We start from the raw sequence: 57,671 nt of genomic DNA on the forward strand, positions 1-57,671 counted from the left end.
CTGAACAAAATAGGCGTCGGATTTAGAATTGACGCAGTAATAAAAATCGACTTCAGCATGACAGACTTTCATCCTGACCATGGCTTCAAGCCAGGCAACAAAGGGAGCGATACCAATCCCTGCACCTACCCAGATCTGCCTTGCATGACTGTCAGGCTGAAATTCACCGTAAGGCCCCTCCAAGGTTACAGCCTGCTTATTCGTTAAACGGGTAAGCAGACTCTCGGTATAATCGCCCAGATTTTTTATTGCAAACTCCGCTTCCTGGGTACGGGAGCAGTAATTCAGCACAGTGAAGGGATGCGGGGATTCATTGTCGTGAAAATCCAGATAGGCAAACTGTCCTGCTGTATAGCGGATTCCATTACTAAGGTGAACTTTTATATGTACACCATTATTAAACGGCTGGAGATCGCTAATTTCACCCGAAGTTTTACGCTTTGCACCAATCTTACCCGTAAGAGAAATCACAGAGGCGGCAGTCCCCAATACACATAAACCCCATATAAACATATTAAAAGGCAGCATGGAAAGCTCATAGTCGAGCAGTGTTAAACTATGAAAAGCACAGGCGATAAATATTGCTCCTCCTAATTTATGTATTAAACGAAACTTCTTATAACTAACGGCCTGCATCAGACTGATAATGACAAAGATTAAAAATATCTTGAATACTATATCTCCCGTACTTTCGCCGAGTTCCCGCCAGTTTATGCCTTCAATAAGTACACTGCCGGCCTTTTCAGGACGTACAATATAACCAAGTTGTACTAACCCCTTCATACCGTTAACCAGCAGCCAGTGAATAATTAAACTGATTAAGGCGGCTATCCCCAGATGCTTATGAAGACGGTACATTTTATCCAGACCGTCTAAGGGTTTTTCTAACCATGCCGGGCGGACAGCCAGCACCATTGCCAGGGTCATATAGGCGGCCGCTAAGCCGCCGCTTAATAAAATTAACTGGTGCCGCCAGAAAAAAATGGACAGAGATGCAGATGGAAGCTGCATAAGTACAGCAGACAGCCAAAGCGCGGTCACGAAAGCTGTGATTAAAAAAAGATAACGATTCATAATAGATCCCGCAGGTAGATGAATTAAAACGACTTAGCTTTGTTTTTACATAAACAGGCCTGTTACGCAGACTTACCCCTGATCCAATAGCTGCTTGTATGAATATTGGAGCGGTCAATATTGAGCTGCTCCTGCAGAACAGTCGTTAACTTTTTTACCTGCGCCGCTTCAAGGCCTAAGAATACCTGCGTATCTTCAGGAAGCTGACCGGCCAGCTTAAGAACAGATTCAGACAACTCACTCTCTTCTTCTACCAGCCACTGGATTGAAACATGTTCGCCGACATCCAGTTTAATAACATCATCCCGGCCTGGTACCAGAAGAAGCACATGCACGTCTGCTTCAGCCGGCGTTGATTGAGCAAATGCACTAACAGCATTGATAGAAGTCAGATCGCCGACCAATAAAAAAGCTTGAGCAGTAAACCGGGTAAGTTTTTTAACACCCGGCCCGGCAATACCAAGGTAATCACCTTTTTTTGCCTGCGCAGCCCAGTTAGTTGCAGGCCCCTGGTGGCGGTTGACAACAAAATCAAGCGACAACTGATTGCTTAGCGGATCATATTTTTGAATGGTATATGAACGCATTACCGGCTTATCCTTACCACCTAGATCAAGGACCGGCTTTTGTTCTCCTGCCGCGGGAAGAACAACTTTCACATGTGCACCTTCTTCGCCAGCAGGAAAACCATATAAACCCTTTCCAGTAAAAACGATGCGCCTTAGATGAGGCGTCAGATCAATAACATTCGTTACCTGCGTTAAACGGACATTCCTTTTTTCACTGCTTCTCCGGGAAGAGCTAGTGCGCGCATTAATTTTTTCGGGAAATTTTCTCATCTATGCCTGCCTCTCATTTAGTTGACACATTCAACTATATCGACTTAGTTGATTTTGTCAACTATATTTTACAGACCGCCTATGCTGAATTTCCTTAATTAAGGTTTTTGATCATGGTTTGAACGACATTCTGGAATACAGCCAGCTCCTGCTCAGACAAGCCCTGCTGCATACGTTTACTGACCGCGGCTTCTTCCTGGCGGACTTTATCAATCAGTTCTCTGCCGGCAGCAGTCAGTACCAGTAACTGACTACGTTTGTCGGCTATGTTTGCTGTTTTTTCAATCCATCCCTTCTTGACCATGTCTTTAATTAAAATAGATATTTGCGATTTATCCCGTGTTAATCCCTGCACGATACTGTTAGCGGTACAGCTGGGGGTTTCCGCAATAAAGCGCAAACACTGAACATGCATTGCATTGATATTTAAAGACTTTGCATCAATCGCACTGCGCATTTCAGAGCGGTAACTCTGTATTAAGGTAAATAAATACTTGCCTGTTGAATTATTCATAAATGATCTTTTCTAATTTAAGCTTCGAAATATAGTTGACAACATCAACCAAATGGATGTAGTTTATATTATCAACTAAATGGTGTGGCGTGAAGTAAAGTCATCAGCAAATCTGCAGACAGTAGAAAAAACAGCTGAATGATTTAGAAAACTTTATGTTAATACCGTGTATTTACATTATGAGGATAAGAATATGGGAATCATCAAAGCAGGCAATAAATCAGTGGAAAGCCTTAAAGGGCTGCATCTGTATCACTTCGGTTTTTCTAACTGTGCAATGCGCGTCAGAATTGCCCTGGAAGAAAAAGGACTCGAATGGCAAAGCCATCTGGTCGATATTATGAAGGGTGAACAGCTGACCAAAGAATATATCGGCATCAACCCTAATGCGGTCGTACCAACCCTGGTTGATAACGGTGTGGTTATCATAGACTCTGCCGATATTATTGATTACCTGGATAAAGAGTACTCAGCCGGTTCGCTGCGTCCTGGCTCTCAGGAAAACGAGCAGCAGATGTACGACTGGGTGTATCTGGCCAGAGACAATCACCTTTCCATCAAAACCTACATGTACGCCAACGTTGGTCTTCTGGAAAAGATGAAAAGAACCCCGGAGGCAATGGAAGAGTACCGTAAGAATCAAACCTTTGATTCTGCCCTGCTGGAATTCCATGAGCGCTTTAATTCCAATGAGGGCTTTTCAAAAGAAGATCTGCATAAGGCAACGACGGTTATTGATGACTGCTTTGCACAAATGAACGAGCGCCTGAAAGATCATGACTGGTTAGCTGGTGACAACTTCTCTCTTGCCGATATCGCCTGGATCCCGCAGCTGGTTATTCTGAAGGTAGCTAAATATCCGTTCGAAAACTACCCGCATCTAGTGAAATGGAAGAATGCCGTTATCGAACGCCCGAGCTTTAAACAGGGCGTTTTAGCCTGGCTGCCGGAAATGGGCAGCTGATACCGCTCTGCCCCTGTTTTACCTGCAGATACTGTCAGGTATTTAACGGTGCTAAGCACATACTCAGGCTAAACCAGCCGGCAAAATAAAAGGAGGTTCGCATCTTGGAAGCGAACCTCCAGCAAGACTTAATTAGAGAGAACTGAATGAAAACCCTTAATATTGATGTTGCTGTCATTGGCGGCGGTACCGCCGGCCTGGGGGCATACCGGGCGGCGAAAGCGCATACCGACAGCGTAATAATGATTGAAAGCGGCCCTTACGGTACAACCTGTGCGCGTGTCGGCTGCATGCCTTCCAAGCTTCTGATTGCGGCGGCAGAAAGCGTTCATCAGATAAAAAAAGCACCGGGCTTTGGTGTCCACTCACAGGGGGAGATCGTGATCAACGGCCGTGAAGTGATGGATCGTGTGAAGCGTGAACGAGACCGCTTTGTGGGGTTTGTGCTGGAAGGGGTTGATGAAATACCAGCTGGCGACAAGCTCTCAGGCCATGCGAAATTCATTGATAATAACACCCTGCAGATTGATGATCATACCCGGATCAGTGCCCGGCGTATTGTTATTGCCACGGGCTCTCGTCCCGCTTACCCGGCGGTCTGGAATGAACTGGGAGAGCGCCTGATCATCAATGACGACGTGTTCAACTGGGATGATCTGCCGGATTCTGTGGCGGTCTTTGGTCCGGGCGTGATTGGGCTTGAGTTGGGCCAGGCACTGCAGCGCTTAGGGGTAGAAGTTGTGATGTTCGGCATTGGCGGGCAGGTGGGCCCGCTGACAGATCCTGAAGTTATGGATTATGCACAGCGTACTTTCAATGAGGAGTTCTATCTTGATCCCGATGTGCATATAGAAAGCATGAAACGTCAGGGCGATGCCGTTGAAATCAAATACATGAATAAAGATAACGAACTGCAGAAAATTACGGTTGATTATGTGCTTGCCGCTACAGGGCGCCGCCCTAATGTAGACCAGCTGGCAGTTGAAAATACCGCACTACAGCTGGATGAACGTGGTGTTCCAACTGCGGACTACTTTACTCTGCAGACATCAGTCGATAATATTTTTATTGCCGGCGATGCCAGCAATCAGCTGCCGCTGCTGCATGAAGCAGCCGATCAGGCCCGAATTGCCGGTGACAACGCCGGCCGTTTTCCGGATATCCGCGCCGGACTGCGCCGCTCGAAGATCTCAGCCGTTTTCTGTGATCCGCAGATTGCAATGGTGGGAGAAACCTACAAGGAGATAGACACTCGTCACGGCGGCTGCGGATGTTTTGAAACCGGTGTTGTATCCTTTGAAAACCAGGGGCGTTCGCGCGTTATGCTGCGCAATAAAGGTGTACTGCATCTCTATGGCGAACACGGTACGGGCCGCTTCCTGGGGGCTGAAATGATTGGTCCGAACGCCGAACATTTAGCCCACCTGTTAGCCTGGGCCCACCAGAACAATATGACCGTATCTGAAATGCTGGATATGCCTTTCTACCATCCGGTTATTGAAGAAGGTGTGCGTACAGCACTGCGTGATCTGAATGCGAAACTGCATATTGGTCCGGAAATGATTAAGCATTGTCTGGACTGCGGCCCAGGTTGTTAATCTCACTCCACTCAGCAGATCTAAGAAGATCTGCAGGTCAGCTTATTTGAGCTATTCACTCTTAGAGCGCATTTTGAAAGTTAATATTTCAGACCTGTGAAGTATACGCCTTGAATTAATGGATGAACCCCTTTGAATAGAAATAGTTTAAATATCGGTTACTGTGCCCTAGCCCTTGGAATAACAGGGGCTTTAAATACCTTAAAATACTTTAGACTAGAGAATAACTTTATGGAGCCGCTTCTTATAGGAACGGCTCTTTCTCTCCTGACATACTATATTGCAGAGTCCCTTAAAAATAAAAACAGATTCATTAAAGAGGCACAAAATAGAACAACCTTAACTCTTATTCCAACCATTTTTATGGCTTCTGCGAATATGTCTGCTTATATAGAGCTGAAAACGCTATGGTTTTTCATTGTCGGCGGGCACTTCCTCTATAGTCTCTTTTTTTACAAAAAAGTCCTTTTTAAAGGTCTGCCTATTGTTTCCGATTACATCCCTTTAGCCGGGCTTGCTGTCAATATTCCCCATGCCCGCCTCTTTCAAGCGGATCTATTAGGATGGTTTCTTCTCCTCTACGCTATAACCGGTTATCTGCTCGTCAGCTGCAGGCTTATTCTATACTGGAAGCATTTTATAACTGCCAATCCGCTTCCTCTTTTAGGGATCCTTTGTGCTCCATTGAGTCTCTGTATTCAAGGGGCGCTTATATACCTTGACAATAGTTTACTGATTAAAGGAGCCTTAATCCTCAGCCTGGTCTGTACCTTTATTGTGTATCTGGTAATAGGGGCTGTTTTTATACGGCCATTTTCTCTCAGCTGGGCCTCCCTTACTTTTCCCACCTCTGTTTCTGCTCTGGCTCACCTTCAAGGAGGTATTTTTCTGGAAAACGACAAACTGACGGCTATAGGGTACTGCGAGGTCTTTTTCTCGTGTTCCATTCTTATGCTGGTATCTATTGGAGCACTTATCAAGATTTTTCCACGTAAACGTTTATCTGAAGGGCATTAGCAAAAGTATTTAAAAAGCAAGGAATATCTGCAGTTTACTGTCTTCCTCAAGAACATCACTTATAAAAGACAAAAAAGCCGCCTGGAATAAGGCGGCTAACTTACAAAGTTTATTAAACAGCTAACTTACTGCTAGAAGGACTGATTCTGGTTAAGCGCTCCTTTTGTAGCGGCGGCCGGAGCCTGCCAGCTGAATGCACTGTATTCCGATCCCGTACCCGAAAGCTGCAGGGAATATCCGCTTTGGGTAGAAGATGTTTCTGCAACGCCTACATCAGTTGAAGCCGTGCCGGCAGCTGATCCGTCAGCAGCAGTCATCGAACCTTCGTAACTAAGAAACTGAACCACAGTACCGCTGTCATCAACTAATGCAAAACCATCCGGACCGCCGTTTTGTAAACTTGCAGTATCAAAAGCAATAGTTCCAAACCCATTGCTCTGATTTGCAATTACACCGGACAAATCAAAGGTCTTATATACAGTGCCGTTACCGCCGTTATAAGCCTCGATTTTCCAGCCGCTAAGGTCTGTACCTGCGCTGCCTGCTATTTCGATAAACTCGTTTACATCCGTAGACGCGTTATCATAATGAAACTCATTAATCCAAGGTACGCTCACTACATTTTCTACCGTCACCGTAGTTGAAGTGCTGGCTGAAGCTCCGTCATTATCAGTTACGGTAAGAGTAACTGTGTATGAACCGTCGGCACTATAGCTGTAACTTGGGTTTACACCGGCTGCATTACCGCCGTCACCGAAACTCCAGCTGTAGCTGGTAATTGTACCGTCTGAATCACTGCTGGCAGCCGCATCAAATGTACAGCTGAGGTTATTACACGACTCGGTCAAAGATGCACTCGGTGCTTTGTTTACCGGAACAGACGAAGCAAATACCTGCCCGTTATTCAGCTGCCCTGAAGTATTAGCCGCGGCCGCCTGCCAGCTGAATTCAGCATAGCTTGTGCCGCTGCCGCTCAGCTGCAGGGAATGACCTGAAGGTGTTGATGACGTTTCTGAAACACCAACATCAACAGATGTCACACCGGCCGCCGCACCGTCAGCAGCAGTAAATGAACCTTCATAACTGATGAACTGCACTAACTTGCCGCTGTTATCTACTAGAGCAAGACCGTCCGGTGCACCATTCTGCAGTCCGGAAGCGGCAAAACTTAAAGTACCAAAACCAGCCTGCTGATCAGTAATAACACCTGACAGGTTTACTGTTTTATAGGCAGATCCGTCTTTGCCGTTATAAGCGACAATTGTCCAGCCGCTTAAGTTAAGACCGGCAGATCCGGCTACCTCAACGGATTCACCTACATCAGTACTGGCATTGTCGTAGTGAAATTCATTGATCCATAAAACCGTTTCAGCCGAACCGCTGTCAGTGGTTGCAAATGCTTCACTGCTTTGTGCAGACTCATTATTCGAGCTGTCTACAGCCGTTATAACGTAGAAGTAAGTTGTGTTAGCAGCGACACTATTGTCGCTATAAGCACTGGTGGTCACAATAGAACTATTAAGTTTTACGTAACTGCCGCCGGCACTGTCACTTCGGTAAACGTTATAGCCAGCCATATCCTGCTCAGTATTGGCATTCCAGGTCAGCTCAACCAGACCGCTGCCGCCTGTGGCCATAAAGTCTGACGGCATTGCCGGCGGTACAGTATCTCCTCCAGAGCTGCAGTTATTCTCAAATACACAATCTATATATTCAGGGTGATCAACAAACGGATTTCGGTTACCCTGGAAGCTGTAAACCGCTTCATTATGTCTGTATTCATAGGCGTCAACCGGATCATCTTTATGCCATTGAAGCAGTACCGATTTTAATCCCATATAAGCGACGGTGCCGTTAGCACCGGTATTTGAAGCACCAATAAGCGAGCGGTCATCGGTCAGAATTAAGTCAGGCTCCGCCACACCGGTAATTGAATGGGTGCCGCCCTCATAACGGACACTTAAGTACATCAGAGCACGGGCAACATCTCCCCTTCTGCCCTGCCATGTCTGCCAGCTGCCGGTTTCACCTGAGCCGGTAGTCCAGTTTGATTCACTGCTGCTGCCGCCGCGGTTATTATTAACCAGGGTCACCTTTTCGCTGCATGATGTATCACAGGTTCCATAGGGTTTATTATTGCGGCTTGAGTTGTAGCTGCTGTCAGCAATAAACAGGTGGTGGGTATCGGTATAGGGGTAATTAGTGCTTCCGTCTTTAGGAAAACCGTAAGATTTAGGCCAGCTGTGTTCGCGGTTGTAGAATGAGTTACCGCCGCCGGCTTTGCTGTAACTGGCATTTTTATAAACATCAATAACATTATTGGCGTTATCGGGATCCTGATCAGCAGCCTCTAGAATATCCCAGGTATCTGTGGAACTAGAGGTATAAGGGAAACGCTGGTGATCGTCAATTATCTCATGTAATGAGTTTCTAAGTGTCTGTGAGTCGCTAGTGTCCACCGTACTGTAGTAACCGTCGGGGATAGCTGCAAAAGCAGAAGTATTCACTAATAACATGGCTGGAACTATAAGTTTTACTGCATCATTTTTTTTAAAATACATAAATAGTAGATCCTAAATTAATAAATTTATAAATATTCTCCTAATCACTTTCTAACCTCACCAAGATATTGAAAAATCAATTAAGGCAGCCTTATTTGATTTTCCTGTCTGACAAAGTTTGAGAGCTCATCAGGTAAATATTTGTTAATTCGCTGACATCCTGTGCATTAATTGATCGCCTTTAGTTTATTTAGCGAACAATCCGGAAATGTGAGCGGCCACTATTTAATTGGAATTACCGGCATCTTTTTTTTAAGTGATAACAAAATCTGTTGTTTTTTTGTGCGACACGCGTCCCACAAAGACAACAGTTTCACTTAGATGTGGCTTTTAATTTATGCAGAACAACAGGTTATTGCAGGAAAAATAAATCAGAATCTGAGCTTTTAAAGGAGTGTTTATGATAAAAAGAGGAGGGTAAACGACGATATAAACCCAAGAATGCCTGTCCATATTTTGCGCAAACCGACGTATTTTTTAGACGGAAAGAAGGTTCTTAAAATTCTTTTTAGAAACATAAATGATCAAAAGCAGGCGACAGTTATCCGCTCCGGCAGACAAAAGACATTTTCTATCAAAATAGAGACACATATTCAGCGTTTCCTATAAGACATCTGGTTTTTAGGAACGATAACGAATAAGCTGATGTTGAACGTCACGATACTCGTCAGCAGCTCTGTATGACGAGTATTGGCAAATACCAGCAGCAGGACAATATAGTGACAGATAAACACGGCCGGCACGGATTCCACCAGACAGATAATAAGCACTCAATTTACAGTATTTCACAGAAGTCGAACTATGGTAACAGTGGCTTTCATAGCCATGAAACGGGTCAGCTGCTGTATCTGTCTGAAGGTATCACTCACTTAAGCATTCCCGGTCTGCAGGCGGTAATCAGTCCGAGCAGAGCAGCCTGGATCCCGCCCAATTTAGAACATTCTACGGTGATGAATAAAGCTCACCACTATCAAAGCCTGTATATAGATACTCAAGTTCACCCCGATCTACCTAAGCACTTCTGTATTAAGCAGGTTTCACCACTATTAAGGCAGATGATTCTTGATGTCGAACACTGGCAGGAACCCTGGGATGAATCCAGTATCTACGGCCTGAAAGCACAAGTACTGGCTTATGAAATTACTGCCGCCAGTGAAGTCCCGATACAAGTACCGAGCCCTTCAGACAGACGACTTGCGATAGTTTGTGAACAGTTAATGCGCCAGCCGGATATCAAGCATTCATTGAAAGAGTGGGGGCAGATAGTCGGTGCCAGTGATAAAACCCTTTCCCGCTTATTTAAATCCGATCTCGGTATCAGCTTTCACCATTGGCGCCTGCACGTCAGGATGATGCACGCCGTCAGCTTATTAGATAAAAATCTTTCCAGCACAGATATTGCTTTAGCCATAGGCTACTGCTCTGACAGCGCTTTTACCCATGCCTTTAACGGCTATTTTGGTTATCCACCGGGGGAATATAAGCGCAGCTCATCTAACTGATGACACATCTTGTCTGTATTTTGATATTTGACGTCGCCGCAAAGCAGCCCTGCTGACATCAATGCAGGTACACTTTGAAGACAATTTCAACTTCAAGGTTCTATTATTATGTCGATTATATCTAGTGTCTGTGAACTCAGGACTGGGAAAGCTAAGATAATGTTTCCCAAAAAAATCAATACTGCTATTGATAAACATCAAGTCACCCAAATTAATGTTACGCTTTCAGGCATCAGCGGCGATGAACATGTTTATGAAGAGTGTATCGATGAAGACAGAGTGATCCTTCAATGTGCCCCCGAGCACTACAGCCGCTTAAAAAAGCATTTTCCCGAGTCCAGTCACCTGTTTGTCAACGGCGGCTTTGGTGAGAATCTGACTGCCGAGGGAATGAACGAACATAATATGTGTATAGGTGATATCCTGCAGATCGGTAAAGTTAAGCTTGAGCTCTGTCTGCCAAGGCAGCCCTGCTTTAAACTTAATCATCGATTTGAACAGCCGTCCATTTCACGTTATGTGCAGGATAATGCCCAGACAGGCTGGTTCTACCGCACATTAAGCGAAGGGGTAATTAACCTGGGTGATAATATCGAACTGCTTAAACGCCCCAACCCTGAATGGACCATTGCTAAAGTCCAGCACTACCTTTATGTTGAGACAGATAATAAACAGGCGGCTGAAAAGCTTGTCGAACTTGAACCTTTTGCTGACGAGGTAAAAGATGTTTTTAAACATAGACTTGCCAGTAACAGCGCAGAAGACTGGAGCAGTCAATTATCTAATGAGTCGGCCCGACTTGAAGTCAGAGTCGTTAAAATTATTGATGAATCCGATAAAGTCAAACGACTGCTTCTCAGCCGTACCGATTTAGGTCCCTTACCTGCTTTTACCGCCGGTGCGCATATCTGCCTGCATCTGGACAACGGCCTGACACGCGCTTACTCTCTGTGTGCACCACTTAACAATGACTGTTATGAAGTAGCTGTAGGCTTAGCACCTGACAGCCGCGGCGGTTCAAAATATATTCACGAACAGATAAAACTGCGGGATGTACTGCAGATATCTGAACCTGCTAACTTATTTACAATGACACGATCTAAAAAGCAGATCTTTGTCGCAGCGGGTATCGGCATCACGCCCTTTCTGGTTATGATTGAGGAAGCCGCCGCTAATGACGAAGCATTTGAGCTGCATTACTGTGTCGATGATACCACCGACTACCAGTTTCAATCTCAGCTGGCTAAATATCAGGACAACGTTTTTACCTACAGTCTAGAACAGCCTTTAGAGATCAATAAGCTGCTGGATAATCATCAAAGAGGCACGCATGTATATACCTGCGGCAGCCCTGCTTTTATCCGTTTAGTCAAAGAAGCGGCTGAACACTGGAGCCCCGACAATGTTCATTTTGAAAACTTCAGCGCAGAGTCAGTTACAGATGCGAACGAATTTATGGTTAATATTCAAGGAAGTGAGCAGCAGATCAACGTACCCGCAGATCAAAGTATGCTTAATGCACTGCGGGATAACGGCATTGAGATTAACTCGGGCTGTGAAACCGGGCGCTGCGGAGCATGCTGCGTTGACTATCAAGGCGAGGTAGAGCACAAAGACAGTATTCTTACCAAGTCCGAAAGAAAACGATGCATGATACCCTGCGTGTCTAGAGCCAAAGGAGCTGACTTAACCATCTCACTGCCTTAGCAGCAGTAAAACCGCGAAACCACCAGCCAGCCGTCCGGATGATAATACAGACGGCTTTTGTTGAAAATAAACTACCCTTGTGCCTGCTGTTCATGCTTCTATTTCTGGTTCTTTAGAACTAAGTAGGCATCAAGGGTTTTGATTTTACGTTTCTAGCAACCTTATTCATACCGAATTTCGCTACTATTCCCATCAATAAAACAGGTCAGCGGCTCCTGCTCATTATGAAAATATTGACCGGCATTACCTAAACTGTCAGTGCTGCTTTTATTACCATTACATTCAAAGTGATAATCGTAAGCGCCGTTGTCACCCCGTTATTTAGAGACACTGCATTTGAGAGTGAATGAAAGTATTTAGGTGTGAAAGCGGCTAAACAGAGTGTGTTTAGCCGCTGAACGGAGAGGTTAAAATATAAAAGCAAAAGGCACGTTATGCAACCTTAACTCAATCATAAACTATACCTGCCAAAATTATTCCATTACCGATGAATTAAGTTTTTGAAAATATGTTTTAAGTTTTATTAAACCAGACTCTAATTCAAATTTTTGCACCTTAACGTCTTTAAACTTAGCCGCATTAGTGAAATGAGTACTAATCATCATCGCCGTTCCCTCTAGTCCTTGAGGGGCTGCTGCGGTTAATGCTTTAAGCAGCGGAGTAACCTGTTCCCAATACTCATCCATTACGTCAGGTGTTTCATAAATAGTGCTCATGATGTTGAGCAGCTCCAAGCATTTTTTTTGTTCCATAAAATATCGTCCTTTAAGCAGCCGTTGAATCAAAAAATGAAATTGTGAAAAGAGCGTTTATCGATAAATATTTAAAAATACACCTAATGGAGTTTCTGAACATATAAATTCATATTGCTCAATATCCCCCCATTTATTGCCATAACCATCTTCAATAGGAAAATATAATAATGAAATACCACTCTTGGATTTATGGTTTAAATTAATTCCTCTATACTGATAACCTTCTTTTAACGGAATTGAGTATGATCCAATTAAACTTCCCTCCAGATTATACGCATGTATTTTTCTTTCTTTATATACAGCAACAAACAGGACTTCATCACTCTCTACAAAAATATAGCGAGCAGTAGATGAAAAATGTTTGGAAATTTTCACCTCATTACAAAGCCATGATATTGTTGTTTCTGCATCTTTACCTTTACCAATGATTTCACTTGAAAAATTCATTATTTATCCACTTTTTTAATTTTAACAACATCAAGATAAGGTTCATCTGTAAAGTCATTGAATTCATTTGGTCTAGCATTCGACCATACTTTTTTAGGTTCCGAAAATGTAATTTGAGTACCTCCACCTTTTAGGTATTTACCATTATCTATTTGTGGTCCAACAGGTCCCTCATACACATCAAACTCTTTATTTACCCGATATGTCACAACATTATCTAATTTTGGTTTCCATACTTCTTTAATTGCCAACTGTTGCCGACCATACTCTGTATTTACTATATTATCTTGAGTTCCAAATTGCCCAGGTAAATCTTCCATCCCCTCGTTTACAATCATATTAAAAGTTTCACCAGTTTGCATGGTTCGCTTTGTACTCTCAAAATCAAAACCAACAGGCCAAGGAGATTCATTTGCTTTTAATTCTTTATATGCATTAGAAGCTTCACTAATTGAACTAAATTGTCCCTTATGATCTTTCTGAAACTCATTCCAGGTATTTTCTTTACAACTTAACCCAAACGGATCCACCCAGTTCACCGGGTTCGGGGCATACTGATAATGGTTAATACCACCCGCTAAACCAATCGGATCTTGATGGATAAACCGTCCCTGCTTCGGGCAGTAGTATCTAAAGCGGTTGTAGTGTAATCCACTCTCCTCATCAAAGTACTGCCCTTGAAAACGCAGCGGGTTTTCGATCGCATTTTCGGTTTGCTGTTTCTCTTCCGCACCAAACAGATCACCACTATTCTGCCAAACGGCCTGTTGGTTTTTATCCGTTAAGCAGATCGGCGTGCCGAGCTGGTCAAGGTGGTAATAATAAATTTCATTATCTTTAAGCAGCGCGACAGGTAAAAAGGTGTCCGGCAGATAGATATACCAGGTGTACTGCCCGTTGGTGTGCTCACCAATCAGCTGGTTACCGTCCCAGATAAAATCTGTCTTGCCTGTTTCAGTGATTTTGGCACTTCGTCTGCCCAGGGCATCATAGTGATACTGGCTGAGTTTGCCGTTGCTGTTAAGCTGACGCAGCTGGTTTAAACCGTCGAAATTACGTTTCTGAATTAAACCTGTTGCAGTACAACTTATTTGGTTACCTGATTTATCATAACTATAATCCGCACCGGCAAAGCTCAGCAGGCGGTCATTTTCAACACGCGTTTCGCGCTCCGCCAATGGCTGTGCATTATCCACCTTGGGGTTACCAAAGGCATCCCACTCAAAGCTGTCGCTTTGCTCTATTGGCTCTTCTGCTGTTTTACACTGACTGCTGACCAGCTGACCTAATTTGTTGTAGCTGAAGCTGCGAGCTGTTTCGCTTTGCTGCGTCTGCTCACTGCTCTGGGTTAACTGGTTTTGTTTATCGTACTGGTAGTCTCGCTGTAATACCTTGCCTTGTTCACCTGACCAGACCTGGTCTGTTAAACGCGACTGTACATCAAAACTTTGGCTTAGGGTGATGCCGTTACCCAGGGTCTGTTGTTTAATTAACCCCGCATCACTGTATTCAAGCGCCAGTAACGCTTTTTCGTTTTCGGCTTGTGCCAGAGTGAGTCCAGACAACTGCCCTAACGCGTTATACTGATAGCCTATTTTTGTGCCGTCTGGCAGACTCAAGGCACTGCTCTTACCCTGTTGATTAAAGCTGTAATCAAGCGTCCAGTCGCCCTGCTTTGCTTGACTCACCAAACCGTTAAGGTGGTATTGATGCTGCACAACCCGTTCACTGTTATGCGCTAACGTGACACGGCCGATTTCATCATACTGATAAAAGTTATGGCTGTTAAAGGTGCCCTGGCTGTCTTGGGAAGATTTAACACTCTGCTGGTCAATAATGCGGCCGCGGTTATCACGCTTGAGTTTAATAAAACGCTCATTACCGTCATTCACTGCCGTTAAGTTATCAAGCGCATCATATTCATAGCACTGCACACGTCCGTCAAAACCGGTTATTTTAACCGGCTTTTCTGTCGGACTGTATTCTATCTGGTAAGTACATTCATCACTGCGCTCAATGCCGATAAGGTTGCGCTCTTTATCATACTGATAATTAAGCCAGCTGCCGTCGGCAAAGGTCTTTTTCGTCGGCTGCGACAAGCCACCGTAACTGTAATGGGTAGTTTCACCATCAGGGCTTATCATGCAGGTTAAACGCCCGGCATCATCATATTGATAACCGGTTTGAATACAATTTTCAGGGTTGGCATCCTGCGGGTGATAGCTGACCTGCTCAACAACCTGTCCGCGTGTATTACGCTTATATTCAGTCACCAGCCCCTGCGCATCGCAAGCTGCATTTAAACGCCCTAGGCTGTCGTAACTATAACGGGTTAAGGCATCACCAACTTTTTCAGCCAGTAGTTCACCGTTATCATTCCATTGATAAAAGGTGCTGACGCCGTCCAGCGCCGTTTTCTCACTCAGCAGCCCGGCTTCATTATATTGATAATGTACTGCCCGCCCGTCCGGGTGCGTTTCTGATAATAATTTACCCGAAGCATTAAACTGGCGTTTAAACTGTCTGCCCAGCGGGTCAACCGTGGCAATACGTTTACCAAAAGTATTGTAAACATAAGTAGTCCGGCTGCCGTCGGCTTCAACCTGCCCGGTTAACTGCCCGGCTTGATTGTAAATATAAGCGGTACATTGACCAGCGGCATCAAGGGTTTTGATTTTACGCCCCTGACTGTCATATTCATGCTGTGTTTCATTACCATTGGCATCAATAAAACAGGTCAGCAGTTCCTGCTCATTATGAAAATAGTGTTCAACATTGCCTAAGCTGTCGGTGCTGGTGCTTTTATTGCCGTTATATTCAAAGTGATAATCGTAAGCGCCGTCATCGCCCCACTGCCGGCAGCATTTGGCCCGCTCACCTTCCCCTGTCCAGGCAAAATAATGGCTGAAACCGGATGCGCGGATACGCTGCTTTAACAGTGAGCCAGCAAAATATTTATACTGCTCAGCAGCCCCCTGGCTGTCAATCGAGGCAATCAGCGACTGGCTGTCGTTATACTGGTAGCTGGCTAATAACTGAGGCAGCACCTGCTGTTTACCGCCCTTATCAATAATATAAGCGGCAATGCGTACAATATTGTTCGACGCATTATAACTGAGTATTACACCGCGGTTTGCGGTACAGGCAATACTCGAAAGACGCTGCTGTTTGTCATAAGAGAGCGTTAATTCATTGCCTAATTCATTGCTGACAGTATGCAGCAGCCATGACTCATCATGTTTAGTAAAAACCCAGTGACTTTCATCCGGGCGGATAAGCACCTGCCGTCCGTCACTGTCATGCAGCAGTGCTAAACCCGAGCTTGCCTGGTAGCTGGTCTGGCCGCGTTTGACGATATCAAAATGATGGCTGTTACCCTCTTCATCAATCAGCTCAAACCAGCGTTTACCCGGCTGTTTCGGCCCGACTTTCGGCGGCGCCTGATAACGTTCAATCAGCTGTACACTAAAACTATGGCGCCAGCCGTAACCTAAGCCGACATTGTTTTTTATTTTTGATGAGCGGTATAAGCGGCGCCAGATAAGCGGAAACAAGCCGTTCAGTTCAAAATCCTGCAGCGGTAATATCTCTTCACCGGTCACCATGGAAACCGGATCGCCGCAGGTTGCGTGCTCTGAGGCAGGTTTCTTAGTTCTGTCGTTATTTGTCGAGCTTCCCTTCACTGCGGCATTTTTATCCGTTTTTCCTTTGCTTGAGGTGCCGGTAGACGCCGAACGATACGCTGATTTATTACCAACAGACGCGGCTGTTTCAGAAGAAGTTTGTGTAGTATCTTTCGGAATATCTTTAAACGCGGACAGTTTACCCTGTATTAACGCATTTTTTAGATGTCCGCCAATTTCCGGTGCATTCACGCCAGAGCCTGCATTTACGGTCCGTAGTAATGCATTTGCATTAAACGTTGAAACCGGGTCATTTACTAATCCATGAGCAATATCAGCAAACAGTCCCGCTTTCTGCGCACCGTCTTTCATATTAACAGGTGCAAAATTCGCTGGTGCCGCGGAGCCTTTGGCCATCAACACATAACGACTGCTTCGTCCTTGTAATTGAAATTTATACTGTTGTGTCATTTAAACGCTAATCCTTGCCTGACCATGAATACAAATTAACTGCTTGATACAGCACATCAGAAATTTCAAGCTGCAGCGTTACACCGCTTAAGCTTTGATTCTGATAAGCATGGTAAATATGTAAAAAATTATATAATCCGCCGACACAGCCCAGCTCTCCGGTGAACATCGCGGTTTGTTTTAACTGAGTCCTCTTATCGACATATGACGCTAAACGTATATAAGCATTCAACCAGGGAGATATCGTATTTTCGAGTCCGTTACCCGGCGCATAAAAGGTATCGATATTTCTCTCCGACGGGTTGTCATTCAAGACTGTTGTCATTTTATAAAACAAACTTTCAACCGCCTGCGTGCGCTGTATTTCCGTAGCGCTTTCAGTCTCATTGAATAAAACCTTAATACCGCTCTGTGCGGGGCTTATACAGGTAACAATGACTCCCTCTGAAGGTATTAAGCCGTTACCGCTCTCTGCTGTTAAACAGCAGTTATCAAACGCAAGGTTTTCAATATCATGAAATAAACTGTCCACCGCAATCACACAGACTTGATTAACCGTCTGCTGTTCAAACAGTGCCTCCATTGGGTCAACCGACATCATAAATGCACTGCGCCCGAAGGGAAAAAACTGACTTTTAGGGTGGATAAACAGCCCCGGGAAGCGCTCTTTTATTACTGATGCCCAATGAATAAGCGGCTGAGCCCCCTGCACCGTCAATTCCGGCAGCAGCCAGAAAACCGGCGTGGTTTTAAAATCAATATTGCCTTCTGCCAGCAGTTTTTCAACCAGCGCTTCGAGCAGCGAGATAATACGCTCAAGTTTATTTTCCCCTTTGCCGAGTTCACAAAAAGCCGCCGGAATCTGTTCACCGCTGCAAAGTGTTGTTAACGGACAATCACCCGGTATTAAATCAAGCGCCAAAGCACTGTCAATATCAGCTTCAATGCCCAGCAGCATCTCGGTATGGGTCAACTGCATTCTCATAATACGGCCTCCGGGCAGGCGTAATAAGGCGCACTGTTATCATCTGTCAACGAAGCCCTGTGCAGTGAAGCAGTACGGCGATGAATTTGACTGCCGTTTACCCAGATTTTGTCAAGATTTTCAGGGGTAACCGCTAAACCTGCTAAAATCCGCTCTCCCAGCGACGGGATTAATGCTTCATCCCAGTAATGGAGGATTTTAGCGCCGTAATAAGTGAAATTTTGAATACGCTGTTCCTCTTCGGATTCAAACTGAATGGCATCGGGGATTAAACTGTCTAGCGACGGCCCCATTAAGATACGCAGCGCGTGGTGCGCATCGAGTGTAAAAGCTTTACTCTGCAGATAGCGGGCTAAAAACGGAATAAACTTGCTGTAACCGCTTAACGCCATGACATTAATAATCAGAGCGGTATTATTTTCATCACTGGACAGATGATTAACCACTTCGGTCAATTGGCGCTCATCCAGCATCACTACATATAATTCAAACAGACGGCTGTGCAGGCAGTTACAGGTGATAAAATCTGCTGCTAATTCACTGCTTAACGATGTGCTGTTAGTCAGTACCGTTAGATATAACTGTGAAAGTGCTGAAACGTCTTGAAAGTGCTGCTTTGAAAAGTCTGACAACACAGACCATTGGCGGCGGTAAAAGCAGGCTGTTAACTGATTATTTAATAGAGCTTCACTATGCGAGGCTTGTAAAACGCAGTTTTCAATATGCATTGATAAAGCAAACAGCGGTGCAATGCTCTGCAGTGACTGGCAGTTCATTTGATACAAATGCTCCACTACTGCCTGCGGGTTTTGATGGATAAGGGCGTACAGCTGCAGCATCAGCAGACACTGCGTTTCTGACATTTCAGCATCCTGCTGCAAAGCAGATAAAGCGGTCTGGATATCCGAGCAGGAAAAAAAGGGATGCTGCTTTTTAGCTAACAATCGCGCACAGGCGATTAAACGCGCACGGCTGTCGTCTGCATTGCTTTTAAGCGCATAAAATGTGTTGATGAACTGCGCGCGCTGCGCTAACAATTCATTCATATAATCCATTATCACCAACATCCATTCACTACTATTTAATGATTTAAAACGACTGATATGATACCGGCTGCTTAAAAAGATTTCCGAGCCGGGCTTTTTCAGAATAAAGAAAAGATAAGCAGCTCAGGCAAAGCTGCGCTCTCAATATAACTAACCGCCAATGACCACGGTCGGGTTACCCATAACAATAACACCACCGTGATTAGTACCGTCCCCCATTCTAGCTGCAGGTTTACCGTTAATTTTGACTGAACCGGAACCCGCTTTAATCGAATCCGGCGGCCCGACACACACGCACATATCACCTTTACGGGCAGCCGGCATACCGCCGATCAGCACATTACCCGAGCCGGCTGCAATCGGCCCGCCCACGTGCGGCACTGGCCCGGGATTAACTTTAGGGCAGGCATGAAAGTGTGAAATTGTTGCTGCGGGTTTTCCCATTTTTTTACCTAATTAAAATTAAATAATGTTTTATTGTTTTAGACTTCGGCTTTTACCGGAAATGATTTTTTAAGAGCTTTAAGTATTAACTTTTATCCACTCTCTTGTCGCACTAGGCTCATAACGAACAAACCAAGGGTTAGGCTGCTGTTCTGCAGGGATAAAATTCACTGCATTAGGTGTTTCAAATACACCAACAGGCTGTCCTTTATCTTTTAAACAAATAAATTTACTGCCCACTAGCTCAAAAATACCAGCTTCACCGCCAGCTAGAAAAATTCGCTCTTGAATTGCACCAACGCCGTACCAGGAATATTGCGCAGAACCTAAATCTTTAAAACCATCACGCGCATTACCCACTAATAAGCAGCCGCTTCGGCCCGTGATATAAACTAATGTACTGGAAATAACTTTAACATCGGTAAAAGCATCATCAATTTTCACATTGTCAGGTAATGCGACTTTCTGCCATCCATTGCCATCAAAATGATGGATATTACCGTGATAGCCGACAATATAAACATCATCACTGGCTGAGCCGTCAATTGCATTAGGTGCTTGCGGTAAAACATATTCAGTCCAGTCAGAACCATTCCAATGTAAGGCAGGTCCTGCAAATGAAGTTACCCAAACATCTGAATCGGTTGTCCCCCAAATACCATTTAACTGCCCTTTAAACGCTTCGGTAACCTGCCAGTTAATATCAAAGGAGCCACTGTTAAACTTTAATAAATTAAACGGTGCTTGCTTAAACGTTACCTCCGCAGTGGTAAACACATCACCTTGATCATCTACAACCCATAAATTACCTGTATCAGATACCCACATAGCATTGAGTTGAAAATTAGCTCCTAAAAATGTCTTTGAGTTTGTCACTCCATTTTGTCTAATTAACCTTTGTACACTTCCTACTGCCATCTGTGGTGCTGATTCGTTGTAATATGTAGTCAACGCATAATCCGTTTGTTTAACACCTGCAATATCAATTACATGCACTACCTCATAGCTCATATAAAAACCTTATAAAATTAGAAATCATCATCAATTGTCGTTTTGTCCCTGTCAGGCACATCTCCACCACCGACCAGATTTGACATTGGTGCATCTTTATTTACACCCGCTTGATCTAAATAATTTTCCGTATCAATACGGATTGCCTTAGCGACAACCTGCGCTTCTTCTTTTGGAATTCTGGCTTCATAAACACCTGGCGATCTTTCTATGGTATCCATGCTCAATGATTGGGCAGTCTCACCTTCCATATGATCTAACCATTCATTGGCTGATGCAAATTTACCTTGAGCATGCAGCGATTTAGCATAATTTTTTTCTACATCGGTTAAATATCTATGCTCAGTTCCTTTACTTTGATCATCAAATACAAAATAGGTAATTGCATCTGCTTCATTATAAGTACCAAACTCTTTAGCAATTGGTACATTAGCACGAGCTTCATTTGGTAATTTAGAGCGGGACATAAAATTTGAATGTGGTACTACGTGCTCACGTTGGTAGCCCGGTTTGGATATTTTTTGCAACTCCTTATAGGGCCCAACAACCAGACCATGTTTGGCATACAGTTTTTGACGAACCTTTGGTTTCTGTACATCTAACTCAATTTTTTTAGCAACAGGCATTGAAGTTGTCTGCGCAGAAGCGACTTTAGGCTTCGCCTTCACAACCTTAGTACCGCTTTCCAGCACAACCGGTTTGGCTGATTTATTGGCGGCAGATGCCAGATGGTTATTGCTGAACAGCGCTTTTTTATGCTCTAACGGAAAAATCAACAGCTGACGCTGTTCTAACTGTAACGCTATAAACTCAGCGACCTGCTGCTGGTTATAATTTGCTTGTGAATGCTCATCATTTTTCACGTAGCTGAATAAACGCCCGATCACAGCACTGTCATTTTTCCATTGATGCAGATTACTTAAAAACTGTTTAGCAAGGGTTTTACAGGTCCAAAACTCCATTAACGGCAGACTTAACCATTCATCTTCAGGTTTATGCTCGGGTTTACAAGCGAGGTATTGATAACCAAAGTTACAAACCAGGGTAATGCCTCGACAGCTTCTCCCTAGATAGTCAACACCATAGTATTTATTTACATTCATCATTAATTCAATGTAATAATTGAAGCTTTCTGCGCGATTTTAGAGCCGTTAATTTTTATACTGGTCCCTTTAATCTCAATCGCACCGCTGCTTTTCATGGTAATAGACGCGCCGCCGGTTTTAAGCACAATTTCACTGCCGGCTTCAATATTTAATTTCTTGCCTACTTTGACAGTGTCATTATTACCAATATCCGCAAGGCGGTCATTGCCTGCTTTAATGGTGTCGTTATTAGCAATCTCCGTTAAGCGGTCATTACCTATGGTGTCTTTCTGATCATTTTTAACATTCAGTTCATGATCTTTTTCCGCCTGGAAAAACAGCAGCTCTTTGCCTTTTTCATCTTCAAAGCGCATCTCATTAAAGTTATTCGCACCGCCTTTTTTGGTACTGTGCGATTTAATACCGCTTTGAGTTTTCTTTGCAGGCAGTGCATAAGGAGGCATTAAATCTGCGTTGTAAACTGCGCCGCTGATAATCGGCTGATCCGGATCGCCGTTAATAAATTCAACCAGTACTTCCTGGCCGACACGGGGGAAAAAGAATGCGCCCCATTTATTGCCGGCCCAGTTCTGGGCGACACGTATCCAGCAGGAACTTTTAGAGTCGTTTTTACCTTCTCTGTCCCAATGGAACTGCACCTTAACGCGGCCGAAATTATCCACTAATATCTCGTCACCGCTGTCTCCGGTTACAACGGCAGTCTGTACGCCGTTGATCAATGGCTTTTGAATTAAAGCTGACGGTCTGTAGGGAGTATTATCAGGTACACATTCAAAGTTGTTTTGGAAAACATCTCCACCGGACTGGCTTGCACCCGACTGGTTAGGCTGCGCGGCAGAAGTTAACAGCGCGGTTAAAACAAAACTTTTGCCTTGATAGCGTTCATCTTCATGATCGGAAAAGGTAAAGGATTTACCCACAGCAAAACTACGGCAGTCTCCTTGACCACTGGATTTATGCATATCTTTCTGCAGCGCTTCAAGGCGGATATCTGCAGCAGGCTTAGCACGTTTATTAAATTCTGATTCGCCCACATAATCATAAATTTCATATTTATCCTGTGCAGGCAGTGTCGCGACTTTATTTTCGCCGCTGGGAAATTTTTTAGGCTGCTTAAAGTCGTAACCTTTTTGTAAAAAGGCTCCGCTCACCATACTCAACCCGCCCTGCCAGCCGGCAACATGAGATTCTGCTAATGAACCTGAAAAACATTTTACACTGCCTTCAGCACATTTTTCATAGGCATTAGGGCTGTCAGCAAGGATCAGCGTATGTGCTGATTTACTGTGTTCAAAGAAATAGAAGATACCTTCCTGCTGTAAAAGGCGGGTCACAAAATCCAGATCGGACTCTTGATACTGCACACAGTAATCATATTTTGCGTAGCTGCTGGTTGTTTTATCTTTAAATGCAACGTTATGCTGGCCGAACAGGTCAGTGATAATATCAATCACAGATTTGTTTTGATAAATACGGCAGTTTGAGCGTTTTTCCATAAACGCCGTGCTGGGCAGGATGGTCAGATGATAATCGGTATAATCTTCTTTATCATCCACAGCTGCAGTACGAGAGCCGCTCGATTCTATATGGCTTACGATGCCGTGGAAATAGCGGATAGAACCGCTGCTCAGCGCATTTCTCAATGAAATACAAACAGGTTTTCCAACAAGACCGTCTAAGGTTATTTTTGTACCGACAGTGTACATCGAAGCTGAAAGTGAAAATGTTTGTGAAATTGCTTCTCTTGCAGAAAAATGAGTTAAATACAGGGTATCTTTACCAAGCGGTGTGGAGATACTGATGATATTATTTTTTTGTGTTGCCTTTTGCATTCCTTGCCCCAACGTCCATGACTTATTTAAGCCCCCGAGAGCGCAGACTCTCAGAGGCTTTAATCAACAAATTACATCTGTTGACCTTTAACACCACTGTAACCGTATACAAGAGGTGCTGTAACATTATTCTTGTCATCAGTAGGCGTAACAGTCATCATCATCTCTGTGTAGCTGATAGTGATGTTTTCAACAGGGCGATCGCCTTGAACAGATACGCTGTAGCTTGAAATCATTGCGTCAGTCAGTTCGATTTTCATGATCTCTTCGATTTTGCTGCCTTGCTTAGTAATGTAGAAAATCGCTTTTTTACCTTTACCAATTGTAGATTCTTTGAATAGATCCGGTGATGCATTATCCTGCAGCTTAGTGATATGAACATCACCTAGACGAGTTGCACTTGCTTCACGATCCTGCGCTGTACCTGTGAAAGATGTTAGTTCACGGCTCACATTCCAGTCTAATGAAAGTACAGTGATTTTATCTTTGTACTCCTCAGCAGTCGTTTCACCTTTAATTCCTTCGTAATCTAAATAAGTATTTGCTTGCATTTAAAATGCTCCTTTGCATGATGTTTTTTCAAAGCTATTTTCATATATAACTTTATGTTGACTTTATTCCATAATAAAAACCTTAAGGCCGTACAAAGCGTACTTTTAAATGACTTTTTACTGACAACCCTAACGCGGTGAACATTATACGAATAAAAACTATAATAACAACAATTAGATCAAAAAAAGTTACTTAAAATGTATAATAATTTCATTGATTTATTGTTGTTTGATTTGTTTTTTATTGACATTTGAAAACAGCATTATAATCGACAAAATTATCACCGTTATAATGCTGTTTAATGATTAAATACATCCCTTCTATTTGTGCTGAATAAAGGAATGCATGATTTATAGAGGGAAGATGCTACACCTTGTAAACAAACTCTTCTTTTTTCACATCCACTTTTACTGAAGTTGTTTGTTTATCATCTGCTAATTTCTCAAGTATTTTTACTGATAAATCAGGAAGCATTGATTTTTGCAGGATATTATGAATATTGCGTGCACCGGATCCTGCATCACTGCACATGGACACAATTTTATCAACCACTTGTGAGCTGTGAGTAAACTTCGCCTGATAATGTTTAGCAAAACGCACACCAATACGTGCAAGCTGCAGTTTAGTAATTTCAGTCAGCATTTCATTATTCAGCGGTACAAATGGAACAACGTTAATACGGCCTAAAAATGCAGGTTTAAATGCATCTAAAAGATCATTCTGCAGTGCTTTCTGCAGCCCGGTAACTGAGGGAGCCGTCTCTTCATCTTCAAACAGCTCCATAGTGGTATCAGTTCCCACATTAGAGGTCATAATGATAATGGTATTTTTGAAATCAATATCACGCCCTTCACCGTCTTTGATCGTTCCTTTGTCAAAGACCTGATAAAACACATCCTGTACCCCGGGGTGGGCCTTTTCCATCTCATCCAGTAAAATTACGCTGTAAGGTTTACGGCGGACAGCTTCCGTTAATACACCGCCTTCACCATAACCGACATAACCAGGAGGAGAACCAACCAGTAAAGAGACTTTATGCTCTTCTTTAAACTCGGACATATTAATAACAGTAACGTTCTCTTCACTGCCGTAAACCTGCTCCGCTAATGTTAATGCGGTTTCTGTTTTACCGACACCGCTTGGGCCTGTTAATAAAAACACGCCGATAGGACGAGTTTCATCCCCCAGTTGAGCACGCGAGGTTTGTACTGTTTTTGCAATTATATCAAGCGCATGCGTCTGACCAATAATACGCTTACCCATGCTGCCTTTAAGCGTCAATATATTATTGATCTCGTCGTTTTTCATTTTACCGACAGGAATTCCCGTCCAGTCAGAAATCACTTCTGCTACCAGCTGTTCATCAACCTGCCAGTGCACCATAGGAGATGTATTTTTCGCCAGCTCCTCTTTCAAAGCTGTAAGTTCAGCAAGCTTCTGTTCCTGCTCTTCTACTTCATCCTGCTGTAATGCATTAATCAGTACTGAGACCTGCTGAACCAGCTCAACTTCTTTCTGCCATTGTGCAGTTAACGGCACTAAATCTTTCTGCACCTGTTTTAACTCTTTATTAAGATCCAGCAGTTTTTTCTTATGGCTAACACCCGTTTTTTCTTCATTACCTAAAAGTTTAATCTGTACAGTCAGCTGCTGTTCTTCGCGCTGCAGCATTTCAACCACACCGGGAGTAGATGCCTGGCTCATCGCAACACGTGCACAGGCTGTATCTAATAAACTGACCGCTTTGTCGGGCAGTTGACGGCCATTAATATAACGCTTCGATAATGACACTGACGCCTGCAGTGCCTGATCTGAAATCAAAACATTATGGTGATTAGCCATAATAGGTAATAAGCCGCGCATCATGATCACTGCGTTTGCTTCACTTGGCTCTTCAATTTTAACAACCTGAAAACGGCGGGTTAATGCGGCGTCTTTTTCAAAGAACTTTTTATATTCAGCCCATGTTGTGGCGGCAATAGTACGCAGCTCGCCGCGAGCCAGTGCAGGTTTTAACAGGTTAGCGGCATCATTCTGCCCCGCTTGCCCGCCGCTGCCGATCATCGTATGTGCTTCATCAATAAAGAGAATGACCGGAACAGGAGAGGCTTTTACTTCGCCAATTAATGCTTTAAGGCGGTTTTCAAACTCGCCCTTCATGCCTGCACCTGCCTGCAGTAAAGCCAGGTCTAAAACACGAATAGAAACGTTTTGTAATGCCAGCGGTACATCTTTCTGCGCAACCCGCAGTGCTAAACCTTCAACAACAGCTGTTTTACCGACCCCTGCTTCACCGGTTAAAATTGGATTATTTTGACGGCGGCGCGTTAAAATATCGATCATCTGACGAATTTCGTTATCACGGCCTAATATCGGATCCAGCTTATTTTCTCTCGCCTGCGCGGTTAAGTCCTGAGTAAACTGATCTAAAGAGGGGGTTTTACTCAATGCTCCAGCAGGGGCAGGCGCCCCTGAATTATCAACGGCGGGTACGCCGCCGCTTTCGCTAGACTGGGCGGCTAACTGCGGCCATGAGTTGGAAAGCTGTGCGGCATCCACGTCAAGCAGCTGCTTAGCAGAACGAGAAATAAGCGCACATAAACTATCATCATTCAGCAGTGTATAAATAATGTATGCCGAACGAATCTGCGTGTCGTTAAACTCAATGGTGGTATTTAACCAGCTCTGACGTAATAAGTTCACTATATGAGGGGATAAGCTCGGCGCGGCACTATTACCTGTTTTTAATTTTTCTAAACCAATTCGTAATTCAGAAAGCAGCTGCTCTTTGTCAAACGCAAAACTCGCGGCAATAAGCTGCAGATCACCGACTTCCTGCTCAAGCATAGCCTGAAGCCAATGCTCTATTTCAACTGTAAACTGGCTTCTACTATGACAAATAGAAGCTGCACGCTCAAGTGTGTCTCGACATGCAGGGTTAAGCTTTTCAACTAGCTTGCTTAAAGTCATCGCTGACATATTTTAATCCTTTAATTGTGTTTATTTAGCGTGATTTATAAAGATATTGTGAAATTATCTTTTGAACTTAACTGACGGCTGCCCAAAGCACAGCCCATACCCAGCGGCTCGCTCTCTTTTGATAAGCAGGCGACGGGCATCTGGCCAATGTTGACCTGCAGCTGAATTTTATAATCCATTGATTTTCCGAGGTATTCAGATATGAGTTGATTAACCCCTTGATAAATACGGCCGCCGTTTAAATAATCTTTAATTTTTGAACCTGCGTCCGGCTTTATTACAACCTTAATTGAAGAGCTGATATCCCAGATTTTCTGGCCAATGCTGGCATCTACACCAAGACATGCAAACTGTCCTTCAGGCTGTGAACGTCGACCTAGCTTGGTCTGCTCTGATTCAGCTAACTGCTGCCATTTTCCTTGAAACTGATCGATATCGATTTCACATCCGGTAAAGTGGCTTAATATTTGTCTGAGCCCTGCAACATTACGCACCTTACGGTTAAAAATTCCAGCGTAAAATTTACCAATACTATTTGTAGAGCCGGTCAATTCATTAAGAGCCGTTGAAAATGAGTCAAGATGATTTTGACTGCTTTTTTCAAAGCCGATCGGAAAACGGTATTTCTCCCAGGCGCGGTAATATAAAGACAACAGGCGGTGATTAAACAGATCAAAAAAATCACGCATGCCTGTGTCTTTATATTTCAAACGCTCCAGAACAAGTTCCGTATAATGCTGCGGCAGGGCACCGTTGGTGCCGGTTACCCCCATAAAAGAGACATGCATATCCAGCATAGACTCATGGGCGGCGGAAGGCCGGGGAACAACTTTGCTTACTGAGGTTCCCGGAAAACCTAAATGCTGATCCGATTTAAAACGAACCAGCTCATTCTTCGGAATACTGTCATGGCCGACTTTTCTCTGCTGCTCTTTACCGGCAGCCAGCTGACGCTCAATGGTATAAACCGCTTGATAAAAGTCATATTCCTCAGGACTGTCAATTAACTCTGCAATACTCATAGTAACGGGATATTTCCTGCGCGGCTCGGCCATTGATGATATATATTGTCATGACCTTTGAACCTGATACTTAAACGAGTAAAGCTGTTGATTGATGCAAACTGCGAGAAGAAATGATCTAAAACAGCTGAAAAGAAAAAGATACCGCTGCCGGCAAAATGATCCGTTGCAAAGGTTATTTCTATGTCTGTCCCGTTACAGAAACAGATCCGCCCTTTCTGGTTTACCCGCGCAGTGGCGCCCTGCAGTTTAATGCCGGCAATATTTTCAATCATGGTTTTATTTTCAGGCGTGCTTTTAAAGTCATATAACTTCAGTGTTTCTTTTAATGTTTTCAGCGCCGACTCGCCGCTGAAATGCTCCAGAGATAAATGACTGATTAACTGCCAGCGTGTCGCATCACCTAATGCAGCACGCACAGGTGTGGTTGGGGCCAGTAGACATTTAACCTGTTTAATAATATCGGCACGCTCAGATACCAGCATCCTGGCCTGATCACTGCCGAAAGGTAAATGGGTTGGTAAATTACGGTTGCTGCATAATGCTTTAATACGCAGTACCCAGACATTATATTCATCGGCGCTGCTGAAACCTTTAAACTGATGATCAACTAATGAAAGATACAGCTCGGTGCCGTTTTCTGCGCTGCCGCCGGCCCAGCTTGAAGCTTCCCGTCTTTCATGCCAGAACATACGATCCTGATCGGTATAAGCTGGGTGTGTTTCACCATAAAAGGGACTTACCTTAATCGTATTCTGCTTTTGGTCGTGAGCATCAACACTTTGAATCTGGATTATTTCAGAGACATCAGAATCAATATATTTGGCTGCTAATTTGTATTCATATTGAGACGCTTCAATATGAACCGGCTCCAGTTCCTGCTCAAACAAGTTAATTATCGGTGTACAGCCCATTAAAAAGTTACTGGCTGTAACCTGTTTTTCCAGATCTTCAGATATCTGATCAAGGTATATATAGATATCAAACTTATCGGCAATACCCGGCCAGTCAACATTGAGATTATCCAGCTCAAAAAACAGAAATTTTTCAGGAAAAATAAAATTTTCAATTAAGGTTCGGTAAGCTGAAAAAGAGCGTTTACTGTAAGGTACAACCTGCTGGTCATCATCAAAACCAAGCGCTTTAATATGCCTTGATTCAAGATACTGAGTACTGTTCAATTCTCCCGGCCGGCTTATCGCCATTCCCAGACAGTGGGCAGACAAAAGCTCATATAAAAGAAACGACTGCTGTTCCTGTCCATGAAGATAAAAACGAATTTTATCAACTGCAAGGCTTTCCATGCTGACTTCTTCAAAGTCCGTGGCAAAACTTAATTTAATAATAGATTTTGGAGGTGTCTGCCAGATAGGCTGCGGTGCACTAAACGGCGCATTTTGAAACTTCGCCCCGGTAATTTCCAGCGGCCATAATTTGGTATCATAACAAGTTTGGAAATAACACGGTTTCACGCCGTCTACTTGTGTTTCAACCTGCGAACCTCGTGGTAGAACAACACCGCTGGTTGATACATTTTCGGTGACCATTTTGATAACAGACATTGACGGAATAGGCGCTTGATAATCAGGATATAACTGACCTAATAATGCATCAGTTAATTCCGGGAAGCTGTCATCGAGCTTTTGTCGAACCTGAGCAGTAAGCAGTGAAAATGCTTCAATCAAGCGCGACACATGAGGATCTTCAATATGCTCTTCACTTAATTTTAACCGCCCTGCTAATTTAGGATAATTTTCAGCAAACTCGGCGCCCATATTTCTTATAAAGGCAAGCTCTTTATTATAATATCTTAATAAATCGTCATTCATTACATGCTCTCCATAATCTTCATACCTAAATGAACAGGCTCAACTTCTGAGTCAAAACTTATGTATTCAGGATCAGGATCTGCATATAACACGGCATTGATGCGCAGCTTTAAAATACGGTCAATAGACTGCTCATTATCAACAGTTTCAACATCAACCTCGACAAACCGCGGTTCAAAACGTCTAATCGACTCTGCCACTTTCTGACACAGCAGCTGCCGCCCTTCTAAGCTACCGACAGCCATACTGGAAAAGTCTTCCAGTCCGTAGTTAACTAAAGAGTTCTTTAACTCCTTATAACAGTCAGGCCATGTATTCCACTGTACTTTAGCATTTAATAAATTCTCGATATCACGCCCGACACTGCGGCGTAACTGCGGTAAATTCACTCCTCTATAATGCTCTTCCACATCCCATTCTTCGGGAGCATCATCAATCAGCTTATCGAGCAGTGAAGCATTAATTCTAGTTTGCTGGGCGGCTTTCATTAATTATTCCGTCTATCTTACGAGTCAGCACATGCAAGCTGTTTAAAATCAGAAAACGGCACGGCGGCATCATCAACAAACCACATTTTCTGCCCCGTTCCAACCATCACATCTGTAGAAACCTCTTTCCAGTCGGTTTCACGTCCCAGTTTTTCAGCATCCGTTTCACTCTGTACATACACAATAGGCATATGCGCTTCACCGGAAGGGCCGTTTTTAATGCTTAAATCAACGCGGCGCCATACTTTCTCGATAATTGATACGGCAGGTTTAAATGAAATGAATTCAATTTCTGATAACTCTGCTAAATAATACTTACCGTCGGTGCCGAATATTTCAACAAAGCCGCCTAATGTATCATCAAGATCGCGTAACTCCTGCACCGGCGAGTTATCAAGTTTCATCGCTGCTGCAGGTCTCACTTTCTCTAAATTTTCTGCACCGGCACGGATTGAATCATGGTCACCATTGTGCAGTTCAATATTTAACTTCATAAGTGCTTCGCTATGCTCATTAGTACCGTTAAATAATTCCGGTACTGAAATACCAGCGGCAAAGTCTTTTCTTGCCTGATCAGCACGAATTAACTGGCGCAGATTAGTTGCACCCACTAAAAAATCCGGATGTTTCTGCACCATAATATTTAATTGTTTATCTGCACGCTCTAACTCCCCCTTTACACACAACAGTTCGATTAACGAACTGCGAAAGTCAACATTCATGGGATCGTCTTTCAATTCATTTTCTAACCATTTCACAGCTTCTGTTAACTGTCCCAGCTGTAACATTTCTTGAATTTTTTTCATTTCTCTTCCATTAATTTTGAGGGGTTAATTCCGTCACCAGTTTTATACTTGAAACCATTTGATCTAATTGAAAATGCGGCTGCAGCTGGATCACTGAACAGTAATATCCAGGTTTACCGACCATCTCTCTTACTTTTACCTGCGCACTGTAGAGCGGATACCTGCTTCTTAATTCTTCTGAAGCGGAGTCTCCTCCCGCGGTATACTTAAGCAGCCATCTTTGTAAATCCTGCTCACAAAGCTCTGCTGAGCTGTAGGTACCTAATTTCTCACGACCTAATACTTTCAAGTAATGCGCAAACCTTGATACACACAAAATATACTGCAGCATGGAAGACAACTTAGCGTTAACCGTCGCGGCTAAGGTGTTATACTGTCCAGGCTTCTGTACTGATGCATTACTAAAAAATACTAAATGATCACAGCCGTTTATTGATGATATTGGGATAAAACCATTATCAGATAAGATTTTCTCCGCTCTGTCGCCTACTTGTAAGTTAACCGATGGTTTACTGCTTTTTCGGTATCTATCTGTTTCATACTGCGAAACAGGTAAATCACAAACTAGACCTTTTTTTCTATAACCGGGCTGCATTCCTCTAATCTGCCCAAACCACCCAGACTCCGCATACGCCCGTACCAGCACGCCGGAAAAAGCATAAGCGGCATTTCCCCAAAGCTGCTCTTTTTGCGGATCTTTAATAACTTCTTTAAATTTAAAAGCTTCACTGCGTGTACCGTCAGCTTTATAGGGGGCACGCATCAATATATTAGGTAAGGTTATTCCTAAGTAGCGGGACTCCTCCATATCACGCAATGACTGCCACTTTATGTATTCAGACTGCTCAAAGTTCTTTGACCAGTTTATATAAGCCCCAAGATCAGAGAAATCATCAACGGCAAACAAAGAGGGATGCGCAGAAGTAATAAAAGGAGTAAAAGCGGCGGCGGCTACACGAGAAATATCTTTTAATGTATCGATATCATTGGTAGTAAAGCCCTGCTTATGCTTATGCGAAACCTGATAGTCACCAATCACGACACCAAAAGGCTCTCCGCCGGACATGTCATACTCATTGCTGTAAATGAGTTTAAAAAACTCACTCTGATCAAATTCAATCGCCTTATCAAGGTCTTTACTTAATGTCTGCCAGCTGCAGTCCAGCACTTTTATTTTTATCTGCTCTTCTTTGTCATGTAATTCTTTTTGATCGATTAAATATGACAGCCCTCGCCAGCTGGCTTCCAGCTTTTGAAAATCTTTATTATGTAAAATGATATTGATCTGTTTTTCTATCAAGGAATCAAGTTCACTGACAGTTTTTAATAATAAGGACAGCAGGCTGTTTTTATTAACATCCTTAAGCGAAAGTGATGAATGCTCAATCCACAATAATAGTGATTTAAGATCATCACGCTCTCTTAAAAAACGATGCATTGCAGAGTGCTTATTCAGCGTTTTTTTAGCAGAGTAGGACGAGGGTTCAGCACACTCGGTGTGCACAAACAGTGAACTGCTCTCTAAAAATGAAACCTCATCTAACATCGTATATTTAATATCCGTTGTATATAGGGGACAAGCCCCTATTATGCATTAGCCAATTGATGGAATTTTGGCAACTAATCGTAAAGATGAAGTTAACTCTTCCATCTGCAGCCAGGGTTTTAACCAGGCAACAGCATTGTAAGAGCCTGGTTGTCCCGGAATCTCTTTTACCTGTACTTTTGCATCTGCCAGCGGGTATTTAGCGCGAATTTCCTGGCCGCCTCCCTCTGCCGCATTCACGTAAGATAAGATCCAGCGGTTTAACCATGACTCAACATCTTCCGCTTCCATGAAGGATCCGATTTTGTCACGCGCCATTACTTTTAAGTAATGAGCAAAACGAGAAGTTGCCATCATGTACGGCAAGCGCGCAGAAATAGCCGCGTTTGCTGTCGCATCCGGGTTATCATAAATTTTAGGGTGCTGACATGTCTGACCGCCGAAAAATACCGCATAGTCAGTATTTTTATAGTGGCATAAAGGTAAGAAACCCAGCTTGCTCAGTTCCGCTTCGCGGCGGTCGGTAATACCGATTTCAGTCGGACATTTAAGATCCGGATCCCCGTCATCACTGGTAAAGATATGCGTCGGCAGGCCTTCAACTTTACCGCCGCCCTCAGCACCACGAATTGCAGTACAGAAGCCGTATGTAGCAAAAGCTTTAGCCATATTAGTCGCCATCGGATAGGCGGCATTCATCCAGCAGTAATCATTAGATGAAGTTGTTGCTGAACGTATGCCTTTATCATCAAGAGTAAATTCTTCGTAACTAAACTCTTCCACGGGTTTTGTTGCTTCACCATATGGTAAGCGGGCTAAAACACGCGGCATTGTCAGTGTGACAAAACGTGAGTCATCACTGTCACGGAATGCATTCCATTTAGTGTATTCTAGTGATTCAAATACTTTTTCTAAATCACGCGGTTTAGTCAGCTCAGACCAGTCTTCGAAACCAAATAGTGACGGACCAGATGCAGATATAAATGGACAGAAGCCGGCAGCCGCTACATTTGACATTAAGGATAAGGTTTCAATATCAGCAGGATGATTTGAGAATTCATAATCACCAACTAAAGCACCATAAGGTTCACCACCAGGTGTACCAAATTCCGATTCATAAATCTTTTTAAAGGTCTGGCTCTGATCAAATTCAACGGCCTTGCTTAAATCTTTATGCAGCTCTTTTTTACTCATGCTCATAATACGAATTTTTAACGTCGCGCTTGTTTCACAGTTATTAACCATGTGATGAACACCACGCCAGCTGCCTTCCAGCTTTTGAAACTCTTGATTATGCATAATGACAGAAAGCTGTTTTGAAATAGTACGATCCAGAGCCGAGATAGCCTCTCTGAATGTTACTGTTAAATTTCTATTCCATTTAACAGTACCTTTCAGTGCTTCTTCAGTTAAAGAACGGATAAGCTCTTCAGAACGAGAATTTTCTGTTTGTTTAGTCGCGCTGATTGCCTGACCTAGTATCGAAACACTAACCTCTTCCTCAGCTGGTCTTTCTAAAACCTGTGCTTCCGTGCTCATTCCTGTGCTCCTTCAATTTTTAGCTCAGATGCTAACTGGTCCAGACTTGCTGTATTGTTAAGTACATCTTCAAGAATATTTTCAAGATCTTCTGAACGGTCAATTTTAGTCATTAAGTCACGTAATTTATTACGTGTATCCATTAGTTTTTTTAATGGTTCGACCTGGTTTACTACGGCAGCAGGTTCAAAATCATCCAGTGATTTAAAGGACAGATTTAGCTTTATCTCTGAATCATCATCAGACAGCGTGCTTGCTACACTAATATCTAATTTCGGATTCATACGCTTTAGAATGTCATTATAATTATCACGATCAATTTGAATGAAGCGACGATCTTTAAGCGGTTTTAAATCTTCCGTGTTATGCCCTGAAAAATCTCCTGTAACACCAACTACAAAGGGTAATTCCTTTTTTACTAATGCCCCTTCAGTTTCAACATCATAAGTGATGTGAACGCGCGGTTTTCTGACTCGTTTCAGTTTGTCATGTATGCTCAAGTTAAACTCCTTCCATTTAAAAATTTACTAATCCAAAAAACTGCGGTTTTTAATCTTCCGCTTTAATGCCCGATAATTTGAAAAAACCATTTCTGGCATCTCCGTCTACAATAAGTTCTTGAAGTAATTCAGGCAGACTTAATTCACTCCATCGTACTACTTGCTCTATGGCGTAAGACATAGGTGAGTGCGGCTCAGTTTTTCTAAAAAACTTTGCGATTTCATCTAATTTATCCAATGCCTGTTCACGAGTATTTACTTGTTCATTTACCACAGAAACAGAAGAGGAAACGACATTCTCATCTTCACTTTCTTCTACGCAGCTCTCTTCAACTGCATTAGACTGATCATCAGCTAAAATATCTTTAGCTATATGTTTAACAGCAATTGAACAGGACTCTAAACATTTGCGTATATAACTTGTGGGCTGGGGATCACCAAGCATTGCTTTATCCATTACTGCAGATAACTGTGAAAATGCCTGCATCGCAGATTCAACATCTTGATTTAATTCTAGGTAAAATGATCTGCTGGTTTCTTTAATACTCTGCTGTACTTCCTCTAAAGAGGTTACGCCGGCAGCAAATTTCTTCTGCTGCTTCTCAGCATCCAGGCGGTCAACTTCACAGGCCTGCTCATACTGCCATGTTGAATAAGGCTCAACACCGTCAGTAACAAAAATGGCTTTAATCGGTGCAATAAGCGCCCCTTCACCATCAATACCGTTCAAACCAACAAGCGGCGCAATGCGCTCGGAAAGATCTCCGTCATCAGGCCAGGGAAATAAGTCATCCCAGTATAATTCGATTAACTGTGCGGCTAATTGAAAACCGAAAGTTAAACCTTTAAAGCCGTATTTTCGGCATAACGCTTCTATATACCAGGCGGTAAACTCGAGATCCTTGCAGTCCGCTATCAGCACAGCAGGAACTTTTTCGAGTATCGGCAGCCATTCAGAAATAACAGATGCCACACTTTCTTCATCGATTAAAGCTTTACGTTCGTCTGCACGTGCACTATTGCGCACATCTTTAAGTAAATAATAGGTAGAGGTTGGAGAGATATCTAAACGGGGATCGGTTCCGGTTGTAAATTCTTCCGATACAGGAAGAGTCAGTTCATCGACTGTAAAATTCAAGGTGCTCATTATATCTTCCGTGGTGTGTAATGCTTTAATCCATAAAGCACAGTAAAGTCAAAAAACGGTGATTTTAAACAAATACATGGTACGTAGCAAGCCTATTTGTTTACTTTATTTTACATTTACTGTCACCAAACAGTTATATAAAATTGACTGGCACATAATGTATTGAAAACATGATAAAAAAAACAACCAGGTGAAGCGTGACGATATTCGCCACCAGCCACAAGCACCAACAAAACACCACAAAAAGCACCAAAACCTAGATTTACAGCGCCCATCAAGCATTTCATTTAAAAACAGGGCAAAATCAACAGGAAAACAGTTTTATCACAACTGCATTATTTACATTTGACTTATGAAAAATAAAAAGCGGATATTCACACATGATTTAATCAACAATGAAAAACAAAGGTCACAATTAAAAATAATATCAAAGACAAAGAACACTGCAGTTCAACATTTTTGATGAACTGCAGTTTAAACGGCGGTTACTTTCTAAATACCGGGATTGTAGAATCATCCCCGCATAGCGGCGGGTTAGCGGCCTGGTCCTGGTGCTTAACTAAAATACACGTTACATTGTCTCGTGCATTTCTTACTAATGATGCGTGCATTAATGCCATGCCTGAATCAATAATTGAACCAGATCGCAGAGCCTGCTCAATCTCAGCATCACTCACTTCCTTATTCAAACCGTCACTGCACAGCAGAAACACATCTTCATGCTGCAGATCATACTTTTTAATATCGACCTCAAGCTCCGCAGCCACGCCGACAGCTCTTGTTATTACATTCGCCAGCGGATGTGTTTCAGCATCTTCCGGTTTTAATACTCCCTCATCAACCATATCATTGACTTGACTATGGTCTTTGGTTACCTGTAATAACTGCTGTTCACGCAGTAAATAACCTCTGCTGTCACCGGCCCATAATAACCAGCAGCTGTTATTTTTGATAAACAATATCACCACAGTACTGCCGGCAAGCTTACCGGCAAACTCAGTTTCACTCATCCGGAGCAGCCGTTCGTTAGCTCCTTTAAGCGCATCAACTAAAATATCACAGTTCATCTCTTCAGCGCCGGTGCATTCAACAACCTGCTGTACGGTATCAATAATAAGCTGACTTGCTACATCACCAGCGGCATGCCCGCCCATTCCATCTGCGACAACCCAAATTCCATGGCAAGGAAGCTCTAAATAAGCATCCTCATTTACTTTACGCACAGTGCCGCGATGGCTCTGTGCATGACTCGTTTGAAGCATTTAACTTCCTTATACTATTTCGCTAATATTCCAGTCCCGCTGCTGCCACTGACCGTCCAGCATAGAAACAAACTGACTAACTTGAGGCAAACCATCGGTTACAATAAAACAAGGATCAACCAGATCAGAGCCGTTTGTCCACCAGAGGCTGTAGTATCCAAACTGCTGCTGATACTGCTGATGCATAAGCTGTAAAACGGACGGGTTAAATTTACCTTGTACTACCCAGGCTTTTTTAACTTTATCCATCGACTCAATATTTGAAATACTGATTTTATCTCCGTCAACGCTTAGCGGCTCATCGCAGAATCTGCTGAACCAGGTTTCCAGATCCAGCCCGTCCTCTAATACCTCCAGTATTTTATTTTCAAAATTACTGTCCCACTCATTTTCATGCCAGGCCTGCACAGCAGTTAAGTTATGTTTTGCCACAATCGTAAACGGAAAATAACGGCTTACTTTATCGACACTGGGGATCAAAGTTCCTATTGCCGGAGAGTCGCCGCACACGCCGGGAGATAATGAAAAATGCCATATCGGACTCGTCAGATAACAATCAAGCCAGTTCTGCTCAAGCTGCTCTTTACTCACAGCAATAACAGCCTGCAGCCATTCATTCCAGACAGTTAAAAACTCGACATCAAAATCACTTTGAATAAAATCGCCTTTTGTAGGAATTTTTCCACAATAACCGATATTCTGAGTTACAGCTTGCTCGGACATGCGAACCTCGACAAACTGTTTTTCCAGAACGGGTTATTAACACTATTCGGCGTTAATAATATTTTTGCTTCATTACTATTCAAAGAAATATCTAACTGCCCGTCTCTCTTCGTCGCAGGACGCTGCCGTGCTAACGAATCTAAGAACCTGAATAATGACCAGTCACCTACATACTGCTTGTTAACAGAGCGTCCTCCATTCGGCGGTGTAAATACCACACGAGTTTTACCGCTGTAATTACCAGGCCAGACAAACTGTTTACTGCGGATAGGATCATGCCGGTAGTTCAGCTCCTGTCCGTTGATATCTAGTTTGAAATGGCTGATATGTCTATCTAGATAAAGCGGTTTAAGTGCAAACTCAACCCGCGGTGTGCTCATTCCTGCTTCAAAAAAGTTATGTCTAATACCTTCCGCCCGCTGGAACATGATTAACACATCATTATTTAAACCAACATCTTTAGAAAAGCGCCATGGGTTGTTATTGGTATTAACAAACTGCTTTAAGTGTTTATTAAAGAAGGTATCCAGAGTGCCTTCATATCCAAAGAAACGGCTGAAATCTTTTAAGCGAACTTCCTTGCGGGACGCCCTCTTAAACGGGTAACGTCCTGAAATTGCTCGATGACACTCAGCCAGGACTTCTTTTCTCCATAGGGTATTTAACTCTTTTTTAGCAGCGGCCTGTTTTATCATGTTGTTTTCAATAACTTTACGCTCCAGCCACATTGAAATACTGTCGTACCAGCCGGATACAGGAAAAGGTATTTTTCCAATCTGATCGTTTAGATCACGCCCTACCTGTGCATAATCGATTTCAAATTCGTTATTTGAAAAACCATAAACGCGGTTAGAAGCTAATTTTTTCTTCTCCATAGAACGATCTAAAATACGCAGAATATCCTGAGCTTTATCAATGCTCTCGATATCAATATCAAGTAAATCCGTGAAGGCAACTTCAACTTCTTTACCTGGTAAATCAATATCAATATCTAACGGTTCTTTAGGTAACAGCCGGCTGATACGTGCTTTTTTCGCACGTAACAGTTCATCGGATGCACTTTCAGCAATACTTGCCGCCGCTTTCGCATTCTTTGAGACAGGAATTTTTGTTAACTGTACATTTTTCTGTACTTTTAAAATAATGCTCTTAATAGGCGCTTCTGAATTTGCAAGCGCATTAATAATTTCACTAGACTCTTTTGCACTGTCGAAATCCCTTAGAGACAAATCACTTAAAAAGTTTTCCCAGTAGTAGATATAATCCTGAGCATATTTGTCTTCCAGCTGCTTAGTAATCAGCTCGATATTATCGCTGTCAAGCACACTCTCGCTGTCACCATATACCCAGCTGTCTTCGACTAAGCTTCTGACAATGCGATTTTTTTCGGTATTAAAAATACCGTGAAAACCGTTATAGGTATATAAGCCGGGAATAGCCTGATTCACATCTTTACCGCTTAGGAAAGTAAATGCCTTTAAGCTGTCTAAACTGAGAATATTGATAATTCTAAAGTCAGGAATATTGCTTGGAATATAGTCAGACTTTAACCTTTGGTAAGCGCGCTCAACCAGGCTCAGCATGCTTAATTCCTGACGTGCCTGCTCAATTGATTTATTGTCTATTTCCTGTCCGCGGATTCCTAAATCAAGCATAGTATCAAGGTGCTGGTTTAAATCACTGCGTATACTCTGATTAATATCACCAATAATCTTGCGCTCAAAATAAACAGAGAACCATGCTTTTACATCTTCTTCTGCATAATTATCCGGCTGATAAAGCATCAGGTAAGTTTTTAAGGTCAGGTATAAATAATTAAGGTTGTCATTATTTTCCGCCATTTCCTGCAGCAGTATTGATGTCAGGTATGGAGATAAGTAACCGTTCAAAGCCCGTTTATATGCCCCGATCGCCGGCTGCTTGAGCTTATCTCCCTGATATAACCCCATAGTATATGCATCTTCATTTAACGGTTCGTTAGCAAAACCAACCGGTAAATTTCTTAATATAGTCAGCCCTTTAGTTAATTCAATAATATTGCTTTTACTCGTTAAACCACCCGACGTAACTTCTGTATAGCGGCCGACAGATAACCTGGTATTATCAACTAACTCACGGTTCCAGCTGTAACTCTGCCACCATGCAAAACTGAATCCAATCGTTAGAACAGATGCAAGTACAAGCACAGAGCGCTTTAAAATAAGATTTTGTTTGTCATGATGCTTATTGGTAGTCGCCAGATCTTTCTCAGGAAAAATGACATCTTCTAAAAGGCGTTTGATAAAGTAACTGCGCGCTGGTTTTGTATTTGCAGCACCTAAATTAGTCCGGTTTGAAGTTAATAATTCCGATGATAATTTATCTATCGGACTGCCTTCCTGTGTTGCACTGGTTAAATACACACCGCGCAGCATAGGGGCAGCTTCATAAGAGTTGGGAAAAAATATCTCTTTTAAAAAATCATCAGCCGCATTTTGTAATAAACGCAGCTGCTTAGGAAATTCATAAATAACACGTTTGCGTTCTTGATTTCTTTCATTTTTTAAACGGCTGTTGATACGTTCATTGAGATTTTTCAATAAAGCATGGAACTCTTTATTGAAGCGGCTGACAACACTTTCCTCCTCAATATCAGCCTGCATCGGGAAAGTAACTCCCCAGATCTGCTCGCAGTCTTCTTTTTCTAAGTCATCAAAAAATTCATTAAATCCGGCTATCAAATCACATTTAGATAATAAAACATAAACAGGGAATGTCATGCCGAGCTGGTTCTGCAGCTCCTGCAGACGCTGCTTTATAGCACGGGCATGCAGATTTCTTTCTGTCTTAGTCTGATTAAGCAGCTCAGCAAGCCCCATACTGATAATAACCCCGTTAATAGGTCTAATCGGGCGATGCTTTTTGAGCAGGCCTAAAAATCCCTGCCAGGCACGAGAATCTTGTTTTTTATGGCTGTCTTGTGTTGTATAACGCCCCGCAGTATCGATTAACACGGCTTTATTAGTAAACCACCAGTCACAATTACGAGTGCCTGCAACTCCCTGGATCATGTCGACACCCATCTTTTCTTTTAACGGGTACTCTAAACCTGAGTGCTGGATAGCTGTTGTTTTACCCGACCCAGGCGGTCCTATCATAATATACCAGGGCAGTTCGTAGATGCTTTTGTTCTTACCAAGCTTAGTATGTTTCAGCACCTCCAGTGCCTGTGTCATACGCTGCTGCAGCGTTTCTATCTCTTTCTTAACGGACTCGTCACTGACATTATTTAAATTATCAGCATCGCCATGGATCATATTATTGACCATTGCTTCGTTATTGGTTTTATCCTTAAGTTTAGAGATTAAATAATAGATCCCCCAGCATAAGGCGATCAGCAGTAAGAAAACGAATCTTGCTGTTGCAGACAATAGCGGTTCATAGCCGGCAATAGCAATTAAAGGGCCGCCGAACCAGATTATTAACGCTAAACAAATTAATCCTAAGGCGGTAATAACCGTTTTTAATTTAAGATTTAACATCGATTTTTTAAAAATAGATTTAAATGACACGAAACATTCCTTTGTAATGGCGATTAAAATAGTAAATCTATTTCAATTCTTCGGTTAACAGCGCGGTTTTCTATACTGTTATTTTCTACAACAGGCTCGTCTGAACCTCTTCCTTCAGGCCACAAACGCCCGTTTAATGCAGCGCTGTCTGCAAGTACATTCGCAATTGATGTTGCTCTTGCCAGTGACAGGTGCCAGTTGGAGGGATAACGGGTAGTAAATATTTTTTCATCATCGGTATGACCGGTGACTAATATTTTCCCCTGTGTACTTTCTAAAGTACGGGCGATTTTATTTAACACCACGACAAAGTCTTCACGTGCCTCTGCACTGCCTGAGGAGAAAAGATGCCCGGCACCAATGCGGATACGAACACGGCCGCTTAACTGTTCAACATTCAGCATATCCCGCTGGATTTCGGTTTGTAAGTGCTGCTTCAGCAAGGTAAATTCTTTACGGTTAAGTGCGCTTTTATCTGCTTTTTCTTCCTTCCATGGAACAAGTCCGGCTAGTTCATCGTACGCAGAAGATGAGTAATTATTAATGTTGTAGCTGAATCCCATATAAACAAACATTACTGCAGCTGCAAACAAGGTAACAATAACCCATAAAGGAAATGATGCTTGAAGCTCTCCCCCTTTTACAACTTTTTCCTGCCAGCCGGGAGAAAGCTCCCGGTGAAAATCAGCTTTGTGGTTTTTAACAGCTAAATAGGCCGATTCTCGATAATCTTCAAGCTTACGCTCCCCCTGCTCTTCAAAACGCATCTTTCCGACAAATCCCAGGGATAAACAAAGATACATCAGCTCTAATAAATGATGTTTTACTGCTGAATGCTGCAGTGCATCATCCAGTAAGGTATAAAAATACTCTCCGCCGAATGTTTCACTGTGAAAAGTAGAAAGCAGACTTTCAGAGGCCCAGCTGCTGTTTCCTCCCCATTTTGTATTCAAAACAGTTTCATCTAAAAAGCAGCAGATGCAATAACGTGATGATTCAATTGTTTCTAAATCTACTCCTTCTGCCCGTAGTTCCTGTTCATAACTTTTTATCAGCTCAATACACTGATAACGTAACTGGCTGATATCATCATGTCTTTCAATAATGCGCAGCTGGCAGCATAATGATAATAGATTGCCGGCGCAGTCTACTACCGGGTTGTCCGCAATGGTAAGTACAAGGTTGTGTGCAGGCCGGCTGTTAGCATTTTCAAATACAACCGTTTTTCCATTTTTATCGTCATGATTATTGGTTTGTGCATCACCCGCACCGTCATTATTCTGTTTATTTGAATTCAGCGCCGGACTTCGCCTGCCCGGGCTGGGTTTCACTATTGTTTTGTCATTCACGTTGTTCGATCCTTGATCAATTAATTAGCTGTTAACAGCCCATAGCTCCAGCATTAAAGCCGGATAGTTACCTGATAAATGCAGTGCGATTCCGCCGCTGGACTGTAGTTTTGCCCAGTGCACACTAGACTTGTCTAACTGGAAGTAGTGATAACCGGCATGGAATGGAACCTGGCGGGGTGCAACAGGCAGGCCGGTTAAGCCGACCCCTGTTAACTGGTTATTAACCAGCTCTCTAATCGTTTCTACAGAGCCTATTTTTATCTGCGAAGGTAATCGTTGACGAATGTCTTCACTTTTTACATCGGCTTTTACCGCCAGAACAAAATCTGCACTGTCTAATAATTTTTTATCGTTTATCGGCGCGACATGAATTCCAAACTGACTTTCTTTTAACGGCAGCTGCACAGCAGTCTGCTCTAATACACTGCTTAAGCTGTTAATAATAACCGCCATGCAGCTGCTGAAAATTGTGCTTAACTCATCGTGCTGATATGCAGGCATCTGCACGGTGCGTTTATCCGGGGAAGTAAAGGTTGCTAATTCACCTGCAAAGCTGGTTAATGTCTGATAAAAATCAGCCGGGTGTAATCCAGATATCGCGTGGAAATGTTCAAAAACAGGTTGATATTTATTCAGCAGCTGCAGCATTAAAAAATCAGCGATTGAACTTGAAGCCCCCTGCCCCTGACTAAGCCGAGCGGCAATAACATCGGCCCTCTGCTTGATCATACCTATAACTTCTTGAATTAATTTGAATAAACCAGGTATATTTTGCACGGCATAACAGCACGGGATAAACTTCTGATCTAAATGCACCAGCCCTTCTTCCGAAACCTCGACAATACGAGCAACCGCAAAGGAGATATAACCGGAGCGATCCTCATTCTGCAGCTTAAGCTGACAATTTAACTGGGCAACCTGGAGCATTTCGATCGCGTCGCTGCCGACACTGGTATCCATAATACTTTGATCATGATACTTATAACGTGTAATAACAGGGTCTAAAGAATCTGATATATTCAACCCGGAGCTTTTATTAACCGGCACAGCAATATAAACCAGTTGATCCAGAGTGCCTGGCGCAACACTAATTGACTTAGGTAATGGAGCCTGCTCCGGAAGCGAGGCTAATGTATTATCTTGAAATATACACTGCAGGTGATTTAAACCAAACTGCCCTAGTGCTAATAAGCTCTTATCAATTTCAAAATCAAAAATACCCCAGCAGTAGGGGTTACTCGTTTTATTAATATATGCATGCTGAAACTGTAAATACCTGTCCTGCTGTTGAAAATGCTGCGGCCGTAAAAACATCCCTTCCGACCAGGCAACCGAATTTATATCACTCATAACTTCCCTATTATTTTAATTCCAGCTTATTCTTTGATGTAAACGGCTAACTTTTCCACATTGATATCAATATCGTCGTAACCTGTTGGTGATACTTCTACAACACCGCGCCAGCGTGATTTATCGATATCTCTATACGCAACAACAATACCTACAAAACGGGCATTTTTATTCAGCTCCAAGGTATGCGTTAATTTTTGTTCCGGCTGCAGTTCCAGCTCCTCTTTATTAAGCAGATCCGGTCCTAAAATCGACTCTGAATCTTCATACAAAGCAAAGAAATCCTGATTATCAAAAATAGTTCTCGATGAAAGTTCATAAATAGTCACAACCACAGGTGAAGGTCTTTCATATAAATCAGGATTTATATCTTTGGCGACATCAAAAACCAGATCAGTAGAAGGAGAGACAATGGCATTCGCAGTAGATGAGAATACATTCGAACCTGTGCAGCCGGATAAGAACAAGATCCCGGCCGTAATTACCAGCGTATTAATGTATTGCTTAAAAATTTTCATTTTATATCCTCTTATTATTTCAGTTTTAAAGACTTAATTGTTTGGTCATACGCTTTAACAAAATCGTCTGTTAACGCACTACTTCCATGTGTTGATATTTCATCTTTCAAGTTTTCATGCAGCTGCAGAAACATATTCCAGTTCCTTGCCGGCTTGTTTTTAGGAATTATTTTGTCTAAATAATGTTCCTGATAATTATTTTCTCTGATTCTTTCAGGATCCAGCTGCTCTAACAGCCCCTGCAGTGCACCAAGCGTACCGGCCACGAGTGCTTTATCGTGATTTTCTGTGTCGTTAAAAGCTTCATCAATGGCACTTTTAGAGGATAAAAAACTACTGCTGCGATGCAGATATAAATTCTGAAAAACATCGTCAATGGTTGCGGAAAATTTCAACGGGTTATTTTCCTGCTGCTGAAAAGTAGTCTGATTGATTTTAAATTCATTCTTTAACGAAGCACGGGTTCTTAATGATTTAATTAACCCCAGCAGCATTAAATTCATTGACTGCCCAAGTTCAAAGTAAATTTCATCCGGCAAGGCAGCTGCTGCAATATTTTTTGAAATACCCAGGCCTTTTAAAAACTCATCCATTGGCGAATTTGTATGATTAACGGGAGAAACTTGGTGGGGCTCTCTTGGGGGCTGCAGCGCGGCAGTATTATTTACAGGCTCCGCTGCAGCCGGTGCAGGCTCACTACTCACCTGCCGGGGCGCAACAGGAGAAACCATGTGATCATTTTTTTGGGGTGCCGGCTTAATTTGCGGCCGGCTCACCGATGTATCCGTATTATTCACCAGCAAATTAAGATCCCACTCTTCAGGTATTGAAGCAGGAGCACAGAAATGATCGTTTAAATCGTTATTAACGGCAGGTAATGCGGCGGCATTATTTAAGGCTTCCGTCTGTAATAAGTCATGAGCCAAAAAAGAGGCAGGTTCAGCCGCAGCAGGTGCCGGGGTATCAACATTGACAGATGGACTATTAAATGTCCCCGTATTAACCAGTGAGTCTTTAGATTCTCCGCTTAATTCGGCAGCAATTTCATAATCACCGATCGATAAAAGGTCACCAGAGCACAATTTATGCTTTTTATCACCTAATGCTTCTACAGAGCGGTTTATATAAACACCATTTGTCGATCTGTCGTAAAGATAAAAGCCGTCAGCTTCTTTTACTACTTCAACATGCGTACCAGAGACGACTTTCTCTGGATCGGGTAAATACCAGTCATTACTGTCAGAACGGCCAAACAGCGCATTTTGTTCTACTGAAATTTCAGAAACCTGCTCTGGAGATAAACGATGATAACTTACTATTTTAAAATTGACCTGCATCTAACACTTAGACCTCTATAAATTAACAACAAAGTGCAACAAGACTTTGGATTGACAAAAATATGACGGCGGTGATTATAAGTGTTTTTCTTTGCGTGTAAATCCTTCAACACGAATATATATAATTTAAATAAACAACAAAATACAAAACAAGACTCCCGCCAGCAGAGCTGTATTAAAATACGAAGCTAAAAAACAGCACCACACAAAAATAAAAGCAACAAAATCAACACACTAAGAAAAACAACAAAAGAGCAAGACACATAAAAACAAAGCAAAACAGCAAAAAACACAAGCAGACAACAAGCAAAATAAATTAAACAAATAACAAAAACATGTTATCTTCTCGGCTTTATTTTATTTAAACACATAGAGCAAGGTTCTTAATATCATTAAAACCCTCTTTGATATTAATGAATTAGTGACTTTTTACATACCAATCATTACAAAAACAAAAAGTCTTGAAACAGTATTTAAAACTAAAAATGAATTGATAAAGCCAACTTAAAACTGATTAATAATTGATTAAAACGGACGTATAAACAGTATTATGGACGATAAAAAAACTTCAAATGCCGATAATGATAAAACGGTTATAGCCGCTAAAGATGTTAAATTTAAAGCAGAGAGTTCAGACAAAGATTTAATCGGAACCTGTTTCAATGAGCGTTATTTAATAGAGAGCCAGATTGGAACTGGAGGAATGAGCGATGTGTATCGCGCAGTTGATCTCCACTTAAAAAATGCAGGTATTGATGAGTCGTTTGTAGCCATTAAAGTATTACAAACTCAATTTTCTGGTATGCAGGACGTGCAGCAGGTTTTAATAAAAGAAGCGCTGCAGACTCAAAAGCTTTCGCACCCTAATATCATTCGCGTCTTCGATGTAGCCTCTGATGGTGAATATGATTTTATGATTATGGAGCTGCTGGACGGCGAATCATTAGATCAGATAATTAATCGTTCAAAACCTCTAGGTATTTCATTTTCTAAAACACAAACAATTATCAAACAGATTGCAAAAGCCTTAAGCTATGCTCATAAAAACGGCTTGATTCATACAGATCTCAAACCTTCAAACATTTTTTTAACCCGAAAAGGGGAAATAAAAATTTTTGATTTTGGTGTCGCACGCTCACTGCAGCTTAACTATGATAAATATGCGGTTCAAGACAAAAATACAACTTCTGCACTGAGCGGCTATACGCCCGCTTATGCAAGTTTAGAGCAGCTGAATGGTGAATCACCGTGTGCGGCCGATGATATATTTGCCTTCTCTTGTATCATTTACGAGTTGTTATCTAGTAAACATCCCTATCAGCGTATTGCTGCAGATAAAGTTGATGTAAAGAAAACTAAGCTCAGCAAGCCTAAAAACCTGAATTATTACCATTGGATGCCGCTGAAGAAAGGCTTAGCACTGCACAAGAGCAGCCGTATCAGTAATGTTGACAGCTTAATTAACAGCCTTTCTATAAAGCTTTATCCAAAAATTGCAGCTGCTGCCGTTCTTGTATGTTTGTGCTCTTTAGCGGCGAATACCTATATGACTCAGAATGCAGATATTGCTGACTTAAATAACAGACTTTCCGTCAAAGAGCAGTATCTGTCTAAAATAGCCGATTATTCAACATTAAGTGCCTCGGACTTTTTAACAAATATCGATAGTATTCAAACAGAAGATAAATTAATTGCACAAGCACTATTTAGAAAACACCAGCAGCAGTTAATTGATATTGTTGAGCAGAAAATTAAAAATGCACCAACAGTCGGAAATGGAAAATATAAAAACAATGATGCTGTTGAAGCTATTCTGGCAGAAGCTTTTGTTTATTATCCAGATTCACTACGCCTGAAACAAATTCAAAATGAACAGCGCACAAGCCGCCAGTCAATTATTGCGGCATTAATTGACAGACTAGATCAACTATTACTCCAAGGCCGTTATCAAGAAACTGGAAATTATGATATTCCAAACTTATTAACCGACTTATCTCTATTAACACCTGGAGAGGAATACTTAGCAACAAACGAAGCTTTTGAGTTGTATGAAAACAAATTTAATAACGCACTCAATGATAAAGATTACAAAGAGCTTAACAGCTTAATTGAAGTTGGTGAGCTGGTTTTTCATAACTATAAAGATGCTGAAGTTATATTAGAAAAAAGCCGGAAAATGACATCAGCAGTGAGTGAACTGTCAAAATACACTGAAGCTGTTAAAGCTGAACCTAACAGCGCTTCTTTCCCCCATGAAGCCGCAGCTGTTTTTTATAAAAATGATATCGACAATCTAACGGAACAGCTCTCTTCGGTTAATAACTATCAAGGCCTTGTTCTACTGGATGAAAAAATAGTTGAATTTGCCAAGCAGTTTCCGGCCAATTTTAAACCCGTGATCGTATTACAAAAACGTGAAGCAAGCTCTTTATTTGCTTATGCAAATGTTCTAATGGAAAAAAGATCATTTAAAAAAGCCAAAAAACTGATTAAAAGAGGTAATACATTATTGGAAAGCTTAGAAAAAACTACTCAGTATTAAATAAAGAAAATAAGGAAAATTTCATGCAAATTAAGAAACTTGTGATGCTTTCAGGACTCGCTCTATTAGCAGCCTGCAGTACAACGGATGATAAAAATCTTTCTGCAAAAGAGGCTTCTGGCCCTAAAATAGTCTTTCAAACAAATATCCATTCAATTCCAACGATTGAAGTCGGCAATGAATGCATTCCCTACATTATTATTAAAGATAACATCATGGCAGGTTTTACTCCCCGTTATTTTGAAATTAATAAAGCAGCGGCGATCAACGTACCTGAGCAGCAAAACGAATGCGTTGCCCAGCTATTACAGCACTATCCGTTAAAATTAGAACTGCAGGGTTTTACAGATAACAGCGGCTCAAAACAGTACAATAAAAAACTTGCACAACGCCGGGCACAATCAGTAAAAGAAGAATTACTTACCTACGGCATACAAAAACAGAGCATCATAATTGCTGACTCAGGTAAAGTAATCACGACTAAAAAGACAGACTCATTAAGCCGCCGTGTTAATTTAACCATTAAATAAATTTTCCATTACAAATTCCGCTTTTACAGGCATAAAAAACAACAGCTAAAAACCAAATATACTGTTTTATCAGCTGTTGTTTTGTAATAGCAGTCAGGCTGAAATACTGCCTTTATAATTGTTAATAATTCATCTGCCTTAATCTTCAGACCAGACATGCTGCATAGCCGGCCAGCCCCAGTCGGTGATTGAAATTCCTTTAAGCACCTCTTCAAATTGAAGGGACTGGCGATGATGAAACAATGGAAAAATCCAGTTTTCATAAATCATCGAAGTCGCAACAGCTTCCAGCTCAAATAAGTATTCAGTTAATGGTGCCGCGGCACGGATACCGGTAAGCACCTGCATTAACCAGTCACTCTCTTCCGCTAAAAGCACCTGCTCTAACACAGGGTTGGACAGCAGCCAGCGGAAAATAGAAGTAGGCCGGTTATCATCAAGGTTCATACTGCTTAAAATAAGTGCTTCGCTAAGCTGCTTTTTAGAAGCTTTCTGCTGTAATTCAGCAAAGGAATAAACATTTACCTGACATTGAACGCCGTTCTCCTGCAGAACTGACGATATCGCTTTAGCGCAGTCCAGCAGGGCAAAATGATCAAATACAGCAATGCTCAACTCTGCCGGAAGAGTTTGTTTTTCAACATTTTTTCTATAAGTTTTATGCCAGCTTGGCAGCAGGTTATATGCAGTAACCGCTCCTAGCTGATTTTCATCTGTATTAAGCTGCTTAAGAAGTTTACCCGGGGTTAAAAGACTGCAGAGATATCTGCGCTGCAGGGAGGTAAGCTCAGTATCATCACTTTGTTGATTAAACAGCAAAAGTAAACAGCCGTCTTCAATTCGTGTATAACGACGTCCTTCGGGTATTGTATTTTGGGTCTCATTAACTGAAACATAATGAGAACAACTCGTTTTTGTCTGCTCAGCAATACCTGTTTGTAATAATGTTTTAGCAAATGAATCCGCTTTTTTTTGAGGCAGCTGCCAGATTGTGACGCTGTCCGTTAATGCCCGGCTGGCATGGAATTTATTAAAGGCCTGCAGCCTCACCCGCTCTTTAGACTGCTCCTGAAGATAAAAAGCACCACTGCCGACTATGGAAGATAAGGACTGAATAACTTGTCCAGCAGGTTGAATCGAATAGCGGATATCTGCAAGCAGCCCGGCAAATCCCCAGTCCGGTTGAGTAAGACAAAATTCAATACAAAGCGGGTGAACAGCAGAAACACTATGCAGGTGGTTTAACTCTTTTTGATATTCAGGCAGCACTTTGAGCTGATTAAACAGCTGTACCACAGCATCAGCATTGATCTCCTGATCATTATGAAAAAACAGCTGCGGCCGCAGGTAAAATTTCCAGCATGTTTTCTGATCATCGTGTTCCCAGTGATGCGCCAGCAGTGGAGTAAGCAGGCCGTCTTTATCACAGTGCACTAAACAGCTGTAGATCTGACGCAGAAGAAAACGTTCACTATTTCGTTGTGGTTTATGAGGAAGCAGTGAAGAAAACAAACGGCGGTATGTAAGCTGTATATGCAGCAGCCCTTCCCTGCGTATCGCTCCAGAAGTTTTTTGTAATAACTGGCCGAAAACAGAGTGATCCCCGTCCACCAGCATTAATGCTTTTTCATACTTTCCCGAAACGATAAGTGATGCAGCTATATCCGCTTTAAGCTGTTGTAACTCATAATGCAGGCGTAACAGCGAGCGCTGACTGCGTCCTGCCTTAGGCGTCCAGGTAAGCCACCCTGACTCCTGCATACTTTTCAGCAGAGTACGGGCATGACGCAGACTCGTAAAAAGCTTTTCTGAAATATCTTTCAATGAAATAGCAATATCCTGCTGAACTCCAAGTTCAACAAGATGTGAATAATGCCGAAACAACTTATCATCAAGCAAAACATACATCCCTCAACAAAACCCAGTTCCTTATTTCAACCAACAAGACTCTAATGCGACTAAAAAACAGCAAAAACAACCTTTATGCGGAACCTGTTAATAAATTTCTATCTGTTTTTACATCCTTATTTATAGCACATAATTTATTCGAAGCAATGAAATCTATAATCACATTAATAAGGAGATGATTATGTTGAAAGGTGCTGAAAAATATCTATCCCAGTTAAGGCGCTGCAAGGTAAGTAATGCTTTGTCGGAATACTACTCACAAAAACTGACTGAAACAAATAATAAGCTAGAGGCTGAAGCGGTTATATATATCGCTGTTATCACTTATTAACCGGGATACTCCAGCTCCGAAAAAATAATAATTTTTACATAACTGAGGTCGTAAAATGAAAATTGAACACATAGCCGTCTGGTGTAAAAACCTGGAAAAGATGAAAAGTTTTTATCAGAACTATTTTCATGCTCAATGCAATAATAAATACGTTAACCAGGTAAAAGGATTTTCATCCTATTTTTTAAGCTTTACTGACGGGCCCCGTATCGAATTAATGCAGATGAATTCAATCCCTGAATCAAAAAATGATATCTATCAACAATTTACCGGACTGATCCATATTGCTTTTTCTGTCGGCAGTGAAGAGAAAGTTAACCAGTTAACAGAAAACTTTAAGCAGGACGGTTTTGAAGTACTGGATGGCCCGAGGCACACAGGAGATGGTTATTATGAAAGTGTTGTTCTTGATCCTGAAGGAAACAGGCTAGAGATCACTGCATAATATCAAGCAGCTTTAAAACTGCAGTACAAGCTCTGTTCTAGGACAGAGCCCCAAAATGGGATCAGGTTAATAACAATGCGAAATTTTAATGACTGCTCAAAAAAAACATTATTAGACTCATGCCGGGACTACCTGACTACAGCTAAAGATGTAAACAGAGCAAAAAGTAATTTAAAAAAGTCATTCACCCTGCTTATTGTTTTTCTATTTACCTGCAGCTTTATCTTAAATAGTCATCTGTTTTTTGATTTGTTTGATGCAACTGAACTGCATAGACTGACCGGTTTTATTTTTCTATTACTATTTTCAGTCGTGCTGCTTTGCTTTAGAAGCTGGATATTAAAAAAGAAGCTCAAAGCAGATCAAAAACAGCAGCTCTATTTAGATTACCGTATTCATTTAATTGAAAAAAATAAAATATGGTTCGATATAAAGGGGCAAATGAAAGCACTCAATATTGAGCAGATAAATGATAACTTTATTAAATACTTACTAACCCCGCTAATTGTGCAGTAAAGAAGCAGCATACTCCTGCGCATTGGAATTTGAATCTGCATTAAAAAAACTTAATAGAAAAGGTATAGTGAAGTGACAGAGCAAATCAATAAACCCAAAGTGGTTCGCGCCGCGGCATCAGCATGCGGGAAAAACCGAATCGGCATGCTGCTCCCCTGCCATCGTGTTTTAAGGGGAGACGGCGGACTTGGCAGATACCGCTGAGGGTTAGGGCGTAAACGCGCATTACTTGATAAAGAAAAATTAAAATAAGGGCAGCTTGTCCCGCATCAAAATGCAGGGCACTCACTCCTCTTTTGTTGAAGAGGGATCACTTATCATGCACTCTTCGCTGTCTGCGCACATATATGCCCGGCTCGAACAGAACGGCGTCAATGGCAAAGAGGAGCTGACCGGCAGCTCATCTTCCTCATGTACAAGTGCCTGCTCATCCTTACCTAAGCGGTGCAGAATACGCTGTGCCCAGAACCAGGCCAGTAAGCCGAATATAACGGATCCCGCCGCCTGACCAGCTATCACCCCGACGGCTCCATACCACTGCCCTCCAAAATAAACAAAAGGGATGGTTCCAAGAGTTGCTTTACCAATGTTCATTACCGTAGAAGTGCTGGGGTAACCTAAGTTATTAAACGCGGCGTTGGCGATAAACAAAATACCGTTAAAGATAAAGGCGGCGCATAACCAGGTACAATAGAAGCGAATCAATTCAGCTGCATCACCTTGTGCGCCGAAAATCAGGATCACCTGCTCCTGCAGCAGATAAATCAGTATCGCCAGCAGCGCAACATAACCAGCAGTAAACTGTACTGCCCGTTTAGCACTTAAGCGCACACGGTCATATAACTCAGCACCAAAGTTCTGCCCTATGATGGGGCCCACAGCTCCCGACATTGCGAAAATCATGCCAAAAGCAACCGGCAGTAAGCGGCCGACAACAGCCCAGCCGGCCACATAACTGTCACCAAAAGATGCAATCATCATGGTGACATAAGCATTTCCTATCGGTGTTGCCACATTGGTAGTCATGGCTGGAACAGCGACTTTAAAAATTTCTTTTTGATCTGCCAGCCACTCTCTGTAATGAAAACGCCCGACTAAATGATGCTTAGTCATAACGCCATGAAGGGCCACCCAGGCAACCGCACAACGAGCTGCTACAGACGCGGCGGCGGCGCCATGTAAACCTAAGCTGAAAGTAAAAATAAACAGAGGATCTAAAACTGCATTAACCCCTCCACCAGCTAAGGTTGAATACATTGCACGTTTAGCATCCCCCACCGAACGCAGCGCGGCCCCTGCACTCATCGCTATACCTAAAATCGGTAACGAGGGAAGCAGGATGCGCAGATAGGTTACGGCGAGATCATGCGTTAAACCTTTGGCTCCAATCAGGCTGACCAGTTCAGGTGTGAAATACCATGCTATTGCCGACACTACAGTGCTTATAATCAGCCCGGTCACCAGCACATTAATAACCAGCCTGCGCGCTTTTTCACGATCCTGCTGACCAATGGCTTTAGACACTAAAGCCGTCATCGAGATAGATAAGCCAATAGAGATAGAAGTAGTAAAAAAAGCGATAGTGCCGGCATAACCAACAGCGGCCGCCAGCTCTGTTTCTCCTAACAGGCTGATGAAAAACAAATCTGCCAGGTCAACGAGAAACAGCGCGGTTAAACCAATGGCATTGGTTGATGACATAATAACTATATGGCGGAAAATATTACCGCTGACAAACTTGCCTTTTACCATATTAAAAGTCCATTTCTTTGGGGAAATATAACAATGTAACAGTCAGAGGCAGCTTAGTCATTAACATGTACATCAGCGGCAGGTGAATTTGCCGATGATGCATGTTTTTTTATTACTCATAACAAAATGATAATTCGACAATTCCGGAACAATGGTTGACAAGAGGCTTTGCCTGCACTATATTTCGAAACATCTAGAAATAACAAAGAGGTTAGATAAATATTATGAGTCCTGAAATTTTAACTATGGCCAGAGAGGCCCTAGACATGTTCGCTTTCTTAGCGACCGAATTAATTATTCTTTTTTTAGTCATCAGCTATCTTGTTGGTGTGCTGCAGGAGTTTATAACTCCCGAAAAAATCCAGTCGATCCTGAGTTCACGCAAGGGAAAAGGCTATATTATCGCGGCGCTGCTTGGTTCCATTACTCCATTCTGCTCCTGCTCAACCATTCCTTTTTTAAAAGGGCTGCTTAGAGCAAGAGCCGGATTTGGTCCTATGATGGTATTTTTATTCTCCAGTCCTCTGCTTAATCCCGTCATTATCGGCCTGTTTGTCGTGACCTTCGGTATTAAAGTAGCCCTGTTCTACTTCCTTGTCGCAATCATTGTGGCAGTGACGTCTGGTTTTGTGCTGGAAAAACTGGGATTTGAAAGATATGTAAGACCTGAAGCCTATGAGATAACAGAAAGCTCAAGCTGCGGCACATCATGCGGAACTGAAAAAGAACAAGCACCGGTATCCTGCTGCAGCAGCACACCAGAGCCTGTAACCGCTTCATGCAGTTCAGCAGCCCCGGCGATGGCAGGAGCTTCATGCAGTGACAGCGCTCCGGCGGCAGCCGCCTGCTGTGACGGTATCTCTGAAGTCAAAAAACAAGATAACCGCTGGATGCGCATCTGGCTCTCAACCTGGAAAGACTTCAAACAGGTGTTTCCCTACTTATTGCTGGGTATCTCAATAGGTGCATTCATCTACGGCTTTATCCCGACAGATTTAATAGCAGAGTATGCCGGTGAAGCTAACTGGTATGCTGTCCCAATAGCTGCTGTTATTGGTATCCCGCTATACATTCGAGCAGAAGCGGTTATCCCTCTAAGCGCGGCTCTGGTTAGCAAGGGCATGGCTTTAGGATCGGTAATGGCACTGATTATCGGCAGCGCAGGTGCGAGTTTGACCGAAGTTATTCTGTTGAAATCCATATTTAAAAACCAGATGATTGCCGCGTTTCTAACCGTGATCCTAGGTATGGCAGTGGGTGCCGGTTACCTTTATTCATTTATGTTCGGCTGATTATTAATACAGTGAAGGCCGGCAGCTGCCGGCCTGATTTTTTATTCAGCGCAATGCCTGCTGTCAGGCAGTTTAACTATTTCCATATCATTAATATTTTAAGGTGTTCTTTATGTTAAAAATTAAAAGTTTAAGTCTAGTTTGTGCATTTTTATTCTCCGGCTCAGCTTTTGCTGGAATTCAAGTTACTGATAAAGCACAAGGAGCCTGGGTGCAGGTTACTGATAACAATCAGCCCTCGGTCAATGCCGAAGTATCCATAACCAACTTATCTATGCACAGTGAAACTTACTTAACTGATGATAAAGGTAAGGTTTATATTCCAATAACAGCACCTTACGCTCGTCATATTAAATATCTAGCAGTTACAAAGGACGGGACCGAATTTACCAAATCAGCATTCCATTCTAGAGATAAATAATATCCAGGCCGCCTTCGCCTTTCAAGAAGGCGGTTTGCTTTAACTGTCCCTGCATCACTAATTCTAACCACTCGTTACACTGCAGCTTTGCAGTATGGCGAAAGCCCCCTTCCAGCGTTAATTATTGGCACGCTAAATAAATTTCTAGTAAGATCGAAATACAATTTCAAAGAGGCAGAACTATGGACATTGATATTATTGCTAAGGCGTTAAAAGAGTTAGGACATCCGACTCGATTAACGATTTATAAAAGCGTCGTTCGTGCAGGCTATCAAGGTATTGCAGTGGGAGGTTTACAAAAAAAACTGGGGATTCCAGGTTCAACACTCTCGCACCACATTTCAAGCCTGGTTTCAGCCGGACTGATTTCACAGCGCCGCGAAAGCCGCACTCTTTTCTGCGTTGCAGAGTTTGAAAAACTACAGTCAGTGATTGCTTTCTTACAAGATGAGTGCTGCATTGATGAAGAATGCTGAATCAAACATTCTCTTATATACCCAAGCTGCCTGAATCTGTATCTTCAAGTGGTTTGGGTATACACAGTCCGGTTTGTTCATAAACCGGCAAACTGATAGTGATATTCAATGCTTAATCTTTAAGGGGGGTCATTCATATTGTTACCCGACAACATTATAAGCAGGCAGTTAAAATAGTAATAAGCCCAAATATTCCACCTCTGCAGATCACTGTCGGGACATTACGAGCCAGCTTAACTAGACTAAAACAAATTTTTTTAAGAATATTTCGTCTTTTCCGAAAACAACTCGTCTTATAAGTGTAAATAACTTAAACCCCTTAAGAAGAGAGTAAAAAATGATTAAAATAATCAGCTTTAAAATTTGTCCGTTTGTTCAACGTGTCACTGCAGTTCTAGAAGCAAAGCAGGTTGCATATGAAATTGAATATATTAACCTCAAAGACAAACCTCAATGGTTTCTGGACATATCGCCAAATGGTCAAGTACCCGTGATGGTCACTGAGTCCGGCACAGCTCTGTTTGAATCTGATGCTATCGTTGAATATATCGAAGATGAGTATGGTCCGCTGGAGCAGGGTGTCAGCAATGAACAGCGGGCACTGGACCGGGCATGGAGTTACTTAGGTACAAAGAACTATCTTGTTCAGTGCGGAACCATGAGCAGCAAAGATAAAGAAACTTTCAAGCAGCGGACAGAAAAGTTTACAGCGGCATTTACTAAAATTGAAAAGCAGCTGTCAGGTGAGACGAGATTCTTTAAGTCGGATATTTTAAGCAGCGTTGATATTGCCTGGCTCCCGCTGCTTCATCGTGCGGCCATAGTAAAAAAATACACAGGTTTTGATTTCCTGTGCGGCATGCCTAAAACACAAGCCTGGCAGCAGGCAGTGTTAGCGGCTGGTCTTGCCGAGAAAACAGTCTCGGAAGACTTTGAAGCGTTGTTCACAGACTTTTATCTAACAAATACCTATTTAGGTTTAGGTGAAGATGCAGCAGAAAACGCAGGATGCGGCTCCAGCAGCTGCTGCGGTTAACTCCCGACAATAGCAAGTGCTCGACGGAGCACTTGCCTTTTCTTCTTGATATAGTGCGGCGCCGTTATTTACGGCTCATACTTGATTGCGGGATATTGGAGTATAAAATTATTAAGTGATTATCCTAAAATAATAAACTGGTAATAATTGATGAATGTAGAAACAATCTGGCCGGAATATCAAGCAGGCCTCAAGGCATTTCTGTACAAAAATGTATCCAACCCTGATGATGTTGAAGATCTGCTGCAGGAAATTCTTATCAAAACGTATCAGAACCTAAATACTGTAAAAGAGAATACAAAAGTAAAATCGTGGTTATTTCAGATTGCCGGCAACACCCTTATCGATTTTTACCGCAGCCGTGCTAAAGGAGCAGATATTACTCAGGAGATACTTTGGTATGCACAGCCTGATAAAAACGTGTT

General features: G+C 42.4%; 48 protein-coding genes (2 of these 48 cut by a window edge). 16 read left to right on the forward strand and 32 right to left on the reverse strand.

Features of this window, described 5'->3' with window-relative positions; translation table 11 throughout:
- The 3 genes from G337_RS0122840 to G337_RS0122855 form a co-directional block, all read right to left on the reverse strand.
- A protein-coding gene (locus G337_RS0122840; protein WP_051303553.1) for a ferredoxin reductase family protein crosses the window boundary here: on the reverse strand, positions 1-1,074 show its 5' portion. It extends 228 nt beyond the left edge of the window; only the first 1,074 of its 1,302 coding nucleotides appear in the window; its start codon is at positions 1,072-1,074; its stop codon lies beyond the left edge, outside the window.
- Between the two features lie 62 nt (positions 1,075-1,136).
- Positions 1,137-1,913: a siderophore-interacting protein gene (locus tag G337_RS27195; protein WP_084605584.1), complete on the reverse strand. Its 777-nt coding sequence runs from the start codon at positions 1,911-1,913 to the stop codon at positions 1,137-1,139.
- A 94-nt stretch (positions 1,914-2,007) separates the two neighbouring features.
- The gene (locus tag G337_RS0122855; RefSeq protein ID WP_028865903.1) at positions 2,008-2,427 is read right to left on the reverse strand and encodes a MarR family winged helix-turn-helix transcriptional regulator; all 420 of its coding nucleotides are present in this window, start codon (positions 2,425-2,427) and stop codon (positions 2,008-2,010) included.
- 193 nt (positions 2,428-2,620) lie between these two features.
- Here G337_RS0122855 and G337_RS0122860 point away from each other — a divergent pair, with 193 nt between their 5' ends.
- The 3 genes from G337_RS0122860 (at position 2,621) to G337_RS0122870 (ending at position 6,006) form a co-directional block, all read left to right on the forward strand.
- Entirely contained in the window at positions 2,621-3,391 is a 771-nt protein-coding gene (locus G337_RS0122860; RefSeq protein WP_028865904.1) for a glutathione S-transferase family protein, read from the forward strand.
- A gap of 146 nt (positions 3,392-3,537) precedes the next feature.
- A complete protein-coding gene (locus G337_RS0122865; protein ID WP_028865905.1) occupies positions 3,538-4,989 on the forward strand; it encodes a dihydrolipoyl dehydrogenase in 1,452 nt (483 codons plus the stop codon).
- Positions 4,990-5,121: 132 nt separating this feature from the next.
- Positions 5,122-6,006, forward strand: coding sequence for a TDT family transporter (locus G337_RS0122870; RefSeq protein ID WP_028865906.1), 885 nt, complete (start codon positions 5,122-5,124; stop codon positions 6,004-6,006).
- A gap of 131 nt (positions 6,007-6,137) precedes the next feature.
- Here G337_RS0122870 and G337_RS27205 read toward each other — a convergent pair whose 3' ends face one another.
- The gene (locus tag G337_RS27205; RefSeq protein WP_084605586.1) at positions 6,138-8,567 is read right to left on the reverse strand and encodes an endonuclease; all 2,430 of its coding nucleotides are present in this window, start codon (positions 8,565-8,567) and stop codon (positions 6,138-6,140) included.
- 680 nt (positions 8,568-9,247) lie between these two features.
- Here G337_RS27205 and G337_RS0122885 point away from each other — a divergent pair.
- Positions 9,248-10,069, forward strand: a complete 822-nt coding sequence (locus tag G337_RS0122885) for a helix-turn-helix domain-containing protein (RefSeq protein ID WP_028865907.1) — start codon at positions 9,248-9,250, stop codon at positions 10,067-10,069.
- Between the two features lie 159 nt (positions 10,070-10,228).
- Complete coding sequence (locus G337_RS0122890; RefSeq protein WP_084605587.1) at positions 10,229-11,776, forward strand: MOSC domain-containing protein; 1,548 nt, start codon at positions 10,229-10,231, stop codon at positions 11,774-11,776.
- A gap of 473 nt (positions 11,777-12,249) precedes the next feature.
- On the opposite strand, the gene G337_RS0122895 is transcribed toward G337_RS0122890, so the two are convergent.
- From G337_RS0122895 to tagH, 26 genes are all read right to left on the reverse strand, one after another.
- Positions 12,250-12,528: a hypothetical protein gene (locus G337_RS0122895; protein WP_028865909.1), complete on the reverse strand. Its 279-nt coding sequence runs from the start codon at positions 12,526-12,528 to the stop codon at positions 12,250-12,252.
- 57 nt (positions 12,529-12,585) lie between these two features.
- The gene (locus G337_RS0122900) at positions 12,586-12,978 is read right to left on the reverse strand and encodes a hypothetical protein (protein ID WP_028865910.1); all 393 of its coding nucleotides are present in this window, start codon (positions 12,976-12,978) and stop codon (positions 12,586-12,588) included.
- Positions 12,978-17,072: an RHS repeat-associated core domain-containing protein gene (locus G337_RS27210; protein ID WP_084605588.1), complete on the reverse strand. Its 4,095-nt coding sequence runs from the start codon at positions 17,070-17,072 to the stop codon at positions 12,978-12,980. Before G337_RS27210 ends, G337_RS0122900 begins: the two co-directional genes overlap by 1 nt.
- Before the next feature lie 7 nt (positions 17,073-17,079).
- Entirely contained in the window at positions 17,080-18,057 is a 978-nt protein-coding gene (locus tag G337_RS0122910) for a hypothetical protein (RefSeq protein ID WP_028865911.1), read from the reverse strand.
- Positions 18,054-19,112 (reverse strand): hypothetical protein, encoded by a 1,059-nt coding sequence (locus tag G337_RS0122915; RefSeq protein WP_028865912.1) that lies wholly within the window; start codon positions 19,110-19,112, stop codon positions 18,054-18,056. The genes G337_RS0122910 and G337_RS0122915 overlap by 4 nt, the downstream gene beginning before the upstream one ends.
- 141 nt (positions 19,113-19,253) lie before the next feature.
- A complete protein-coding gene (locus tag G337_RS0122920) occupies positions 19,254-19,547 on the reverse strand; it encodes a PAAR domain-containing protein (RefSeq protein WP_028865913.1) in 294 nt (97 codons plus the stop codon).
- A 78-nt stretch (positions 19,548-19,625) separates the two neighbouring features.
- Positions 19,626-20,558 (reverse strand): hypothetical protein, encoded by a 933-nt coding sequence (locus G337_RS0122925; protein WP_028865914.1) that lies wholly within the window; start codon positions 20,556-20,558, stop codon positions 19,626-19,628.
- Positions 20,559-20,575: 17 nt separating this feature from the next.
- The gene (locus G337_RS0122930; protein ID WP_028865915.1) at positions 20,576-21,661 is read right to left on the reverse strand and encodes a hypothetical protein; all 1,086 of its coding nucleotides are present in this window, start codon (positions 21,659-21,661) and stop codon (positions 20,576-20,578) included.
- 2 nt (positions 21,662-21,663) lie between these two features.
- Positions 21,664-23,496, reverse strand: coding sequence for a type VI secretion system tip protein TssI/VgrG (gene tssI / locus G337_RS0122935; protein ID WP_028865916.1), 1,833 nt, complete (start codon positions 23,494-23,496; stop codon positions 21,664-21,666).
- A 71-nt stretch (positions 23,497-23,567) separates the two neighbouring features.
- Positions 23,568-24,047, reverse strand: coding sequence for an Hcp family type VI secretion system effector (locus G337_RS0122940; protein ID WP_028865917.1), 480 nt, complete (start codon positions 24,045-24,047; stop codon positions 23,568-23,570).
- Positions 24,048-24,414: 367 nt separating this feature from the next.
- Entirely contained in the window at positions 24,415-27,027 is a 2,613-nt protein-coding gene (gene tssH, locus G337_RS0122945) for a type VI secretion system ATPase TssH (RefSeq protein WP_028865918.1), read from the reverse strand.
- 35 nt (positions 27,028-27,062) lie between these two features.
- Positions 27,063-28,049, reverse strand: a complete 987-nt coding sequence (gene tssG / locus G337_RS27215; RefSeq protein ID WP_051303557.1) for a type VI secretion system baseplate subunit TssG — start codon at positions 28,047-28,049, stop codon at positions 27,063-27,065.
- Positions 28,046-29,878 carry a type VI secretion system baseplate subunit TssF gene (gene tssF / locus G337_RS0122955; RefSeq protein WP_028865919.1) on the reverse strand — a complete coding sequence of 611 codons (1,833 nt, stop codon included), beginning with the start codon at positions 29,876-29,878 and terminating at the stop codon, positions 28,046-28,048. Before tssF ends, tssG begins: the two co-directional genes overlap by 4 nt.
- The gene (tssE, locus tag G337_RS0122960; protein WP_028865920.1) at positions 29,878-30,366 is read right to left on the reverse strand and encodes a type VI secretion system baseplate subunit TssE; all 489 of its coding nucleotides are present in this window, start codon (positions 30,364-30,366) and stop codon (positions 29,878-29,880) included. Before tssE ends, tssF begins: the two co-directional genes overlap by 1 nt.
- A 17-nt stretch (positions 30,367-30,383) precedes the next feature.
- On the reverse strand, positions 30,384-31,172 hold the full coding sequence (locus G337_RS0122965; protein WP_028865921.1) for a type VI secretion system accessory protein TagJ: 789 nt from the start codon (positions 31,170-31,172) through the stop codon (positions 30,384-30,386).
- A 10-nt stretch (positions 31,173-31,182) separates the two neighbouring features.
- Positions 31,183-32,718 (reverse strand): type VI secretion system contractile sheath large subunit, encoded by a 1,536-nt coding sequence (gene tssC / locus G337_RS0122970; protein ID WP_028865922.1) that lies wholly within the window; start codon positions 32,716-32,718, stop codon positions 31,183-31,185.
- 48 nt (positions 32,719-32,766) lie between these two features.
- A complete protein-coding gene (gene tssC, locus G337_RS0122975; RefSeq protein ID WP_028865923.1) occupies positions 32,767-34,257 on the reverse strand; it encodes a type VI secretion system contractile sheath large subunit in 1,491 nt (496 codons plus the stop codon).
- Positions 34,254-34,757, reverse strand: coding sequence for a type VI secretion system contractile sheath small subunit (tssB, locus tag G337_RS0122980; protein WP_028865924.1), 504 nt, complete (start codon positions 34,755-34,757; stop codon positions 34,254-34,256). The genes tssC (G337_RS0122975) and tssB overlap by 4 nt, the downstream gene beginning before the upstream one ends.
- A 49-nt stretch (positions 34,758-34,806) precedes the next feature.
- Positions 34,807-35,904 carry a type VI secretion system protein TssA gene (gene tssA / locus G337_RS0122985; protein WP_028865925.1) on the reverse strand — a complete coding sequence of 366 codons (1,098 nt, stop codon included), beginning with the start codon at positions 35,902-35,904 and terminating at the stop codon, positions 34,807-34,809.
- A gap of 485 nt (positions 35,905-36,389) precedes the next feature.
- A complete protein-coding gene (locus G337_RS0122990) occupies positions 36,390-37,166 on the reverse strand; it encodes a PP2C family protein-serine/threonine phosphatase (RefSeq protein ID WP_028865926.1) in 777 nt (258 codons plus the stop codon).
- A gap of 9 nt (positions 37,167-37,175) precedes the next feature.
- The gene (tagF, locus tag G337_RS0122995) at positions 37,176-37,889 is read right to left on the reverse strand and encodes a type VI secretion system-associated protein TagF (RefSeq protein ID WP_028865927.1); all 714 of its coding nucleotides are present in this window, start codon (positions 37,887-37,889) and stop codon (positions 37,176-37,178) included.
- Positions 37,871-41,440: a type VI secretion system membrane subunit TssM gene (gene tssM, locus G337_RS0123000; RefSeq protein ID WP_028865928.1), complete on the reverse strand. Its 3,570-nt coding sequence runs from the start codon at positions 41,438-41,440 to the stop codon at positions 37,871-37,873. Before tssM ends, tagF begins: the two co-directional genes overlap by 19 nt.
- A gap of 23 nt (positions 41,441-41,463) precedes the next feature.
- Positions 41,464-42,789 carry a type VI secretion system protein TssL, long form gene (gene tssL, locus G337_RS0123005; protein ID WP_028865929.1) on the reverse strand — a complete coding sequence of 442 codons (1,326 nt, stop codon included), beginning with the start codon at positions 42,787-42,789 and terminating at the stop codon, positions 41,464-41,466.
- Between the two features lie 24 nt (positions 42,790-42,813).
- Positions 42,814-44,142, reverse strand: a complete 1,329-nt coding sequence (tssK, locus tag G337_RS0123010) for a type VI secretion system baseplate subunit TssK (RefSeq protein WP_028865930.1) — start codon at positions 44,140-44,142, stop codon at positions 42,814-42,816.
- Between the two features lie 26 nt (positions 44,143-44,168).
- The gene (gene tssJ / locus G337_RS0123015) at positions 44,169-44,660 is read right to left on the reverse strand and encodes a type VI secretion system lipoprotein TssJ (RefSeq protein WP_028865931.1); all 492 of its coding nucleotides are present in this window, start codon (positions 44,658-44,660) and stop codon (positions 44,169-44,171) included.
- Between the two features lie 14 nt (positions 44,661-44,674).
- Positions 44,675-45,997 carry a type VI secretion system-associated FHA domain protein TagH gene (tagH, locus tag G337_RS0123020; protein WP_028865932.1) on the reverse strand — a complete coding sequence of 441 codons (1,323 nt, stop codon included), beginning with the start codon at positions 45,995-45,997 and terminating at the stop codon, positions 44,675-44,677.
- Positions 45,998-46,547: 550 nt separating this feature from the next.
- On the opposite strand from tagH, the gene G337_RS0123025 reads away from it, so the two are divergent.
- Entirely contained in the window at positions 46,548-48,539 is a 1,992-nt protein-coding gene (locus G337_RS0123025) for a serine/threonine-protein kinase (RefSeq protein ID WP_028865933.1), read from the forward strand.
- A 23-nt stretch (positions 48,540-48,562) separates the two neighbouring features.
- Entirely contained in the window at positions 48,563-49,069 is a 507-nt protein-coding gene (locus G337_RS28010; protein WP_028865934.1) for an OmpA family protein, read from the forward strand.
- Between the two features lie 138 nt (positions 49,070-49,207).
- Here the strand turns inward: G337_RS28010 and G337_RS0123035 are convergent, their stop codons facing one another.
- Positions 49,208-50,977: an SgrR family transcriptional regulator gene (locus G337_RS0123035; RefSeq protein ID WP_037028467.1), complete on the reverse strand. Its 1,770-nt coding sequence runs from the start codon at positions 50,975-50,977 to the stop codon at positions 49,208-49,210.
- Between the two features lie 181 nt (positions 50,978-51,158).
- Here G337_RS0123035 and G337_RS28810 point away from each other — a divergent pair, with 181 nt between their 5' ends.
- From G337_RS28810 to G337_RS28460, 4 genes are all read left to right on the forward strand, one after another.
- Entirely contained in the window at positions 51,159-51,308 is a 150-nt protein-coding gene (locus G337_RS28810; RefSeq protein WP_157619448.1) for a hypothetical protein, read from the forward strand.
- A 55-nt stretch (positions 51,309-51,363) separates the two neighbouring features.
- Entirely contained in the window at positions 51,364-51,753 is a 390-nt protein-coding gene (locus G337_RS0123045; protein ID WP_028865936.1) for a VOC family protein, read from the forward strand.
- Positions 51,754-51,828: 75 nt separating this feature from the next.
- Positions 51,829-52,269: a hypothetical protein gene (locus G337_RS0123050; protein WP_028865937.1), complete on the forward strand. Its 441-nt coding sequence runs from the start codon at positions 51,829-51,831 to the stop codon at positions 52,267-52,269.
- Between the two features lie 72 nt (positions 52,270-52,341).
- Positions 52,342-52,473 (forward strand): methylated-DNA--[protein]-cysteine S-methyltransferase, encoded by a 132-nt coding sequence (locus G337_RS28460; RefSeq protein ID WP_084605590.1) that lies wholly within the window; start codon positions 52,342-52,344, stop codon positions 52,471-52,473.
- Positions 52,474-52,554: 81 nt separating this feature from the next.
- Here the strand turns inward: G337_RS28460 and G337_RS0123055 are convergent, their stop codons facing one another.
- Positions 52,555-54,021 (reverse strand): MATE family efflux transporter, encoded by a 1,467-nt coding sequence (locus tag G337_RS0123055; protein WP_028865938.1) that lies wholly within the window; start codon positions 54,019-54,021, stop codon positions 52,555-52,557.
- Between the two features lie 224 nt (positions 54,022-54,245).
- Between G337_RS0123055 and G337_RS0123060 the strand changes: the two genes are divergently transcribed.
- The 5 genes from G337_RS0123060 to sigZ form a co-directional block, all read left to right on the forward strand.
- Positions 54,246-55,313 (forward strand): permease, encoded by a 1,068-nt coding sequence (locus G337_RS0123060; RefSeq protein WP_028865939.1) that lies wholly within the window; start codon positions 54,246-54,248, stop codon positions 55,311-55,313.
- Between the two features lie 112 nt (positions 55,314-55,425).
- Positions 55,426-55,734, forward strand: a complete 309-nt coding sequence (locus G337_RS0123065; RefSeq protein WP_028865940.1) for a hypothetical protein — start codon at positions 55,426-55,428, stop codon at positions 55,732-55,734.
- Between the two features lie 182 nt (positions 55,735-55,916).
- Positions 55,917-56,210 carry an ArsR/SmtB family transcription factor gene (locus G337_RS0123070; protein WP_028865941.1) on the forward strand — a complete coding sequence of 98 codons (294 nt, stop codon included), beginning with the start codon at positions 55,917-55,919 and terminating at the stop codon, positions 56,208-56,210.
- 337 nt (positions 56,211-56,547) lie between these two features.
- Positions 56,548-57,246: a glutathione S-transferase family protein gene (locus G337_RS0123075; protein ID WP_028865942.1), complete on the forward strand. Its 699-nt coding sequence runs from the start codon at positions 56,548-56,550 to the stop codon at positions 57,244-57,246.
- A gap of 150 nt (positions 57,247-57,396) precedes the next feature.
- Positions 57,397-57,671, forward strand: partial view of an RNA polymerase sigma factor SigZ gene (gene sigZ / locus G337_RS0123080; RefSeq protein ID WP_028865943.1) — the 5' portion only. It continues 268 nt past the right edge of the window; only the first 275 of its 543 coding nucleotides appear in the window; its start codon is at positions 57,397-57,399; its stop codon lies off the right edge, out of view.

The organism is Psychromonas aquimarina ATCC BAA-1526 (assembly GCF_000428725.1).
Classification (GTDB): Bacteria; Pseudomonadota; Gammaproteobacteria; order Enterobacterales; family Psychromonadaceae; genus Psychromonas; species Psychromonas aquimarina.

Coding starts and splice junctions, on each gene's coding strand:
- G337_RS27195 (WP_084605584.1), bottom strand. CDS start 1,913: ATGAGAAAATTTCCCGAAAAAATTAATGCGCGCACTAGCTCTTCCCGG.
- G337_RS0122855 (WP_028865903.1), bottom strand. CDS start 2,427: ATGAATAATTCAACAGGCAAGTATTTATTTACCTTAATACAGAGTTAC.
- G337_RS0122860 (WP_028865904.1), top strand. CDS start 2,621: ATGGGAATCATCAAAGCAGGCAATAAATCAGTGGAAAGCCTTAAAGGG.
- G337_RS0122865 (WP_028865905.1), top strand. CDS start 3,538: ATGAAAACCCTTAATATTGATGTTGCTGTCATTGGCGGCGGTACCGCC.
- G337_RS27205 (WP_084605586.1), bottom strand. CDS start 8,567: ATGTATTTTAAAAAAAATGATGCAGTAAAACTTATAGTTCCAGCCATG.
- G337_RS0122885 (WP_028865907.1), top strand. CDS start 9,248: ATGACGAGTATTGGCAAATACCAGCAGCAGGACAATATAGTGACAGAT.
- G337_RS0122890 (WP_084605587.1), top strand. CDS start 10,229: ATGTTTCCCAAAAAAATCAATACTGCTATTGATAAACATCAAGTCACC.
- G337_RS0122895 (WP_028865909.1), bottom strand. CDS start 12,528: ATGGAACAAAAAAAATGCTTGGAGCTGCTCAACATCATGAGCACTATT.
- G337_RS0122900 (WP_028865910.1), bottom strand. CDS start 12,978: ATGAATTTTTCAAGTGAAATCATTGGTAAAGGTAAAGATGCAGAAACA.
- G337_RS27210 (WP_084605588.1), bottom strand. CDS start 17,072: ATGACACAACAGTATAAATTTCAATTACAAGGACGAAGCAGTCGTTAT.
- G337_RS0122910 (WP_028865911.1), bottom strand. CDS start 18,057: ATGAGAATGCAGTTGACCCATACCGAGATGCTGCTGGGCATTGAAGCT.
- G337_RS0122915 (WP_028865912.1), bottom strand. CDS start 19,112: ATGGATTATATGAATGAATTGTTAGCGCAGCGCGCGCAGTTCATCAAC.
- G337_RS0122920 (WP_028865913.1), bottom strand. CDS start 19,547: ATGGGAAAACCCGCAGCAACAATTTCACACTTTCATGCCTGCCCTAAA.
- G337_RS0122925 (WP_028865914.1), bottom strand. CDS start 20,558: ATGAGCTATGAGGTAGTGCATGTAATTGATATTGCAGGTGTTAAACAA.
- G337_RS0122930 (WP_028865915.1), bottom strand. CDS start 21,661: ATGAATGTAAATAAATACTATGGTGTTGACTATCTAGGGAGAAGCTGT.
- tssI (WP_028865916.1), bottom strand. CDS start 23,496: ATGCAAAAGGCAACACAAAAAAATAATATCATCAGTATCTCCACACCG.
- G337_RS0122940 (WP_028865917.1), bottom strand. CDS start 24,047: ATGCAAGCAAATACTTATTTAGATTACGAAGGAATTAAAGGTGAAACG.
- tssH (WP_028865918.1), bottom strand. CDS start 27,027: ATGTCAGCGATGACTTTAAGCAAGCTAGTTGAAAAGCTTAACCCTGCA.
- tssG (WP_051303557.1), bottom strand. CDS start 28,049: ATGAGTATTGCAGAGTTAATTGACAGTCCTGAGGAATATGACTTTTAT.
- tssF (WP_028865919.1), bottom strand. CDS start 29,878: ATGAATGACGATTTATTAAGATATTATAATAAAGAGCTTGCCTTTATA.
- tssE (WP_028865920.1), bottom strand. CDS start 30,366: ATGAAAGCCGCCCAGCAAACTAGAATTAATGCTTCACTGCTCGATAAG.
- G337_RS0122965 (WP_028865921.1), bottom strand. CDS start 31,172: ATGAAAAAAATTCAAGAAATGTTACAGCTGGGACAGTTAACAGAAGCT.
- tssC (WP_028865922.1), bottom strand. CDS start 32,718: ATGTTAGATGAGGTTTCATTTTTAGAGAGCAGTTCACTGTTTGTGCAC.
- tssC (WP_028865923.1), bottom strand. CDS start 34,257: ATGAGCACGGAAGCACAGGTTTTAGAAAGACCAGCTGAGGAAGAGGTT.
- tssA (WP_028865925.1), bottom strand. CDS start 35,904: ATGAGCACCTTGAATTTTACAGTCGATGAACTGACTCTTCCTGTATCG.
- G337_RS0122990 (WP_028865926.1), bottom strand. CDS start 37,166: ATGCTTCAAACGAGTCATGCACAGAGCCATCGCGGCACTGTGCGTAAA.
- tagF (WP_028865927.1), bottom strand. CDS start 37,889: ATGTCCGAGCAAGCTGTAACTCAGAATATCGGTTATTGTGGAAAAATT.
- tssK (WP_028865930.1), bottom strand. CDS start 44,142: ATGAGTGATATAAATTCGGTTGCCTGGTCGGAAGGGATGTTTTTACGG.
- tssJ (WP_028865931.1), bottom strand. CDS start 44,660: ATGAAAATTTTTAAGCAATACATTAATACGCTGGTAATTACGGCCGGG.
- tagH (WP_028865932.1), bottom strand. CDS start 45,997: ATGCAGGTCAATTTTAAAATAGTAAGTTATCATCGTTTATCTCCAGAG.
- G337_RS0123025 (WP_028865933.1), top strand. CDS start 46,548: ATGGACGATAAAAAAACTTCAAATGCCGATAATGATAAAACGGTTATA.
- G337_RS28010 (WP_028865934.1), top strand. CDS start 48,563: ATGCAAATTAAGAAACTTGTGATGCTTTCAGGACTCGCTCTATTAGCA.
- G337_RS0123035 (WP_037028467.1), bottom strand. CDS start 50,977: ATGTATGTTTTGCTTGATGATAAGTTGTTTCGGCATTATTCACATCTT.
- G337_RS28810 (WP_157619448.1), top strand. CDS start 51,159: ATGTTGAAAGGTGCTGAAAAATATCTATCCCAGTTAAGGCGCTGCAAG.
- G337_RS0123045 (WP_028865936.1), top strand. CDS start 51,364: ATGAAAATTGAACACATAGCCGTCTGGTGTAAAAACCTGGAAAAGATG.
- G337_RS0123050 (WP_028865937.1), top strand. CDS start 51,829: ATGCGAAATTTTAATGACTGCTCAAAAAAAACATTATTAGACTCATGC.
- G337_RS0123055 (WP_028865938.1), bottom strand. CDS start 54,021: ATGGTAAAAGGCAAGTTTGTCAGCGGTAATATTTTCCGCCATATAGTT.
- G337_RS0123060 (WP_028865939.1), top strand. CDS start 54,246: ATGAGTCCTGAAATTTTAACTATGGCCAGAGAGGCCCTAGACATGTTC.
- G337_RS0123065 (WP_028865940.1), top strand. CDS start 55,426: ATGTTAAAAATTAAAAGTTTAAGTCTAGTTTGTGCATTTTTATTCTCC.
- G337_RS0123070 (WP_028865941.1), top strand. CDS start 55,917: ATGGACATTGATATTATTGCTAAGGCGTTAAAAGAGTTAGGACATCCG.
- G337_RS0123075 (WP_028865942.1), top strand. CDS start 56,548: ATGATTAAAATAATCAGCTTTAAAATTTGTCCGTTTGTTCAACGTGTC.